Annotated in this window: 59 protein-coding genes and 1 tRNA gene (2 of these 60 cut by a window edge); 38 read left to right on the top strand and 22 right to left on the bottom strand. The window is 63.7% G+C overall.

The window, feature by feature from the left end; all coding sequences use genetic code 11:
- The 20 genes from CSC67_RS21340 to CSC67_RS08445 all read left to right on the top strand — a co-directional run.
- Window positions 1–93, top strand: partial view of a hypothetical protein gene (locus CSC67_RS21340; RefSeq protein WP_167752813.1) — the 3' portion only. Its footprint begins 63 nt before the window's first position; 93 of the gene's 156 nt are visible here — the last part of the coding sequence; the start codon falls outside the window, past its left edge; it ends in the stop codon at window positions 91–93.
- 413 nt (window positions 94–506) lie between these two features.
- Window positions 507–728 (top strand): hypothetical protein, encoded by a 222-nt coding sequence (locus tag CSC67_RS08535; RefSeq protein WP_118994090.1) that lies wholly within the window; start codon window positions 507–509, stop codon window positions 726–728.
- Between the two features lie 428 nt (window positions 729–1,156).
- Window positions 1,157–1,315 carry a DUF1391 family protein gene (locus CSC67_RS08530; protein WP_118994089.1) on the top strand — a complete coding sequence of 53 codons (159 nt, stop codon included), beginning with the start codon at window positions 1,157–1,159 and terminating at the stop codon, window positions 1,313–1,315.
- Window positions 1,316–1,520: 205 nt separating this feature from the next.
- A complete protein-coding gene (locus CSC67_RS08525; RefSeq protein ID WP_118994088.1) occupies window positions 1,521–1,895 on the top strand; it encodes a hypothetical protein in 375 nt (124 codons plus the stop codon).
- Between the two features lie 26 nt (window positions 1,896–1,921).
- Window positions 1,922–2,278: a hypothetical protein gene (locus tag CSC67_RS08520; RefSeq protein WP_118994087.1), complete on the top strand. Its 357-nt coding sequence runs from the start codon at window positions 1,922–1,924 to the stop codon at window positions 2,276–2,278.
- Window positions 2,275–2,616, top strand: a complete 342-nt coding sequence (locus CSC67_RS08515) for a hypothetical protein (RefSeq protein WP_118994086.1) — start codon at window positions 2,275–2,277, stop codon at window positions 2,614–2,616. The genes CSC67_RS08520 and CSC67_RS08515 overlap by 4 nt, the downstream gene beginning before the upstream one ends.
- Complete coding sequence (locus tag CSC67_RS08510; RefSeq protein ID WP_118994085.1) at window positions 2,613–2,912, top strand: hypothetical protein; 300 nt, start codon at window positions 2,613–2,615, stop codon at window positions 2,910–2,912. Before CSC67_RS08515 ends, CSC67_RS08510 begins: the two co-directional genes overlap by 4 nt.
- An 863-nt stretch (window positions 2,913–3,775) precedes the next feature.
- The gene (locus tag CSC67_RS08505; protein ID WP_118994084.1) at window positions 3,776–4,012 is read left to right on the top strand and encodes a hypothetical protein; all 237 of its coding nucleotides are present in this window, start codon (window positions 3,776–3,778) and stop codon (window positions 4,010–4,012) included.
- Complete coding sequence (locus tag CSC67_RS08500) at window positions 4,009–4,221, top strand: hypothetical protein (protein ID WP_118994083.1); 213 nt, start codon at window positions 4,009–4,011, stop codon at window positions 4,219–4,221. The genes CSC67_RS08505 and CSC67_RS08500 overlap by 4 nt, the downstream gene beginning before the upstream one ends.
- Window position 4,222: 1 nt before the next feature.
- Window positions 4,223–5,161 carry a recombinase RecT gene (locus CSC67_RS08495; protein ID WP_118994082.1) on the top strand — a complete coding sequence of 313 codons (939 nt, stop codon included), beginning with the start codon at window positions 4,223–4,225 and terminating at the stop codon, window positions 5,159–5,161.
- Window positions 5,142–5,918, top strand: a complete 777-nt coding sequence (locus CSC67_RS08490) for a lambda exonuclease family protein (RefSeq protein WP_245220176.1) — start codon at window positions 5,142–5,144, stop codon at window positions 5,916–5,918. The genes CSC67_RS08495 and CSC67_RS08490 overlap by 20 nt, the downstream gene beginning before the upstream one ends.
- Window positions 5,915–6,160: a hypothetical protein gene (locus CSC67_RS08485; protein WP_118994080.1), complete on the top strand. Its 246-nt coding sequence runs from the start codon at window positions 5,915–5,917 to the stop codon at window positions 6,158–6,160. Before CSC67_RS08490 ends, CSC67_RS08485 begins: the two co-directional genes overlap by 4 nt.
- 492 nt (window positions 6,161–6,652) lie before the next feature.
- Complete coding sequence (locus CSC67_RS08480) at window positions 6,653–6,847, top strand: hypothetical protein (RefSeq protein ID WP_118994079.1); 195 nt, start codon at window positions 6,653–6,655, stop codon at window positions 6,845–6,847.
- The gene (locus CSC67_RS08475; RefSeq protein WP_118994078.1) at window positions 6,844–7,128 is read left to right on the top strand and encodes a hypothetical protein; all 285 of its coding nucleotides are present in this window, start codon (window positions 6,844–6,846) and stop codon (window positions 7,126–7,128) included. The genes CSC67_RS08480 and CSC67_RS08475 overlap by 4 nt, the downstream gene beginning before the upstream one ends.
- A 189-nt stretch (window positions 7,129–7,317) precedes the next feature.
- Complete coding sequence (locus tag CSC67_RS21220; RefSeq protein ID WP_135227450.1) at window positions 7,318–7,512, top strand: hypothetical protein; 195 nt, start codon at window positions 7,318–7,320, stop codon at window positions 7,510–7,512.
- Window positions 7,496–8,152, top strand: a complete 657-nt coding sequence (locus CSC67_RS08465) for a Lar family restriction alleviation protein (protein WP_167752812.1) — start codon at window positions 7,496–7,498, stop codon at window positions 8,150–8,152. The genes CSC67_RS21220 and CSC67_RS08465 overlap by 17 nt, the downstream gene beginning before the upstream one ends.
- Entirely contained in the window at window positions 8,149–8,331 is a 183-nt protein-coding gene (locus CSC67_RS08460) for a hypothetical protein (RefSeq protein ID WP_118994075.1), read from the top strand. Before CSC67_RS08465 ends, CSC67_RS08460 begins: the two co-directional genes overlap by 4 nt.
- Window positions 8,332–8,407: 76 nt before the next feature.
- A complete protein-coding gene (locus CSC67_RS08455) occupies window positions 8,408–9,712 on the top strand; it encodes a hypothetical protein (protein ID WP_118994074.1) in 1,305 nt (434 codons plus the stop codon).
- Window positions 9,705–9,950, top strand: coding sequence for a hypothetical protein (locus CSC67_RS08450; protein ID WP_118994073.1), 246 nt, complete (start codon window positions 9,705–9,707; stop codon window positions 9,948–9,950). The genes CSC67_RS08455 and CSC67_RS08450 overlap by 8 nt, the downstream gene beginning before the upstream one ends.
- 287 nt (window positions 9,951–10,237) lie before the next feature.
- The gene (locus tag CSC67_RS08445; protein WP_118994072.1) at window positions 10,238–11,302 is read left to right on the top strand and encodes a tyrosine-type recombinase/integrase; all 1,065 of its coding nucleotides are present in this window, start codon (window positions 10,238–10,240) and stop codon (window positions 11,300–11,302) included.
- Window positions 11,303–11,325: 23 nt separating this feature from the next.
- On the opposite strand, the gene CSC67_RS08440 is transcribed toward CSC67_RS08445, so the two are convergent.
- Window positions 11,326–11,401 (bottom strand) — tRNA-His (locus tag CSC67_RS08440).
- A 182-nt stretch (window positions 11,402–11,583) separates the two neighbouring features.
- On the opposite strand from CSC67_RS08440, the gene cls reads away from it, so the two are divergent.
- Window positions 11,584–13,041 carry a cardiolipin synthase gene (gene cls, locus CSC67_RS08435; RefSeq protein WP_118994071.1) on the top strand — a complete coding sequence of 486 codons (1,458 nt, stop codon included), beginning with the start codon at window positions 11,584–11,586 and terminating at the stop codon, window positions 13,039–13,041.
- Between the two features lie 72 nt (window positions 13,042–13,113).
- Here cls and CSC67_RS08430 read toward each other — a convergent pair whose 3' ends face one another.
- The 6 genes from CSC67_RS08430 to CSC67_RS08405 all read right to left on the bottom strand — a co-directional run bounded on the left by CSC67_RS08430 (window position 13,114) and on the right by CSC67_RS08405 (window position 19,870).
- Entirely contained in the window at window positions 13,114–14,673 is a 1,560-nt protein-coding gene (locus CSC67_RS08430) for a malonate--CoA ligase (protein ID WP_118994070.1), read from the bottom strand.
- Between the two features lie 26 nt (window positions 14,674–14,699).
- Complete coding sequence (bioD, locus tag CSC67_RS08425; protein WP_118994069.1) at window positions 14,700–15,413, bottom strand: dethiobiotin synthase; 714 nt, start codon at window positions 15,411–15,413, stop codon at window positions 14,700–14,702.
- The gene (bioF, locus tag CSC67_RS08420; protein WP_118994068.1) at window positions 15,410–16,609 is read right to left on the bottom strand and encodes an 8-amino-7-oxononanoate synthase; all 1,200 of its coding nucleotides are present in this window, start codon (window positions 16,607–16,609) and stop codon (window positions 15,410–15,412) included. The genes bioD and bioF overlap by 4 nt, the downstream gene beginning before the upstream one ends.
- On the bottom strand, window positions 16,606–17,949 hold the full coding sequence (bioA, locus tag CSC67_RS08415) for an adenosylmethionine--8-amino-7-oxononanoate transaminase (RefSeq protein WP_245220175.1): 1,344 nt from the start codon (window positions 17,947–17,949) through the stop codon (window positions 16,606–16,608). Before bioA ends, bioF begins: the two co-directional genes overlap by 4 nt.
- A 3-nt stretch (window positions 17,950–17,952) precedes the next feature.
- Window positions 17,953–18,813, bottom strand: a complete 861-nt coding sequence (locus CSC67_RS08410; protein WP_118994067.1) for an alpha/beta hydrolase — start codon at window positions 18,811–18,813, stop codon at window positions 17,953–17,955.
- Between the two features lie 70 nt (window positions 18,814–18,883).
- The gene (locus CSC67_RS08405) at window positions 18,884–19,870 is read right to left on the bottom strand and encodes a LysR family transcriptional regulator (RefSeq protein WP_118994066.1); all 987 of its coding nucleotides are present in this window, start codon (window positions 19,868–19,870) and stop codon (window positions 18,884–18,886) included.
- A gap of 250 nt (window positions 19,871–20,120) precedes the next feature.
- Between CSC67_RS08405 and CSC67_RS08400 the strand changes: the two genes are divergently transcribed.
- Entirely contained in the window at window positions 20,121–21,188 is a 1,068-nt protein-coding gene (locus tag CSC67_RS08400) for an aromatic ring-hydroxylating oxygenase subunit alpha (protein WP_118994065.1), read from the top strand.
- A 21-nt stretch (window positions 21,189–21,209) separates the two neighbouring features.
- Here the strand turns inward: CSC67_RS08400 and CSC67_RS21645 are convergent, their stop codons facing one another.
- The 13 genes from CSC67_RS21645 to CSC67_RS08335 all read right to left on the bottom strand — a co-directional run bounded on the left by CSC67_RS21645 (window position 21,210) and on the right by CSC67_RS08335 (window position 35,520).
- Window positions 21,210–23,951: an autotransporter serine protease gene (locus CSC67_RS21645; RefSeq protein WP_118994064.1), complete on the bottom strand. Its 2,742-nt coding sequence runs from the start codon at window positions 23,949–23,951 to the stop codon at window positions 21,210–21,212.
- Between the two features lie 152 nt (window positions 23,952–24,103).
- A complete protein-coding gene (locus CSC67_RS08390; RefSeq protein ID WP_118994063.1) occupies window positions 24,104–24,802 on the bottom strand; it encodes an ABC transporter ATP-binding protein in 699 nt (232 codons plus the stop codon).
- Between the two features lie 18 nt (window positions 24,803–24,820).
- On the bottom strand, window positions 24,821–25,576 hold the full coding sequence (locus tag CSC67_RS08385; RefSeq protein WP_118994062.1) for an ABC transporter ATP-binding protein: 756 nt from the start codon (window positions 25,574–25,576) through the stop codon (window positions 24,821–24,823).
- The gene (locus tag CSC67_RS08380; protein WP_118994061.1) at window positions 25,573–26,565 is read right to left on the bottom strand and encodes a branched-chain amino acid ABC transporter permease; all 993 of its coding nucleotides are present in this window, start codon (window positions 26,563–26,565) and stop codon (window positions 25,573–25,575) included. Before CSC67_RS08380 ends, CSC67_RS08385 begins: the two co-directional genes overlap by 4 nt.
- A gap of 16 nt (window positions 26,566–26,581) precedes the next feature.
- Window positions 26,582–27,502: a branched-chain amino acid ABC transporter permease gene (locus CSC67_RS08375; RefSeq protein WP_118994060.1), complete on the bottom strand. Its 921-nt coding sequence runs from the start codon at window positions 27,500–27,502 to the stop codon at window positions 26,582–26,584.
- Between the two features lie 89 nt (window positions 27,503–27,591).
- On the bottom strand, window positions 27,592–28,758 hold the full coding sequence (locus CSC67_RS08370; protein WP_118994059.1) for an ABC transporter substrate-binding protein: 1,167 nt from the start codon (window positions 28,756–28,758) through the stop codon (window positions 27,592–27,594).
- Window positions 28,759–28,861: 103 nt separating this feature from the next.
- The gene (gene dmpG, locus CSC67_RS08365) at window positions 28,862–29,881 is read right to left on the bottom strand and encodes a 4-hydroxy-2-oxovalerate aldolase (protein WP_118994058.1); all 1,020 of its coding nucleotides are present in this window, start codon (window positions 29,879–29,881) and stop codon (window positions 28,862–28,864) included.
- Window positions 29,882–29,900: 19 nt separating this feature from the next.
- Window positions 29,901–30,848 (bottom strand): acetaldehyde dehydrogenase (acetylating), encoded by a 948-nt coding sequence (locus tag CSC67_RS08360; RefSeq protein WP_118994057.1) that lies wholly within the window; start codon window positions 30,846–30,848, stop codon window positions 29,901–29,903.
- A gap of 30 nt (window positions 30,849–30,878) precedes the next feature.
- Window positions 30,879–31,667, bottom strand: a complete 789-nt coding sequence (gene dmpH, locus CSC67_RS08355) for a 2-oxo-3-hexenedioate decarboxylase (RefSeq protein WP_118994056.1) — start codon at window positions 31,665–31,667, stop codon at window positions 30,879–30,881.
- An 11-nt stretch (window positions 31,668–31,678) separates the two neighbouring features.
- Window positions 31,679–32,464: a 2-oxopent-4-enoate hydratase gene (gene dmpE, locus CSC67_RS08350; RefSeq protein ID WP_118994055.1), complete on the bottom strand. Its 786-nt coding sequence runs from the start codon at window positions 32,462–32,464 to the stop codon at window positions 31,679–31,681.
- Window positions 32,465–32,480: 16 nt separating this feature from the next.
- Complete coding sequence (locus CSC67_RS08345; RefSeq protein WP_118994054.1) at window positions 32,481–33,935, bottom strand: 2-hydroxymuconic semialdehyde dehydrogenase; 1,455 nt, start codon at window positions 33,933–33,935, stop codon at window positions 32,481–32,483.
- The gene (locus CSC67_RS08340; RefSeq protein WP_245220174.1) at window positions 33,932–34,660 is read right to left on the bottom strand and encodes a class II aldolase/adducin family protein; all 729 of its coding nucleotides are present in this window, start codon (window positions 34,658–34,660) and stop codon (window positions 33,932–33,934) included. Before CSC67_RS08340 ends, CSC67_RS08345 begins: the two co-directional genes overlap by 4 nt.
- Complete coding sequence (locus CSC67_RS08335) at window positions 34,657–35,520, bottom strand: VOC family protein (protein WP_118994053.1); 864 nt, start codon at window positions 35,518–35,520, stop codon at window positions 34,657–34,659. The genes CSC67_RS08340 and CSC67_RS08335 overlap by 4 nt, the downstream gene beginning before the upstream one ends.
- 175 nt (window positions 35,521–35,695) lie before the next feature.
- On the opposite strand from CSC67_RS08335, the gene CSC67_RS08330 reads away from it, so the two are divergent.
- A complete protein-coding gene (locus CSC67_RS08330; RefSeq protein ID WP_245220173.1) occupies window positions 35,696–36,427 on the top strand; it encodes a GntR family transcriptional regulator in 732 nt (243 codons plus the stop codon).
- An 88-nt stretch (window positions 36,428–36,515) separates the two neighbouring features.
- Here CSC67_RS08330 and CSC67_RS08325 read toward each other — a convergent pair whose 3' ends face one another.
- Window positions 36,516–38,012 (bottom strand): amidase, encoded by a 1,497-nt coding sequence (locus CSC67_RS08325; protein WP_118994051.1) that lies wholly within the window; start codon window positions 38,010–38,012, stop codon window positions 36,516–36,518.
- 194 nt (window positions 38,013–38,206) lie between these two features.
- Here CSC67_RS08325 and CSC67_RS08320 point away from each other — a divergent pair, with 194 nt between their 5' ends.
- Window positions 38,207–38,479, top strand: coding sequence for a hypothetical protein (locus tag CSC67_RS08320; RefSeq protein WP_118994050.1), 273 nt, complete (start codon window positions 38,207–38,209; stop codon window positions 38,477–38,479).
- A 25-nt stretch (window positions 38,480–38,504) separates the two neighbouring features.
- Here CSC67_RS08320 and CSC67_RS08315 read toward each other — a convergent pair whose 3' ends face one another.
- Entirely contained in the window at window positions 38,505–38,777 is a 273-nt protein-coding gene (locus CSC67_RS08315) for a hypothetical protein (protein WP_118994049.1), read from the bottom strand.
- 509 nt (window positions 38,778–39,286) lie between these two features.
- On the opposite strand from CSC67_RS08315, the gene CSC67_RS08310 reads away from it, so the two are divergent.
- The 14 genes from CSC67_RS08310 to CSC67_RS08245 all read left to right on the top strand — a co-directional run.
- Window positions 39,287–39,844 carry a transcriptional activator RfaH gene (locus CSC67_RS08310; protein WP_167752811.1) on the top strand — a complete coding sequence of 186 codons (558 nt, stop codon included), beginning with the start codon at window positions 39,287–39,289 and terminating at the stop codon, window positions 39,842–39,844.
- A gap of 147 nt (window positions 39,845–39,991) precedes the next feature.
- Entirely contained in the window at window positions 39,992–41,158 is a 1,167-nt protein-coding gene (locus CSC67_RS08305; protein WP_118994347.1) for a polysaccharide biosynthesis/export family protein, read from the top strand.
- Window position 41,159: 1 nt separating this feature from the next.
- Window positions 41,160–41,603 carry a low molecular weight protein-tyrosine-phosphatase gene (locus CSC67_RS08300; protein ID WP_118994047.1) on the top strand — a complete coding sequence of 148 codons (444 nt, stop codon included), beginning with the start codon at window positions 41,160–41,162 and terminating at the stop codon, window positions 41,601–41,603.
- A gap of 25 nt (window positions 41,604–41,628) precedes the next feature.
- Window positions 41,629–43,860: a polysaccharide biosynthesis tyrosine autokinase gene (locus tag CSC67_RS08295; RefSeq protein WP_118994046.1), complete on the top strand. Its 2,232-nt coding sequence runs from the start codon at window positions 41,629–41,631 to the stop codon at window positions 43,858–43,860.
- Window positions 43,861–45,333 (top strand): lipopolysaccharide biosynthesis protein, encoded by a 1,473-nt coding sequence (locus CSC67_RS08290; protein ID WP_118994045.1) that lies wholly within the window; start codon window positions 43,861–43,863, stop codon window positions 45,331–45,333.
- A gap of 37 nt (window positions 45,334–45,370) precedes the next feature.
- Window positions 45,371–46,570 (top strand): polysaccharide pyruvyl transferase family protein, encoded by a 1,200-nt coding sequence (locus CSC67_RS08285; RefSeq protein WP_118994044.1) that lies wholly within the window; start codon window positions 45,371–45,373, stop codon window positions 46,568–46,570.
- Window positions 46,554–47,729 (top strand): glycosyltransferase, encoded by a 1,176-nt coding sequence (locus CSC67_RS08280; RefSeq protein ID WP_118994043.1) that lies wholly within the window; start codon window positions 46,554–46,556, stop codon window positions 47,727–47,729. The genes CSC67_RS08285 and CSC67_RS08280 overlap by 17 nt, the downstream gene beginning before the upstream one ends.
- A 19-nt stretch (window positions 47,730–47,748) precedes the next feature.
- Complete coding sequence (gene asnB, locus CSC67_RS08275) at window positions 47,749–49,710, top strand: asparagine synthase (glutamine-hydrolyzing) (RefSeq protein WP_118994042.1); 1,962 nt, start codon at window positions 47,749–47,751, stop codon at window positions 49,708–49,710.
- The gene (locus tag CSC67_RS08270; RefSeq protein ID WP_118994041.1) at window positions 49,707–50,858 is read left to right on the top strand and encodes a glycosyltransferase family 4 protein; all 1,152 of its coding nucleotides are present in this window, start codon (window positions 49,707–49,709) and stop codon (window positions 50,856–50,858) included. The genes asnB and CSC67_RS08270 overlap by 4 nt, the downstream gene beginning before the upstream one ends.
- A 14-nt stretch (window positions 50,859–50,872) precedes the next feature.
- Window positions 50,873–52,252, top strand: a complete 1,380-nt coding sequence (locus CSC67_RS08265; protein WP_118994040.1) for a phenylacetate--CoA ligase family protein — start codon at window positions 50,873–50,875, stop codon at window positions 52,250–52,252.
- Window positions 52,253–52,256: 4 nt separating this feature from the next.
- Window positions 52,257–53,459: a hypothetical protein gene (locus CSC67_RS08260; protein WP_118994039.1), complete on the top strand. Its 1,203-nt coding sequence runs from the start codon at window positions 52,257–52,259 to the stop codon at window positions 53,457–53,459.
- A complete protein-coding gene (locus CSC67_RS08255; RefSeq protein WP_209304298.1) occupies window positions 53,456–54,589 on the top strand; it encodes a glycosyltransferase family 4 protein in 1,134 nt (377 codons plus the stop codon). The genes CSC67_RS08260 and CSC67_RS08255 overlap by 4 nt, the downstream gene beginning before the upstream one ends.
- Window positions 54,586–55,182 (top strand): sugar transferase, encoded by a 597-nt coding sequence (locus CSC67_RS08250; RefSeq protein ID WP_118994038.1) that lies wholly within the window; start codon window positions 54,586–54,588, stop codon window positions 55,180–55,182. Before CSC67_RS08255 ends, CSC67_RS08250 begins: the two co-directional genes overlap by 4 nt.
- Window positions 55,179–55,360: the 5' end (the start) of an acetyltransferase gene (locus CSC67_RS08245; protein WP_118994037.1), read on the top strand. The gene runs 505 nt beyond the window's last position; the window shows 182 of its 687 coding nt (coding positions 1–182); the start codon lies at window positions 55,179–55,181; its stop codon lies beyond the right edge, outside the window. The genes CSC67_RS08250 and CSC67_RS08245 overlap by 4 nt, the downstream gene beginning before the upstream one ends.

Raw genomic sequence — 55,360 nt, 5'->3', positions numbered from 1 at the left:
GACCAGAAGAAAACTGGCCAGCATCAAGACGAGCAAAAGCCCGGTCAAGCTCAGCCCGGACAAAAGTCCGAGCAGCACCAAAGCAATAAGTAAGTCAATTGCGCACCAACGCCTCTCGTGTCGAGGGGCGGTCAACAACCCGCTTCGGCGGGTTTTCTTTTGCCTGCCCTCCCCTGATCCGCCCCGCTCGTTCTGAGTAGGGTTTTCCCTATCGCCTATCCGTTTCCCGCACCCTATCGGGCCCAGCGCAATCTATCCACAGGTTATCCACCAGTTACGCCTTGTACTGTGTTTTTATACAGTGTAATTTAAGGCTACAGGAGGCAAATTAGATCGTTGAGCTTGTGTTGAATTATACAGTCAAAACAATACAACCATTTGATTTATAACGATTTATTGTCATTTTTACAGTTGACTGATAGGATGTCAGCCAGACGAAAAACGCCCCGCGAGCTCTGACCTTCGCGGGGCGTTGGAACTGCAATTTGCTATAGAGGAATAGCGAGATGGATGATAACAAGAAAGACCACGTACAACCACCGAATGACCGCACCGCCGCGCTCATAGACGGCATTGAGCAACTATCCCTGACCATCTCTACACTCCGATCCTGGGCGGTCTGCCCTTCCTTGTTTGACCACATCGGCCTCGACGATAGGCAGAATCTGCTTCTAGCGGTGCTCGAACATGCCGAGGCGGCACAAGAAAAGCTCTTGCAAGTCGGGTAATTTCCCAATTCCCCCCCCCGCTCCAGTCTATTTTTTCTATCCGAAGTCAATATTTTCTTGACATTAAAGTCTAGTTTTTCTATACTTCATTCAACGCATCACCACTCGCAAAGAACAGCCTAGCCCTCACAGGGCAGCTAAGTAGGGCGATAGGGATGCAGCAGTACCCCGCTTAGGCGGATTGCAGTAACCGCAAGCCCATGCGAGATCAGCAGTACCCCAGCAGGGATCTGAACTGATGAATTCGAAAGAGGAATGCCCTAGCCCGAGCTGCAATCGGGTGGACGCGAAGAAGGCGCAGTAAATGGAAAGCGCCAGAGCCGACAGAGCCATGTGACAGCCAGCAAGCAGGAACCGTCTGAAGCTGGGTGTCCGGAGTTATCCGCAAGCGTCACGTGTGGCGCTTACTGATGACAAAGGAGATAGATATGCAAGCTCTCAATCAAGGCAACAACGAGCAGATCAGTCGCGGCTTGATCGAAACCCCCGACGGCTTCCTGGCCCTCACCTTCTCGCAGTCCAAAACCTTCAAGACACGCCCTGCCGCCATCCGCTGGCTGGCCAAGCGCGGCGTGATCGCGAAATGAAAATTACCGAGGTCTGGCGAGTCGATTACATCCGATATCGCAACCCGGAATTTTCGGGCCGGTACTACGCGAAAGACGAAGCAGACGCCGAGCGCGTAGCGGAAAAGCTGCGCCAGATGAAACATGTTTCGGACATACGAATAATCCAGCCAACCCAACCCCATCGCCGCTGATCTTCAGCGCTGCGATTTTCATGTGAGGACATATGAACGAACAACTACAGACCGCACTCGCCGACTTAATCGGCAAGGCCAATTCAGGGATAGACGCAGGCACTACGTTTCTGCAAGCGCAATTGCCGGATGTGATTCAGCAGTTGTTGATTTGGAAGGCGGCTATGTCCAGCTTGCTGTTTTTGCTATCCGTCGCGGGATTCATTGGCGTCACTGTCGCAATAGTCCGAGTTTGGCGCAATGCCGATTTCTGGAATGGCGACGACATGCCTCCGTCGGCATTGGTTGCCTTCTTTCTATGCGTTCTCTACGCCTTTCCGGCCTTGGTGTGGAGCCTCGACTGGCTGCAGATCTGGCTAGCCCCAAAAATCTACCTCATTGAATACGCCGCATCGCTCGCCAAGTAATCGCGCCGGCTGACAAGGAGAACAAGATGGAACACAAGCATACGCCGGGGCCCTTCGAGGTATTCCGAGAAAAATCAAACCAAGGCGTCAGTTACTACATCCGCAAAGTCGGTAACGGCATGGTGGGAGAGGTCTTCTGGAACTGCCTTACGAGAAACGAGGAGACGGCGGCTGCGTATGCCGCCCTATTCGCAGCATCACCCGATATGCTGAACGCGCTGCGCCATGCCGAGTCATGGGCATCAGATGTGCCTCACGGTGACAACTGTTTCGTGTCCAGCCACTACGAAGGCGACCCGGGAAACCAATGCAATTGCGGCAAAGATGGATTGCTGGGAGCTATTTCAGAGGCCATCGCCAAAGCTACCGGGAGCCAACCATGACCACTGAAACCAAGATTCTGACGGACGAGTGCATCTTCGCATTGGCAGCCGAAACCGACATTACCAGTATCAACCCCAATGTCGACGTGCTGATGTTCAGTCGGGACGAGATGTTGAAAGCGGGCCGCGCCATCGAGCAAGCCGTCCTGCAATCGCCAGAGGTGCAGACGCTGAGACGTAAATCTGCCCGGTATGACTGGCTTACGAGGAATGCGTACATAGGCGAGTGCTATACGCATGAGGGGACCATTCTAGAGGTGCAAGGGACTGATCGGCAGGTTCCGATTGATAGCACGGTAGACGCAGCCATCGACGCCGCAATGGAGAAACAGCCATGAAGGCAACGCTGCCCACCCCCTCCGCCTACCTCTACACGGCACCGCGCGGCGGCCGAGTAGTGGACCTAAAGTGCTTTGACCTCAATACACCAGGCTTGACGGTATCGGGCCTTATCACTGTGGAGCAGGCCAAAGCCTACGCTGATGCGAGGGTGCGGGAGGTGTTGGAAGACGCGGCGCAGGCATGCGAAGCCCGCATCGGCCAGCATGCCCCAGGCATGACTCCCGAGGATGTCGAGGATTGCGACGAAGAGGCGCGGCTGTGCGCCGGTGCCATCCGCGCCCTAATCAAGTAACCCGGCCCGGCCAGTAACAACCAGGCCTAATCTACTTGATACGCTTACCTCCCTCGAATCGCACCACGACCCACAGGCTTGTGGTCGTGTCCGGCGCTAGCCCTTTTAATGCCTGCCGTTGTGTTTTGTGCGGGCCATGCGGGTGCAGCGGGTGTTGCCGGGCCTTTCGGCTTTGCCTTTTTGGGAGCTTTGCCTTGCTTATCCATTTTGACCTCCAATGGTCAATGGGTGGCGGCAGAGAATGTTCCGCCGCCTAGCTCCCTAGCATAGGCTAGTTGCTCGCAAATAGCCCGCTTTATTTCTTCGGCCCGGCCAGCCAAACCCCAGGCCACTGCCCTGCTCTCGGGTCGGTTCCGAAAAGCAGGGCCATCACATAGGCGGTTAGGTTAATGAGGTTCGACCGGCCGAGTCAGTAGGTTGCGCAGAAACGCTGACAAGGACAGTACGCCGGTTTCGAGACCGGCCCGCCCATGTGATGGCAAGCAGTACGCCAGGTTGCGACTGGCAGCAAGACGGAATGCCGCAGAACAAGTGCGCGGCTGCCGTAGGTGGTATTAGCAGCAGGGTCGCAAGGCCACGACAAGGGAACCTGCACAAGCGCGGAATCAGTGCCACGCCGCAAGCCGGGATCGCATCCGGCGCCATCAACCGCCCTCCCCCATGCTTAACGTACTGGCAGGCTTCGCATGTCGGGAGGGCACCTTCGTCAATGTGTATTTACCCAAGTGCCCATTGGCGAGGGTGCGCAGCGTGGCAGCTTAGCCCCGCCACAATCTATCCAACATCTAGTACGTGTGACGCGAAAGCTGCTTCAAGCTGGCTGCGCACCCTCACTCAATTTTGACTCCCAAAAGGAGATTCCCATGCTGACCATCACGCGAGACGCCGACTCGGGCGTCGTCGATCAGGATTGTGTCGACCTCTGCCCACAGCTTGTCTGGCTTGGGCTGGCGCACGCCATACGCAACGAAATCGACTTCTTGGGCAAACCGCCCGCCTATTGGGAAGAAATCATCCTGCAACACGCTCAGAAACTGGCCGACGAAGCCGATCCCGAGGAATACGAGTGGTGGGACATCCGACATCTGGAGGCGAAATGAAAACATCCAACTGGCCCAACGGCTTCGATCTTTCACATCCCAACTGGACCGCCAGCACGCGCAGCCGCCCGACGTGGGCCGATTACGACGGCGTAGGCGGGTATGCCAAGGGCAGCCACGACATTCCCCGGAGAGGCTGGAGTTGGGCTGCTGTATTCGTGGCTGGGTTTATTGGCGTCCTGTACCTGGGCGCATTCGCGGGGTTTTGATATGAGCAATGCAATCACGATCATTGAGAATGTCGTTCACGGCGCTGCTACGAACTTTGCCAGCGTCCTGACCGACCGTAGCCTAAACTTCGAGCGCGAGGCCGAGTTCGCGATCCAGACAATATCTGGAAACGAGTACTCGACGAAGATCGCCCTGCAGAATCGGCAATCCGTGGTCAACGCGGTCACTAACATCGCGGCCATCGGAATCAGCCTGAATCCGGCGAAGAAGCAAGCCTATCTTGTGCCACGAGACAACAAGATTTGCCTCGATATCAGCTACATCGGGCTGATGGACTTGGCTATGGCCACGGGCACGATCAAATGGGCGCAGTCCGAGATCGTCTATACGAACGACCGCTTTGAGCTGAACGGCTTCGATAAGCCACCCACGCATACATACAACCCCTTTGCCAATAACAGGGGTGACGCGATCGGGGTCTATGTCGTGGTCAAAACCGCAGACGGTGACTATTTGACCGAGACGATGAGCGTCGATGAGGTCAATGCCATCCGCGACCGGTCCAGCGCCTGGAAGGCTTGGATGGAGAAAAAGAAAAAGTGCCCCTGGGTAACCGACTGGGGCGAAATGGCCAAGAAAACGTGCGTCAAGCGCGCCTACAAGTTCTGGCCCAAGACGGAACGCCTGGAGCAGGCCATCCATCACCTGAACACCGACGGCGGCGAAGGCCTTCAGTTTGATAGCAGGCCAGTGCACGACGCTGAACTTGCCAATATCTGGATCGAGCAAGCGCAGAAGTGCGAGTCTACCGAAGCATTGGCAGGCGTCTGGAAGACTGGCTTAGCTGAGATTAAGCAGGCGGGCGACATGGCTGCCTACAACAAATTCAAGGCAGCCGTGGAACAGCGCGGCGCAGCGTTGAAAGAGGTTGAGGCGCATACAGTAGAGGGAGAGACAAGTGAGCTACCGACTGATTGAATGCCCACAAGGGTCGCCCGAATGGCATAGGGCCAGGGCTGGCGTGATCACTGCGAGCATGTTTTCAATGGTCCGGGCCAAGGTCAACGGCTTGGATGAAAAGCAATCTAAGTATGTAGACGCTGTTATGTCCGGCAAGAGCGAAGCGCAGGCCAGAGACATCGCCGGGTATAAGGCTGCGCCAAGGTCTGAGGCCGTACAGAAAGCCATCGCCGGTGAGCCCGTGGGTGATTGGTCTAGCGCAGCCCTGGACTACGCCTTTCGCCTGGCTGTAGAGCGGATCAGCGGAGAGCCGCTGGACGAGGGGCACGAGACATGGGCCATGAGGCGCGGGCATGAACTGGAGCCCCACGCCCGAATGAATCATGAGCTTGAGTCGGGCCTAATTGTCGAAGAGGCGGGATTTGCGGTCACAGATGATGGCGTATTTGGAGCAAGCGCCGACGGCCTTATCGGATCTGACGAAGGCGCTGAATATAAATGCTTCGTGGCACCCGACAAGCTGCGCTCTTTCTGGTTTGACAATGACGCTAGCGACGTTATGGATCAGGTGCAGGGTGGAATGTGGATCACGGGCCGCAAGCGCTGGCACCTATGCCTGTACTGCCCTGCTCTAGAGCCAGTTGGCAAGCAATTGTGGTGGAAGGTCTTCGACCGCGACGACGACTACATCGACAAAATGGTAACCGACCTTCTGGACTTCAAGGATCTTGTTGATCGTTATGAGCAGAAACTTCGAATGAAGGAGGCCGCATGAACGCCTTTGACCACATCGTGCAGCAACTCGAATCCGGCCCAAAATTGCGCACGGCACCTCAGCCGGCACAAAGAGCCGCGCCAATCGATTCCAACGTGTACTGGAGAGGGCCGCAGATTGAACGAATGCGCAACCAGGGCATGAAGATGATTGACATTGCCAGAGAGCTTGACCGCACCTACGGTTACATACGCGGCGTATACAGCCAGTACCGCAAAGCAATGCGTCAGGGCGGCGCATAAATCTCGCGCCCCGGCGCCGAGAGGATTCTAGCTCTACGACTTCCCCTCTTCCATAGAGGAAACCCCTTCCCCACCACCATGAGGCGCCCTGGCCTAAGAAGCTGGGGCGGACAAACATGTTCAGCCAACCCCTAACCCGAGCCGAGCTAGCCCAATACCTCCCTCCGGGGGGGGGCCGACTCGAAGGCCATTTCTTCCTTCATCAAAGAGCAAAAGCGCGAAGGCCGCTTGATCGAGCGCCGTGTTTATGCCGAGCCCGCAAAGTCGAAACGGCGGCGCAGCGTATTTCTGTTTGTGGCTACGAATTTAGAGTTGTTTGAGTGAACGCCCTCTCCCTCCTATCCATCACCCTAGGGTCAGCCGTTTTGCTGGCCCTTTTTCTGGAATCGTCGCAATGAAAATCAAACGCCGCACCCTCATTGCCGTAATGATTGCGCTGCTTTGTGCTTGCGGGGTGCTTGTTATCGAGATACTGAAATTGGGCGGGACGCTATGACCCAACTCACCACCCGGCTACGTGCCCAGCCCACCAGCGACATTATGCGCGAAGCCGCTGACGAAATTGATCGGCTAACAAATGCTCTTCGGGTTGCGGTTCTGGCCCTGGCCCACGCGAACCAAGAGCACGGAGCAGTCTATGACCCTGCTTACAAAATCGTATCCGACGCATTGCAGGAGCAACTATGACCATCAACACACAGAAGCTGCGCGATACAGCCGCAGGAGCCAAAGAGTCCGCATCCGTGGTCGTGAGGGAGTGGCCTCGCACAGCCAAGTCCCATATCAATGGGCTGGCTGATGCAGTCACAACCTGCTGCGGAGAAATCGACGCCCTGGGAGCGGATAACAAGCAGCTGCGGGAGGCGTTGAACACCATTGCAGCCTACCCATACGCGCGCGATCAGGAAATGGGCGCGGCGGCCATGCGCAAGATTGCCCGCGCCGCCCTATCGGGGGAAGGGAAATGACAGACAAATATTCATGGTTGCGGGCGGCGCTGGATACCGACCTAAAGAACGCATGGGAGCACGCAGGACAAGCCCTCGCAGTGACTACCGATCAAAACAGACGGGTAAGCATACGCGAGGTCGTCTTCGGTATAGAGCGCCTGATTGCCGACGCCCGCGCCGCCCTCGCACAGGAACAGGGAGGGAGCGATGACAGGTAAAACCTGCGCGTGGCACGGCGACGCTGACGGTAGCGATCATTGGGATACCGACTGCCACAACGCATTCGTTCTGAACGACGGCACGCCCGCCGACAGCGGAATGAAATTCTGCTGCTACTGCGGTCGGACGCTGGTGACGGACGTAGTGACTGATAAGGATGACGACGATGACAACCAAGATTGACATCGAACAAGAGCGCGCCACGTTATTGCCCTGCCCGTTTTGCGGTGGTGAGGCTCACATTGAACGCATCGGCACCCCTCGCCAATCGTGCCAGATCGCGTGCGGCAATTGTGGGGCGTGGATCGAGACAGGCGAGCAAGGCAATGAATGTGGCAACGCATGGAACCGCCGAGCCGCCCTGCAATCGCAGGTAAATAGCGAAGCATCTAACCGAGTGCGAGAGTTCTTGGACAATTGGTTGAAGATACGACTGAACGATAAAACTGTCGTCTACCAGCTAAACGGTTATGAGTTACGCGTGGATGATCTTCGCACCCTCATCGCCCTGCAATCGCAGGATCGGGAGGATGCGGATCAATGGTTCGATCAACTTCGTATCCTGATTACAGAGTTTGGGATTGCCTGCGCTGATTCGGGCGCAGTGGAAATGTACATGATGCCTAAGATATTCGACCACGCCCGCCGCGTTGAGGAAAGAGAAGGTGCTGAGCTTGATGAAAAAGTCCGATACGCTGGTTCGCTAGCAGAAGTGGAATGCTCCCGCTGTGGACTCAAGGTCATATCGTCATGCAAGGCACCGCATGGAGAGTGCCCTGTACCGGACGCATACGCCCGCCGCGTTGAGGGGGAACAAAGATGATTAATAAGGATTTCTTGGACAGGATGTATTTCCGGCTCTATCAGCGGGAAAGAATCCGTATGGCCGCAAAGAGTGAGGCCGATAAGGATGCGATGAAAGAAGCGGAACTGGCAATCGAAATGTCTATTCAAGACTACATCGAAACGCACCAAAGCCGCGTTGAGGGGGATGGGAAATGACCGGACACGACATTCTTTTTATTGCCCTCCTGATCTTCCTTGGGTGGCTCGCATGGCTCGGAATTAAGGGGATGAAATGAACACTCACGACAAATACGAACTGCCGCCGCTGTTCCTGCCCGGCGCAATTGGCAAGTACACAAAGAAGGAAATGCAAGACTACGCCCGCGAGGCCATCGAAGCCTACCGCCAGCGCAGGGGTGAGCCGGTGGCGTGGACTCTCACTCAGCAGGAGGTCATAGCGCTGGCCGAAGAGCTGATAGTAGGCGCCAACACTTTGGGCGGCATGGATGATGACGGCCTCGAATGCGACGTTCGGCTCATGGTTCTCATGCCTGGAACCATTGTCGACGATGACGGAAAGACCAACGGCCAGCCGATCCTGGCCTTCTGCCTTGAAGACTACCCGGAGGAAGGTGTCTATCCGATAGATCCGACTGAATGTCGACCTCCGGCTGACCCACAACCCGCCGAGCCGGACTACAAGGCCCTGTATTTCAAAGAGCAGGCCTTGCGAATGGAAGCGGAGGCATGTGCGGATATGATCCGTGGTGACGATCCGGTGAAGGACGGTCGAGTCGGCAAAATGACGCCCAAGCGCGCCGCCTTTTTTCTGGGGCGATTTAAGCGCGACGAAAAGATGCTTGGCCCGAACGAACAGCGGGCACTCGATTATGCAATCGAGGTATTAGAAGCCGAGCCGGTGAAGGTGCCGAGCGACGAGGAAGTCATCGAAGCCGTCATCGCATACGGTAAGGCTTGCGCAGGGCTAATAACAGCAACCGAACGGCAAATGCGTTTGCACGACATCCGCGCCCTACTCGCCCGCTACGGCCAGCCCGCACAGCCTGCCGCGAGCGCGGAGCCGACCCAAAAAGACCTGGACGCATTCATTCAGCGGGCCGGGTTTACTCACGGCTGGGAGAATCTGGAAAGCTGGGCGCGTCGGATGGCCGAGCAGGCCGTCAAGGAGTTGTCGGTGCAGCCCGGTGCGAGCGCGGAGCCAGCCGAACTAGGCCCGATCCGCGTTGGAAACTTACCGACCATGAATCAGGACGAATACCCTGGGCTCGGCGACTGGTGGGTGCAGCTCCGCATTGGGAGCGATGGCGACGAGGTGCTGGCGCGAGTCTACGGCGACACTCCAGAGCAAGCCAGAAGTCGCGCTGTGGCGCTTGCCGCCCCCGTTGCCGCCCAGCCCCACCTATACGACGGCGACACGCTAACAGCCGCGTATATGGCGGGACAGGATGCTAGACGGCCCACCCAACCAGCAGACCGGCACAGGGAAACCCCCACTGTCGAGCCCAAGCTAGACACCCTTCCCGTCACCCCCGAAGAGGAAGAAGAATGGCGCCAACTGGAGAAAAACAATGGCTGAAATCCAAGAATTCGCGGTCGCCGCCGAGGTAGTCACGGCCACCATGACGCTGCCGCTGAGCACCGGCGAGCACTTCGGCCCGCCCTTCACCATTGGCTTTTACCCCGGACAGGCTGAAATCTGGATCGAAGGCGAACACGGCCGGCAGAACATCCCCGCCGAGCACCTGAACCAGATCATCAAGCAGCTGCGGAGAGCGGCCAAGCTGGCGGCTGAGAATACCAAGGATGACACATGACCGGTCGCATTCGAGAGATCCTGGCCACCACGGCCAAAGCATGGAACCTAAGCGCCCCTAGTGGGCGCTGATTTTTTGGGAGTAGCCATGGAAAAGGCGCTGACGCTCCATCAGGCCGCTGATCAGCTGGGGCTTTCGTATAGCACGGTATTCGCCAAGCGCGAACACATTGCATTCCGCTTGCCAGGGTCACGCGTCTGGCGTGTTTGGCCATCGCAGCTTGCGTCCCTAACAGAAAAAGGCTCAAATGTGACCCGGCTATCGCTGCGGGTCGACACGGAGAAACCATGCCAATCCGCAAAGATAAAGAAACCGGCGTCTGGCACATCGATTTCCGCTCGCCAAGCGGCCAAAGAGTTAGATGCTCTGCTCGAACGACCGACCGCAAAGCGGCACAGGAATACCATGACCGCCTGAAAGCTGAGCATTGGCGCCAGTCAATGCTGGGTGAAGAACCGGACCACAGTTTTGAAGAGGGCGCGTTGATTTTCTTGCAGGCAAGCGAGGGGCAGCGCGACTATGAAACAAAGGTCCGGCACATCAAATGGTGGCGCGCTCAGTTTGAGGGCCGTCCACTACGCTCTTTAACCTCTGATGAAATCGTCAAGGCGCTGCCGACGCATCGTCGCCATAAATACGGCAAGCCTACACCCATCAAGCCGGCCACACGCAATCGTTATCTTGCGACCATACGCAAGATGCTCAACGTATGCGTAGAGGCTGAATGGCTTGAAAAAGCCCCCAAGCTTCCTCAATACGTAGAGCCTCGCGTGCGCATTAGGTGGGAGCCGCCCCACATTATTGCAAAGATCATCGGCAATATAAGTCTGGACTGGTTGCGCGACGCAGCTATTGTGGCCGTGGCCACCGGAATGAGGGAATCGGAATTGTTCGGTATGCCGCCGTCCGGTGTGAACGTCGAACACCGATCAACTTGGGTGTCGCATGACGATGCCAAATCCGCCCGAGCAAGGGCCGTGCCGCTAAACAATGACGCGTTTTCCGTGGTCGAACGTCGCATGAAAACGGCCAAGGACTATGTATTTACCCGTGATGGCGGCGACGGCCGAAGGATAAGGAAGCACGATCGGAGAGCATTTCAGCACGCATGCACTTTGGCAGGCGTGAAAAACTTTAAATGGCACGACTTGCGTCATACCTGGGCATCGTGGCACGTGCAGGCAGGAACGCCGTTGATGGTGGTCAAAGAGCTCGGGGGGTGGGAGAAGATAGAAATGGTGCAGAAGTATGCGCACCTGGCGCCCAGCCACTTGGCCGCCCATGCAAATACGGTCAATTTTTGGTCAAGCCAGATCCAGAAAGACGAAACGCCACTGGTCAGAGTGGCGTAAGTCTTTGTGATGCAACGAATTTTTGGGGTGACCGATGGGGCTCGAACCCACGACAACCGGAATCACAATCCGGGACTCTACCAACTGAGCTACGGTCACCACTATTTTTAGCGGCCATTGCGCCGTTAAAGAAAAAGATTCTAGCATGAATTCGCTGCGTGCGTCATCGATCCAGGCCAGCCCTTGGCACGTGCCCGACCTCAATACGCCCCCGAGACCCAAGCGCGAGTCTTCTATATACTTGGTTGGCTTATTTCGTTCATATAGCCACACCATCGAACATGCTGCTTCATCTGCAGGCCTTCTTGCAAGAGTATTGGCCCCATTTCGTGTTCTTGTTCACCTTTGCGGCGGCCGCGACGGCGGCCACTCATGCCGCCATGAACAAGACCGACGTGCGGGCCGCCATCGGCTGGGTCGGCATCATCCTGCTTTCACCGCTGTTCGGCGCCTTCTTCTACCTCATCGCCGGCATCAACCGTGTGCGCCATGACCAGATTTCACAGCAGCGCGACAAGTCGCTGCGCGACTACACCACGCTCGACGACACGCCCGTCGCCGACGTGACGCCCTATTCCGCGCCGCAGTTCGCCTCTTTGCAGACGCTGGGCGACGGCGTCAGCAGTTTCCCGCTTTGCGACGGCAACTATATTCAGCTTCTGTGCGGCGGCGACGAAACCTACCCGGCCATGATCGAGGCCATAGAAGGCGCCAAGGTATCGGTGGCCCTGCAAACCTATATCTTCGACAACGATCGCGAGGGCCGCAAGATCGCCGATGCGCTGGCGCGGGCCGTGAAGCGCGGGGTCGAGGTACGGGTGCTCATCGACGCCATCGGTTCCAAGTATTCGCGTCCGCCCATCGTGCACCTGCTGCGGCGCCAGGGCGTGCGCACGGCGCTGTTCATGACCAACCCGCTGGGCATGCGCATGCCCTACGCCAATTTGCGCAGCCACCGCAAGATACTCATCGTGGACGGCTGCATCGGCTTCACGGGCGGCATGAACATCCGGGCCGGCTTTGCCACCGGCCCGTCGGGCGAGCCGGCCACGCGCGACACCCACTTCAAGGTGGAGGGGCCTGTCGTGCTGCAGCTCACGGCCGTGTTCTCGCAGGACTGGGAGTTCACCACCCGCGAAGCCCTGCCCTACGACGTCTGGTATTGCGAGCGCTGGTCCCCGCCCACGCCGCGCGTGCCGGCGCGCTGCGTACGCTCGGGTCCCGACCGCACCATACTCAGCACCCACCACATGCTGCTGGGCGCCTTTGCGGTGGCCCAGCACAGCATACGCATCCAGTCGCCCTACTTCCTGCCCGACGTGGCCCTGTTGGGCGCGATCAACACCGCGGCGCGCCGCGGCATCCAGGTCGACATCGTCATCCCGGGGCGCAACAATCTGCGGCTGGTCAATTACGCCATGACGGCGCAGCTCGATCAGGTCATCCGCAATGGCTGCCGGGTATGGCGGACTCGCGGCCCGTTCGACCACTCCAAGCTCATCACCATAGACGGGGCATGGTCGTACGTGGGTTCATCCAATCTCGACCCGCGCAGCCTGCGCCTGAACTTCGAGCTGGACGTCGAGATCTACAGCCGGGCGATGGCGCGCGAGCTGGAGCATAGAATCGATGCGGAAATCCGCGACGCCGAGGCCGTGACGCTCGAGACGCTGGCCGCCATGCCCTTCCTGAAGCGGCTGCGCAACAAGATCATCTGGCTGGCCAGCCCTTATCTTTGAGGCGCCTTGCGTTCCGTCGGGCACCCATGGCTCATCGGGAGCCGGCGGGCCGCTCGTCAGCGCCGACGCGCCCTAGCCAAGGCTCGCGTAGGTCTCGCGCAGCACATTCTTCTGCACCTTGCCCATGGTGTTGCGCGGCAGCTGGTCGACGACGACGATGTGCTTGGGCACTTTGAAATTGGCGATCTGCCGCTTGAGGCTGGCCTGCACGGCCTGCGGATCGACTGTTCGGCCGGGCTCGGCAACCACTACCGCCACCACCGCTTCACCGAAGTCCGCGTGCGGCACGCCGATCACGGCGGACTCGACCACGCCTGGAAGTTCGTCGATGAAGGACTCGATCTCTTTGGGGTAGACGTTGAAGCCGCCCGTGATGATCAAGTCCTTGCTGCGCCCGACGATGGACAGATAGTGGTCGGGAATGGCCTGGATGACCTGCCCGTCGTCGTCCAGGATCGAGCCCCACCGTCCCACGTCTCCGGTGCGAAACCAGCCATCGGCGGTGAACTCCTCGCGCGTCTTTTCGGGCATGCGCCAATAGCCCGAGAACACGTTGGGGCCCCGCACCTGCACCTTGCCGATCAGCCCGGGCCCCAGGGGGATGTCGTCGTCGTTGACCACGCGCACCTGCACCCCCGGCAGCGGACGCCCCACCGTGCCCGCGATGCGCGGCCCTTCGCTTTCGTCGTAGGGATTGGAGGTAAGCATGACGGTTTCGCTCATGCCGTAGCGCTCGAGGATGGTATGGCCGGTGCGTTCGCGAAAGGCGTTGAAGGTGTCCGCCAGCAGCGGGGCGGAGCCCGAGACGAACAGCCGCATGCCGGCGCACAATTCGCGCGTGAAGCGCGGCTCTGCCAGCAGGCGGACGTAGTAGGTGGGCACGCCCATCATGACGGTGCAGCGCGGCAGGTAATGCAAGGCCTGCTCGATGTCGAGCTTGGGCAGCCAGATCATCCGCGCGCCGGCTAGCAAGGCGCCGTGCGCCCCCACGAACAGCCCGTGCACGTGGAATATGGGCAGCATGTGCAGCAATACATCATCGCCCGTCCAGCCCCAATAGCTGTTCAGCACCTGCGCATTGGAGTACAGGTTTCGATGGGACAGCATGGCGCCCTTGCTCCGGCCCGTTGTGCCCGAGGTGTACAGGATGGCGGCAAGGTCGTCGGGCTGGCTCGCCACCGTCTCGAACCGCTCGTCCTCGTCGGCCGAGGCCTCGTCCAGTGTGCCGGCCCCATGCTCGTCCAGGGTGTACACCTGGCTGGCGCCGCAGCGTCCGGCCAGCTCCGACACCCACGAAAGATTGGCCGGCGAACAGACCACGACCGAGGGTTCGGCATCGCGCAGGAAATACTCGATCTCGGCCTCGCGATAGGCGGTGTTGAGCGGAAGATAGACGAAGCCGGCCCGCAAGGTTGCCAGGTAGAGCATCAAGGCTTCGGGCGACTTCTCGACCTGGACGGCCACACGGGCGCCCGCCGGCAGGCGCAGGCTCTCCAGCAGATTGGCGTAGCACGCCGAAATGCGTTCGATATCGTTCCAGCTGTAGTGGCGCGCCGGCGTCTCGATGGCGGTGCTGTCGCGGTCGGCCGCGAACCCCGCTTGCAACAAGGCATACAGATTGGCATTGGCCATGAATGTACTGCTCCCTTCTATTTTTATCAGTGTGTTCCGGGCCATCCCGGCAGCAAAGTGAAGTCGATGTGTTCGGCAGCGGCCTCGCTCGTCGCCGAATCCAGGCGCGGCACGTGGCCGAGCATCGGCGCACTGAGGCGCCGGCGCAGCGCCTCGATATTGTCCTGTACATGAGGCATGTCCGGGTCCACCGTGTTGGCGACCCAACCGGCCAGTTCCAGGCCCTGGGCGGCGATCGCCTGGACGGTCAGCAGGGCGTGATTGATGCAGCCCAGCCGCAGACCCACCACCATGACCACCGGCAAGCCGAGCTCTCGGGCCAGGTCCGCCGTGTCGAAATAGTCGGATAGCGGCACACAAAAGCCGCCCACCCCTTCCACCACCACCGCATCGCATGCTTTCTGCATCTGGGCATAAGCCTGGAGGATGCGGCTCGAGAACATCTGCACGCCGGCGAGCCGCGCGGCAATGTGCGGCGCAATGGGCTCGCGCCACAGATAAGGCGTGACGATCTCGGGCTCGAACCGTACATTGCTCGCGGCGTTCAGCCTGTCTACGTCATCGTTGTGCCAGACGCCATCCCGCTCTTCCGCGCCCGCCGCGACGGGCTTCATGCCCGCCGCCTTGACGCCCTGCCGGCCCAAGGCGTGCAGCATGGCGCTGCTGATCAGCGTCTTGCCGATCTCTGTGTCCGTGCCCGTCACGAAGCAGGCAAAACGGCTCGAGCCCGCCGTACTCATGCAAGATCCTCCTGGTGTCGTTCAATGCGATTGACGGCTTCGGCCAGACGGGCCACGTCGGCCGGATCATGATCCGCCGACAAGGTGACGCGCAGCCGCGCGGTCCCGGCCGGCACCGTCGGCGGACGGATGGCGGGCACCCAATAGCCCAGATCGTACAAGGCCTTTGCCGCGGCCATGGCATGCGCGTTGTCGCCTACGACGACGGGCTGGATGGCGGTCGAAGAGTCCAGCCGTCGCCAACGCCGCAGCTGCAGCCCTTGCGCCAGCGTCGAGACCAGCGACTGAAGCCGCTCGCGCCTGGCCGCGCCGTCGGGGCCTTCGATGATGTCGAGACTGGCCAGCAAGGCATGGGCCAGCGCCGGCGGCGAGGCTGTGCTGAACACGTAGGAGCGCGCCCGCTGCACGAGCCAATCGATCAGGCTCGCATCGGCGGCAACGAAGGCGCCGGCGACACCCGCCGCCTTGCCCAGCGTGCCCATGTAGATAAGGTGGTCGGACCGCAAGCCGAAATGTTCCAAGGCGCCATGCCCGCGCTCTCCGAGCACGCCGAAGCCGTGCGCATCGTCCACCAGCAGCCACGCATCGTGCCGTTCGCACAGCGCCAGCAGCTCCGGCAAGGGGGCAAGATCGCCGTCCATGCTGAATACGCTGTCTGTCACGACGAGCTTGATGTTCGCCGCGCTGGCCGACAGCATGTCGTCCAGCGCCCCGACATCGCAATGGCCATACACGTTCACCGGCACGCGCGCCAGGCGCATGCCGTCGATCAGCGACGCATGGTTGAGCTGCTCGGAAAACACCTCGACCCGGTCGTCCAGGGCCGCGATGCCGGCAAGCACGCCCACGTTCGCCATATACCCGGTGGAAAAATACAGCGCCTGGGCGTCCGGCACATGGTCGGCCACGAAGGCGGCCAGGCGTTCTTCGAGCCGCGCATGCGCGCGATGGTGCCCGCTGATCAGGTGCGAAGCCCCACTGCCGGTGCCGAAGCGATCGACGCCTTCCTGCAGCGCGCGCGCAATGCGCGGGTCGTTCGCTAGGCCCAGGTAGTCGTTGCTGCAAAAGGCCAGCATGGGACGACCGTCCACCACCGGCTGCACGATGCAGGGGCTGTCCGATGTCCTGCGCACGCGGCGCAGGTCCTGCTCTTCAAGCTGTGCGAGGCGCCGCCGCAGTGACTCCAGCGGTTTCATGGCGCCAGCGCCTGCTCGAACACGGCCAGAGTGGCGGCCGCCAGATGGGCGACCTCGTCGTCGTCAAGTATGTAGGGCGGCATGATATAGACGGTGTTGCCGATGGGCCGAAGCAGCAGTTCCCGCTGCAGCCCAAGGGTGAAGAAACGGCGCGCAAAGCCTGTGTCGCCTTCGTTCAGCACGGCGTCGAAAGCCCAGATCATGCCGCGATGGCGAAAATGCCTGACGCGCGGATGGGCCGCCAGCGGCTGCAGCGCCTGCGTTATCTTGCCGGCCAGCGTTCGATTGGTCTCGAGCACGCCGTCGTCGTCGAAAATCTGCAAAGTGGCCAGCGCCGCACGGCAGGCGAGCGGATTGCCGGTATAGGAATGCGAATGCAGAAAGCCGCGCGACATCTCGTCGCTGTAAAAGGCTTCGTAGACAGAGTCGCGCGTCATTACCAGCGACAAGGGCAGATAGCCCCCGCTGATGCCTTTGGAAAGGCAAAGGAAGTCGGGCCATATCGACGCCTGCTCGCAGGCGAAGAAAGTTCCGCTGCGGCCGCAGCCGACCGCGATCTCGTCGGCGATCAGATGGACCTGGTAGCGATCGCAAAGTTCTCGCAGCAGCGACAGGTACAAGGGATCGTACATGGCCATGCCGGTGGCGCACTGCACAAGCGGCTCGACGATGACGGCGGCGATCGCTCCCGCGCGCTGCTCGAGCAAAGCTTCCAGGCCCGCAGCCGCGCGCCGGGCGCAGTCCGCCGCGGTCTCTGTTGCGCCGGCGCCGCGCGCATCGGGAGACTCGGCGACGTGGGCCTGGCCCAGCAAAGGCCCGTAGGCGTCCCGGAACAGGGCCACGTCGGTCACGCTCAAGGCGCCCAGGGTCTCGCCGTGGTAGCTGCCCTTGAGGCAGACAAACTCGCGCTTGTCGCCACGGCCGGTATTGCGCCAGAAGTGGAAGCTCATCTTCAGTGCGATCTCGACGGCCGAGGCGCCGTCCGACGCGTAAAAGCAGTGGCCCAGCACGTGGTCCGCCCGCGCGGCCAGCTGCTCGGACAGCATGACGACCGGCTCGTGGGTAAAGCCCGCCAGCATCGCGTGCTCCAGGCGGTCGAGCTGGTCTTTGAGGGCGTCGTTGATGCGCGGGTTGGCGTGTCCGAAAAGGTTCACCCACCACGAACTGACGGCATCCAGATAGCGCCGGCCCTCATGATCGAACAGCCAGGCGCCCCGGCCGCGGCTGACCGCGACGAGCGGCATGGTTTCGTGATGCCGCATCTGCGTGCAGGGATGCCAGACATGGCGCAGGCTGCGCGCCATCCAGTCGCCCGACCCGGCGCCGATCACTTCGGACATGGCTCAGCCCTTGATGGCCGCGATGATGGCGCGCGCATATTCCGACGACGCATCCGCCAGGACGTTGAGCACGGTGAAATGGTCGGTGTCGGGCACTGAATCGTGCCGCGCGACCGTCCAGGCCTTGCCCAGAGTCTCGGATTGGCGGTGGAACTGATCGGTTTCGCCGGCGCCCACGAAAGTGTGGATATAGGTGTCTTGCGGACCGGGCCATGCCAGCGGGCTGAGGGCTTCGGCGCGCGGCTGGTCCAGGCCCAGTGCGGTATTGATGGACGAAGGCAGCAAAGGCGGCAGGTCGAATACGCCGCTGATGGGAAATACGTTGGCGATGGCCGGCATGCCGGCGGGAGCGGACCGATCGGTGCGCGCCACCATCATGGCGACGAGATGTCCTCCGGCCGAGTGGCCCATCAGCGATATGCGGCCGGCATCGAAACCCAGTTGCGCGGCCTGCGAAGCGAGCCACACCAGCGACTGCTGCACTTCGGCGACCATCTGCTCGATTCTGGCCTGCGGCGCGAGCGAATAGTTGACGACCGCCACATTGATGCCGGCCTCGATATAGGGCCCGGCGATGAATCCGACGTCGGCCTTGTCGCCGCCCTGCCAATATCCGCCGTGCACGAATACAAGCAAGGGGCCATTGGGCTGGGCGGCGTAATAGTCCAGCTTCTGCAGGGGCTCGTCGCCGTAGGCGAGATCCAGGGTGGGCTTGGCCTTGCGCTCGAGTTCGCGGCTGGCCGCAATCCAGGTTTCGCGTGTCTGCGGATAGCTGGGAAACGCCACGCGCAGATTGTATTGCGCCTCGCTTTCTTCGGTCGGGCAATTCACCCTGGCCGTCTTGGCATTTTCTTGGCCCATCATGGATCGGACTCCTCATTTTATGGTTGAACTGAAGGACTCACACTCGGCGGCGGGCCCCAACTGCAGGATTCTACCCCCCTCGGCGAGCCCTTGTGACAATAGCATCTTCGCCGCGCCGGGCGGGCAGCGCGGACGCGGTCCCTTGGGCCGGCGTCGCCAGATAGCCGTCGAACAACTGGAACACCACGCCGCGCAGCCAGCGTATGCGCGGATCGTTGTGGAAGCGGCGATGCCAGTATTGCTTCAGGTCGTACCGCGGAATGCCCGCGGGCGGCGCCAGCACCCGCAAGCGCCCGCCGCGGGCGAACCGTTCGGCGATGGTGCGCGGCAGCACAACCACCAGGTCGGATTCTTCGACCAGGCCCGGCACACTCATGTAGTGGGACATCTGCACGCCTATCCGGCGCTCTATGCCTTGCGACCGGATGTAATGCTCGTACATTTCCATCGTCCGGCTGCCGTCCCGCACCAGCAGGTGCTCGGCCCTTCTGAACTGGGCCATGGTCATGCGCGGCCCGCGGATCGGGTGGCCCTCTCGCACCACGCAGGCCAGCCTATGTGAAAACAGGCGCTGCTGATAGATGTCGGCCCCCTTCAAGTCGGGGAAATAGCCGATGGCCATGTCGATGCGCCCTTCGTACAGGGCCTGGTCCAGTTCATCGGGCCCCAGGCTCAGCGTCTTCAGCGCCAGGCCCGGCGCCTGCACCCGCAGCAGGCGATAGAGCGGCGGCAGCAATACCACCTCGCCGATCTCGCTCAGGCAGATGGCCGCCTCGCCGCGGCAGGTGGCCGGATCGAAGGTGGGCGGGGTGAGAATGTCGCGGTCGATCACGTCGATCACCTCGCGCGTCTTGCCCAATATGCCTTGGGCCAGCGGCGTCGCGTGCATGCGCAGGCCTCGCCGGACGAACAAAGGGTCTCCGAGCACGCGCCGCAGCCGGCCCAGCGCGGCGCTGGCCGCCGGCTGGCTGATGTCCAGGCGCGCCGCGGCCGCGGTCACGCTGCCGGTCTCGTGAACCGCGAGAAGAATCCGCAACAGGTTGAGGTCGGTTTTCATGGGGTGTGCATCGGTACGCCGCCTGCTCGATCCGCGAAGGGGCTGCAAGGGCAGCAAGTCATAAGCGCGACATACGGGAAAGCTGCGGTGCATTCCATAAACAAAACAAATACTATAAATAAATAGAATCCGCTATATATATTCCAGGTCGGGCGCTAAAGTAAATACCCAAGCGCGGCGCTCCCCCTTTGCCGGCCAAAGAAATATCGGCGGCCGTCCAAGCGGGCAAGGCCGCACACAGGAGACAGACATGCCTTTTCTTCAGAACGCCTGGTACATGGCGTGCTGGGCAGACGAAATCGAACCCGGCCGGATGTTTCACCGCAAGCTGCTGGACCAGCCCATTGTGTTCTTTCGCCGCGCCGATGGCCGGCTGGCCGCCCTGCTCGACCGCTGCCCGCATCGCTTCGTTCCGCTGCATCTGGGCACGCTCAAGGGCGATGCCATCGAATGCGGCTACCATGGGCTGCAATTCGACTGTACGGGCCGCTGTGTGGTCAACCCGCACAGCGACGCCATACCGGCGGCGGCGCGCGTAAAGCCGTATGCCGTAGCCGAGAAAGACGGCATTGCGTGGATATGGATGGGCGAAGCCGACTCGGTCCGCCACGAACTGCTGCCAGATTTTTCGCGCTTGCATGCGGCGCTGCCCAGCGCGGCGTCCCGCGGCTATCTGTGGACCGACTGCAACTACAAGCTCGTTGCCGACAATGTGATGGACCTGAGCCACGCCGACTTCCTGCATGCGGATTCGGTCGGCGGCGGCGCCTTCACCAGCGCCAGAACCAAGGTCGAAGAGCACGGCGACGACGTCCACATCACCTGGGAATGCCTGCACGACAGCGCCCCGCCCGCCTATGACCGCCTCATGCCGCGGCCGGGGCAACCGGTCAATTTCCGCACGGAAGTGCGTTGGCGCGCCCCGGCCATCATGCATCTGGACATCGCCATCACGCCGCAGGAAGACCCGGACAGCGAAGGCCTGCGCACCGACAACGCCCACATCGTCACCCCCGAGACCGAAACGACCTCGCATTATTTTTTCTGGCTGACCCGAAGGTTCCGCGTAGAGGACGAAGAAATCAACGCGCGGCGGCAGGCCATCATGCACAACGCTTTCAGCAACCAGGACAAGCCCATGCTGAGCGAACAGCAGCGCGCCATGGGCACCGACGACCTCTTCGGCCTGGGGCCCGTGCTGCTGCCCAGCGACGCGGGCGCGGTGCGGGCGCGCCGCAAGCTCGAGCAGAAAATACGCGATGAATGCGCCGCCGGGTCCCGGCCAACAGTCGGCGCGCCGCGCATTGCGCGGGCCTAGGGCCCTGCCCGCGGGGCCGGGTTAGAAACGGACGCGCAGATACAGCGTGCCGACGTTGTCCGTCGTGCCGTTGCCGAACTGCCCGCTGTAATTCAGGCCCACGGCGGTGTTGGCTCCGGCTCGCAGCTCGGCGCCCAGCTCGGCCAGCGCGGCGTTCTTGGCAATTGGCGCACCGCTCGTGCGGAAGACCACGCCATTGCCCTGCGAGAAAGCCAGGTCGCGGCCGGGCGAGACATCGCCCATGGCATGGCGCCATCCCAGGCCCGCCGAAAGCACCCACTGCGCGCGCCCCGACTCGAACATCGCCCTGCCGCGCAGCCCCAATGTGAAGCTGCCCAGGTCGCTGTCGCGGCGCTCGCCGCGCAATGCCGCCTGGCCGCCCGTTTCTGTAAAACTCCCGGCCCGCAACCGCTGCCAGCTTGCGCCGGCATAGGGTTCGAGCACGCCGGCCGCCCCAACCGGCAGCGCATAACCCAGTTCAGAGAACAGCTGCAGCGCATCGGCGTGGTAGTCCGCGCTCAACGTCTGCCTGCCGCCCACGTCGACGCTGCGGCGCGTATCGACGTTGTGGCGGGTATAGGAAGCGCCGGCCAGGAAGTCAAGGCTGCCTTCTCCGGCGGCCCAGCTGTTGGCGCCATACAAGACTCCGGTATAGCTGTCGGCCCGCGAGGAAGAGCCGTCCCCGACCAGCTCGATGCGGTGCTCGGTATAGCCGAATGCGCCGCCCAGCCGCCAGCCGCCCCGCCCGACCGCCGCATCGCCGCCCAGGAACAGGCCGGTGGAATCGTTGCGCACCCGCGCCGCATTGCCGTCGCCGTCCAGGGTGCCGCGCCCGCCGATCACCTGCGCCCACAGCGGCAGAGCCTGGCTGTGCGACACGGAACCGGCGCGCAGCCGCGCCGCGACAGTGCGCGCCACCTGGCTGCCGGCATGCAGCAATGCCGACTCGGTGCCCGCATGCACCTGCCCGCTCAACGGCTCCATCATGGCCGCAATCTCGCCCGGCTCGGCATTCAGCACTTCGTCGTACAGCCCGGCCATATCGGCCGGTGGATAATACGAGCCGGTATCCAGAGCCCGCGCGACGGCGCGCTGGTTGGCGGTGTGCGCATAGCGCTCAAAAGGCACCTCGTTGCGCCGGATCACCAGCGACAAGCCTTCGCCACGGTCGAAGGTGGGCGACAGAAACGCCATGCTGTAGGTCACCGTGTCGAATTCGCCCGCCACGCCGCCGCCCGCGGTGATGAAATGGTAGGGAATGTTCTGCCGATACGGGCCGCCCGCCAGGCGCAGCGTGCCGGCGACGACGGCCCTGCCGCCCACCACCAGCTTGTCGGTCGCGCCCTGCGGGCCGACCTCCAGCTCGTGCACCGAGCCCGGGTAGGCCACATAGTCGCCGGCCACCGTCAAGGTGCCCACTGAATTGCCCGGCGCCAGCACGCCGTGGTTGTCCACGCGACCCACGGTGCCCGAGCCGCCCAGCGTACCGGCCGGCTGCACCGTAACGGCGGATGCCAGCGAGCCATCGACCGACAGCTTGCCGCCGGCGACCGTGGTCGGCCCCGCGTAGCGGTTGGTTCCGCTCAGGCGCAACACGCCCTCGCCGCGCTTGGTCAGGCCGCCGGCTCCGTCGATGTCGTTGGAGAAGGTCGAATCGTGGCCCAGCGTATCCACATCGAACAGACCAGTGAAGCGGGCCGGCCCGCGCACCGCCTTGCCCACATTCAGCAAACCCCAGCCGTAGACCTCGTCGACCCCCGGCGCGCCGATGTCCGTAGCCGTGGTCAGCAGCGTCTGCTGCAGATGATAGGCGCCGAAATAAGGATAGGCCTGCTTGACCAGCGCCGCAGCGCCCGCCACATGCGGCGAGGCCATCGAGGTGCCTGCATCCCTGTAGTAGCCGCCGCCTCGCCGGACGGAGTTGATCCCCGAGCCGGGAGGGCTATCTCTGCCGCCGGGCGCAGTCATGCACCACTCTTTGGCTATCCCGCAATGGTTCGCATAGGCTACTTCCTCGCCGGTTTCGCTGATGGCGGTCACCGCCAGCCAATTGTCCTTCAGCTCTGGAAACCAGTAGGGAGAGCCGGCCATGAAGTCGGGATGCGGCTGCGCGTCATTGCCGGTGGCAAATACCATCAAGGAACCGGCCTCAGCAACTTTGCGATAGGCCGCGACGCTCAACGGATAGGCCGCCTCGGCCGCCGCGGCAGAGCCATAATCCCTGGCATTGCAGGGCGGGGCGCCGTCAGGGCCGCAGGAATTGAATCCCAGGCTGTTGTTGACGATGGACAGATTTTGCGTCGCCAGGTATTCCCAGCCGGGCGCCAGCGCCTTGTCGTAGTCCGCCGCCAGGCTCGCATTGACAATGAACAGAGAGCTGTCGAACGCGACGCCATGCATGCCGACCCCATCGCGCAGCGCGCCGACGATACCGCCGACATGGGAACCGTGGCCCACGTAATCTTTGCCATTGCCGGGCCCGTACGGAACCTTGGAATAGAAGTCATAGCCTCCGGCGATTTTGTCGCCTTTGAACTCGGGGTGCGACCCGTCTATGCCCGAATCCAGTATGCCCACTGTAACGCCCGCTCCGGTATAGCCCAGGGCATAAGCCTCGGCCGCATTGACCAGGGCCAGGCCTTCCTGCGCCAGATACTCCGGGGTTTCGAAACTGGACGCCGTGGCGGCTTCAGCCCCGGCCAGCACGGAAAAAAGGCCGGCGCCGATCAGGCTCCGGATAACAGAGTTGTTCTTGCGTGTCATTACATCACCAGTGGTGGAATCGAGAGCCGGAACGCCAAAGGAATGTAACTATAAAGCAATAACGTTAAATTTTGTGTCTTTTATGAAGCACCGGGAGGCGCGCGCCGGCCGGCGCCGCCGGAACACTGTGACGGATAGAAAACGGCTCGGCTTCAAACGCCCACATAGCGGGTAATGAGCTCGGGCTGGGCGGCCAGCTCGGGCGAGCTGCCGCGCCATACCGTCACGCCCTTGTCCAGGATGACGTTTCTGTCGGACAGCCTCATCAGCGCCTTGGTGTTCTTGTCGACCACGATCATGGAAAGCCCCTGCTCTTTCAACTGCTTGAGCACCTTCCATATCTCGGCCCGCACGACCGGCGCAAGCCCTTCAGTGGCCTCGTCCAGCACCAGCAGGCGCGGGTTGGTCATCAGGGCGCGGCCTATGGCCAGCATCTGCTGCTCTCCGCCCGAAAGCTGGTTGCCCATATTCGAACGCCGCTCCTGCAGGCGCGGAAACAGTCCATAGATCTTGCCCAGCGTCCACTGGCCCCCGCTTGCCGGCCTGGACGCCGTGGCGACCAGGTTCTCTTCCACGCTGAGGGTGGGAAATATCTGCCGGCCTTCGGGCACCAGCGACACTCCCATGCGCCCGATACGGTACGGCGGCAGGCCCGCCAGGTCGGCGCCCTTGAATCGGATGCTGCCGCCGCAGGGCCTCAACAGGCCGAACAGACACTTGATGACCGTGGTGCGGCCCATGCCGTTGCGGCCGATCAAGCCCACGACCTCGCCCTCGTCGACGTCGAGCTGCACATCGAACAGGGCTTGCGAAGGCCCGTACTTGGCTGCCAGGTTCTGGATGGAAAGCATTGGAGCTCCTGCTGAGGTTCAGGCGTCTTCGTCGTCGCCCAGATAGGCCTTGCGCACGTCGGGATGGTTGCGGATCTCGTCAGCCGTGCCGGTGGCGATGACCTTGCCATACACCAGCACGCTGATGCGGTCGGCCAGGGAGAACACGGCGTTCATGTCATGCTCGATCAGGACGATGGTGTACTGGCCCTTGAGCGAGCGCAGCAGCTCTATGGCCGCGGCGCCCTCGGCGGCGCTCATTCCGGCCATGGGCTCGTCCAGCAGCAGCAGGCGCGGCCCCGCCGCCAGAGCCATGGCGATCTCCAGCTGGCGGCGCTGCCCATAGGCCAGGTTGGCCGCCACTTCGTCGGCCACGTGCTGCAGCTGGCATTCGGCCATGATGCGTCGCGCCGTCTGCATGGTCTCGCTGTCGCGGGTCAATGGCTTCCACACCGCCATGCGCACGCCCTGCTTGCGACGCGCCGCCAGGCAGATGTTCTCGCATACCGTAAACGAGTCGAACACGGAAGTGATCTGGTAGGAGCGCAGCAGGCCGAGCTCCACCCGCTGTTGCACGGGCCGTCCGGTGACGTCGACGTCGCCGATCAGGATGCGTCCGCCGTCGGAAGCCAGTTCGCCGGTCAGCAGATTGATGAGCGTGGTCTTGCCGGCCCCGTTGGGGCCGATGATGGCGTGCAGTTCACCCGGCCGCACTTGCAGCGACACTTCGTCCGTGGCCTTCAGGCCGCCGAAATAGCGCACCAGGCCGTCTACCGTGAGCGATGGAGCCGTCATCGGACCTCTCCTGTGGCGGGTTGCGCCTCGATGGCCGCCGCGGCAGAGCGCGGCCGGTTGAAGAACGTCTTGAGCCAGGCGAACTGATTGCGGCCGGCCAGGGCAATGACGACGATGATGGGACCCATCACGAGCATCCAGTGCGTGGTCAGGCCCTTGAGCACTTCTTCGAGCAGAAGGAAGATGATGGCGCCGAAGATGGGACCGGTCACCAGCCCGATGCCGCCGATGACGATCATCACGATGAGCTCGCCGGACAGATGCCACGCGATGTAGCTGGGCACGGCGAAGGCGGTGAGATTGGCCAGCAGGAAGCCCGCCAGCCCCGTGATGACGCCGGACAGCACGTAGGCCGACAACTGCACCCGGAATACCGAATAGCCGAAAGCGTCCACACGCCGCGGGTTGATATGGGTGGCCCTGAGCACCATGCCGAACGGCGAGCTGCGCAGGCGGCTCAGGAACAATGTCAACGCCAGCAGCAGCACCCAGGTCGCCCAATACACTTCGGTGCTGCCGCTGAGCGCGAACAGGCCGAAGTCGCTGGACTCGTAGATGTTCAGGCCGTCGTCGCCGCCGAAGGGCGTGAGGCTGACCATCAGAAAATAGAACATCTGCGAGAACGCCAGGGTGATCATGATGAAGCCGATGCCAGACGTGCGCAGGCATACCGAACCGACCAGCACCGCGACCACGATGCATACCGCGATGCACACGGCCAGCTGGACCCAGCCGTTGCTGATGCCGTAATCGCTGAGTATGCCCACGGCATAGCAGCCCAGGCCGATGAACATGGCATGGCCGAAGCTGACCAGTCCCGCGAAGCCCAGCACGATGTTCAGTGCGCAGGCCGCCAGCGCATAGATCAGCACCCGGGCGAAGAAGGTGACGTAGAACGGCTCGTTCATTGCCTGCGCTACGAACGGTATGGCGGCCAGCAGGATGAAGAGGACCGGCAGGCTCCAGCGCGTCCATTTATTGAAAGTCATGTCGTACTCCGCTCAGTCAGCGTTTGGCCGAAACCATGAGGCCGTGCGGCCTGAAGGCAAGCACGAAAGCCATCAACAGGTAGATCAGCATGGAGGCCAGCGCCGAACCCACGGTATTGGCGGCGGTGGGCGCCAGCGCCAGCGCAAGCAGCTGCGGCAGATAGGCGCGGCCCAGCGTGTCGATGACGGCGATGAGGATGGCCGCGAACAGCGCGCCCCGTATCGAACCGATGCCCCCTACCACGATCACCACCAGGGCCAGGATGAGCACCGGGTCGCCCATGCCCGACTGGACTGAAAGAATGGGGCCGGCCAGCGTCCCGGCCAGTCCGGCCAGCGCGGCGCCCAGCATGAACAGCGACTTCTTCAGCAGATCGACGTTGGCGCCCAGCACGCTGACCATGGAGGCGTGCGTGGTGCCCGCCCGGACCAGCATGCCGAAGCGGGTCTTCTGGATGAGAAACCAGGCGCCGAAGGCCACCACCACGCCTACCGCGATGATCAGCAGCCGGTAGACCGGATACTGAGCGCCGAGTATTTCGACCGAGCCCCGGATGACTTCGGGAATGGTCACGAAATACGGCCGATTCCCCCAGATGACGATGGCCAGCTCGTTGAAGAACATCATCAGGCCGAAAGTGGCCAGCACCTGGTAGAGGTGGTCGTGGCGGTACAGCGGCCGGGCCACCAGGTGCTCGACCACCAGGCCCACGATGGCGGCGGACGCCACCGCCGCGACCAGCGAGAACAGGAAGGAGCCGCTGGCGTTGTACGTGGCGGCGCCCACGAAAGCGCCGACCATGTACAGCGAGCCATGGGCCAGATTGATGAAGTTCATGATGCCGAAGATCAGGGTCAGACCCGACGACAGCAGGAACAGCAGTACGCCCAACTGCAGGCCGTTGAGCAGCTGCGACAGGAACAGCGAACTATTCATGAAGGATTTTCCGTAGGGGGCTCAGCGGTGGACGAATCCGCCGTTGCGGCGACCCGCCGGCGCGCCGCGACGGGCGCGCCGGACAAGCGCTACTTCATGTTGCACTCGGACACGTAGGCGTCCTGGTGGTCGGTGAAGACCGTGGCGATCTGCTTGACCACGATCTCGTCGCCTTGGGCTTCCGCCTTGAAGGCATACAGGTTCTGGATGGGCATGTTGTTGGTGTTGAAGGCGAACTTGCCCCGCACCGTGGGAAACTCCGAACCGGCCGCCTTCACCGCCTTCACGAAGGCTTCGCGGTCGGACACGTCGCCGTTCAGCTTGCGCACCGCGGTATCCAGCAGATAGGCGGCATCATAGGCATTGGCGGCGTACTCCGAGGGCGTGTGGCCGTACTTTTCTTCGAAAGCCTTGACGAACTTCTTGCTTTGCGGGTTGTCCAGCACCGGAGCCCAGGTGGCCCCGTAGATGTTGCCGTCGGCCTGGGTCTTGAGCGACACCAGGGTGTTGGAGTCGATCATGCCTTCGGAGTAGACGGGCGTCTTGCCCATGATGCCCGCCTGGCGCAGCTGGCGCACGAAGTTGACGCCGGTGCCGCCGGTGTAGAACACGAACAGCGCCTCGGGGCTGGCGGCTTGCAGCGCCGAAATTTCGGCCGAGAAGTCGAGCTGGCCCAGCGGCGTGTAGACTTCCTTGACGATGTCGCCCTTGAAGTAACGCTTGAAACCGTTGAGCTTGTCCTTGCCCGCCTGATAGCTGGAGGTCATGAGATAGGCGTTCTTGTGGCCCACGTCCTGCACGTATTGGCCCATGGCTTCGGACATGGTGTCGTTCTGCCATGCCACGCCGAACAGATTGGGCGTGCACAGCTTGCCGGCCACCGGCCCCGGGCCGGCATTGGTCGCGATGGCCACCACACCGGAATCCTTGATGCGCCGCAGCTCGGCCATGAGCACGTTCGAAAAGCCCAGGCCGACAATGGCGTCGACCTTGTCGCGCTCGAGGAATTTCTGCACGATCTGGGCGCCGACATCGGGCTTGAGCTGGTCATCCTCGATCACGACGTTGACCTTCTGGTCGCCGAACTTGCCGCCCAGCTGCTCCATGGCCAGCATGAAGCCGTCGCGCTGGTCCTGGCCCAGCACCCCTTGCGGCCCCGACAGTACGCCGGAAAACCCGATGGTGATGTCGGCGTGGGCCGCGGGAACGGCCATGAACAGGCCGGCCACGAGGGCGGCTACAGTGGTTTTTCTCATTGCTTGTCTCCGGTTGTTGTATTGGTCAGGGCTTGTTGACGACCCTGTTTTCGGCATCATGCCGCTCGGGGCCTGCCTGCCGTCGGCAGGCCCTTAGAGCCCTTCAGGCGGTTTCTTTCTGCAGCAGGTCCAGCGCCACGTCGACGATCATGTCCTCTTGTCCGCCCACCATGCGGCGACGGCCCAGTTCGACCAGAATGTCCACGGTCTTGAGGCCGTATTTTTCGGCCGCCGCCTCGGCATGCCGCAGAAAACTCGAATACACGCCCGCGTAGCCCAGCGCCAGGGTTTCGCGGTCGACCCGCACCGGACGGTCCTGCAGGGGACGCACGATGTCGTCGGCTGCGTCCATGAGCTTGTACAGATCGCAGCCGTGATTCCAGCCCATGCGCTCGGCCGCGGCGATGAAGACCTCGAGCGGCGCATTGCCGGCGCCCGCGCCCATGCCCGCCAGGCTGGCGTCGATGCGGTCGCAGCCCTCTTCGACGGCGATGATGGAGTTGGCCACGCCCAGCGACAGGTTGTGGTGGGCATGCATGCCTGTTTCGGTTTCCGGCTTGAGCACGTCCTTGAAGGCGCGGAAGCGGTCGCGGATGTCGTTCATATTGAGCGCGCCGCCCGAATCCACCACGTAGACGCAAGTGGCGCCGTAGCTTTCCATCAGCTTGGCCTGTTGGGCCAGCTTGGCGGGCTCGTTCATGTGGCTCATCATCAGAAAGCCCACGGTGTCCATGCCCAGCTCGCGCGCATACTCGATGTGCTGCTTGGAAATGTCGGCCTCGGTGCAATGCGTGGCCACGCGCACGATGCGGGCGCCGGCGTCGTAGGCGGCGCGCAGGTCGTGCACCGTGCCCACGCCGGGCAGCAGCAGGGTGGCGACCTTGGCGTGGCTGACGGTGTCGGCCACGGCCTCGATCCATTCCAGGTCGGTGTGGGCCCCGAAGCCATAGTTGAAGCTGGACCCCGACAGGCCGTCGCCGTGCGCAACCTCGATCGAATCGACACGGGCCTCGTCCAGCGCCTTGGCGATCTGGCGCACGTTCTGGACGCTGTACTGGTGGCGGATGGCGTGGCTGCCGTCGCGCAGCGTCACGTCGGAAATATAAAGTTTCTTGTCGCTCATGGTGTCGCTCCTTGCCGCTTTAGACGGCCATGCCGCTCATGCGGGTCTCGGCCAGGCGCTCCGCGCAAGCCAGGGCCGCCGAAGTCATGATGTCCAGGTTGCCCGCGTAGGCCGGAAGATAGTGCGCCGCGCCCTCGACTTCGAGAAAGATCGAGGTTTTCAGGCCGGTCAGCTTGCCCAGCCCCGGCACGTTCAGCGGACGGCTTTCGTCGTACAGGTCGAACTGGACTTCCTGCTTGAGGCGGTAGCCCGGCACATAGCGCTGCACGTCCTGCACCATGGCCTGCACGCTTTCACGGATGGCGTCCTGGTCGGCCGGCTCGGACAGCGTGAAGATGGTGTCGCGCATGATCAGCGGCGGCTCGGCCGGATTGAGGATGATGATGGCCTTGCCGCGCGAGGCGCCGCCAAGCACCTGGATGGCCTTGGAAGTGGTTTCGGTGAACTCGTCGATGTTGGCACGCGTGCCCGGTCCGGCCGAACGGCTCGATATCGAGGCCACGATCTCGGCGTAGTGCACCTTGGCCACCTTGGACACGGCTTTCACCATGGGAATCGTGGCCTGTCCGCCGCAGGTCACCATATTGATGTTGGGCGCGTCCAGCTTCTCGTCCAGGTTGATGGACGGAATCACGTAGGGCCCGATGGCCGCCGGCGTCAGGTCGATGACCTGCACCCCGTGCTGCTGCAATATCTCGTTGTGGCGCTTATGCGCGCCCGCCGAGGTGGCGTCGAACACGATGCGGATGTCCGAGAACCCGGGCATGGCGACCAGGCCGTCGATACCGTCGGAAGTCACGGGCACGTTCATGCGCTGGGCCCGCGCCAGGCCGTCCGATTTGGGGTCGATGCCCACCATGGCGGCCATTTCCAGGTGCTTGGCATTGCGCAGCACCTTGATCATGAGGTCGGTGCCGATATTGCCCGAGCCGATGATGCCCACTTTGATCTTGCCAGCTTGTGTCATGTCAGTTTCCTTAGTCTAGGTGCGGGAACGCTACACGAAACGCAATGAGAGCGAGCCCAGGTGCTGATAGCGCACCGTGATGTTATCGCCCTTGCCGACCGCCACCGCTTCGGTGACCCCACCGGTAAGGATCAGCGTGCCGGCGGGAATCTCCTCGCCGCGCGCGCCCAGCATATTGGCCAGCATGGCCACGCTTTGCGCCGGATGCCCCAGTACGGCCGACCCGGCTGCCGTGGCGACGACTTCGCCGTTCTTTTCCATGACCACGCCCAGGTTCTTGAGATCGATGCCCAATGCGCTGCGCGCGTTGCCGCCCACCACGTAGCGCGCGGCCGAGGTGTTGTCGGCCACGACGCTCTTGAGGTCGAACTTGAAATCCTTGTAGCGCGAATCGATGATCTCGAGCCCCGGCAGCACGAAGTCCGTGGCCGCCAGCACCGCGCCGATGTGGCAGCCCGGCCCCTTGAGCGGCTTGTTCGTGACGAACGCGATCTCGGCCTCGATCTTGGGATGGATGAGGGTGGAGGTATCGCATTCGCCCCCATCGGCAAGCGTGCCGTAGTCGGTGAGAAAGCCGCGCACCGGGTCCACCACGCCCATCTGCTTCATTTTCGCGTGCGAGGTCAGGCCCATCTTGAGCCCGGTGATGCGCACGCCGCGCGAGGTCTTGATGGCCCGCAGCGCATCCTGCACCGCGTAGGCATCGTCCCAGTCCATGTCGGGATGGTCGTCGGTGATCTTGATGACTTCCTTGCACTGCACCTCGGCCTCGTCCAGATGGACGGCGAGCTTCTGTATGGTTGCCTTGTCTAGCGCCATGATTGTTGTCCTTAAATGAATCGCACGCCCGCCGAGCCGATGCCGCCCAGGCTGATGCGCAGATTGTCGCCGGCCTGGACCGGCACCATGGCCGCAAGCGAGCCCGATAGAATCACCTCGCCCGCGCGCAGCGACATGCCCAGCTCACCCAGCGTATTGGCCAGCCAGGCGACCGCATTGAGCGGATGGCCCAGGGCCGCCGCGCCGGCTCCGGTGGCGACGACGTCGCCATTCTTCTCGAGCGTCATGCCCACCAGCGCCAGGTCGATCTTGCGCGGGTCCGCCGCCGCGTCGCCCAGCACGAAGACGCCCGAGGAAGCGTTGTCGGCCACCGTATCCTGGATGCGTATCTTCCAGTCGCGGATGCGCGAGTCGACGATCTCGAAGCAAGGCAGCACATACTCGGTGGCGCGCAGCACATCGGCGTTGGTGACGCCGGGGCCGGACAGGTCGTGCTTGAGCACGAAGGCGATCTCGCCCTCGGCCTTGGGCGCGATGAGCGAGTCGGCGGGAATGGCCGCGCCGTCGCCGAACACCATGGACGAAGTGAGGTGGCCGAAGTCGGGCTGGTCGACCTTGAGCATGTCCATCACCGCCCGGCTGGTCACGCCGATCTTCTTGCCGATGACCTGTTCGGCGCCGCCCTGCAGGCGCCGCTCGATCATGCGCAGCTGGATGCGGTAGGCGTCCTGTATGGTGATGTCGGGCTCGGTGGTGGTAAGGGGATCGATCGCCTTGCGCTCGACCAGGGCCTGATAGAGCGCGTCGCCGTATTGCTGTATTTTCTGTTCGTTCATGGCTTCCCGGGCTTTTTTAGAGTTTGATGCACACGTTGCGAAGTTCAGTATAGAACTCCATGGAATGCGCGCCCCCTTCGCGTCCGATGCCCGACTGCTTGGCGCCGCCGAATGAGGTGCGCAGATCGCGCAGGAACCACGAATTGATCCAGCACAGGCCCACGTTCAGCGCCGCGCCCAGGCGATGGGCCGTGCCCAGGTCCTGCGTCCACACCGTTGCGGCCAGGCCGTAGGCCGTATCGTTGGCCATGGCGATGACTTCTTCCTCGGTGTCGAACGGGGTGATATGGCAGCAAGGGCCGAAGATCTCTTCGCGTATCACGGGCGAGCTCTCGGGCAGGCCGGTCCAGATGGTGGGCTGCACCCAGGCGCCCTGGTCCATGGGCGCCTGCATGTCGGGCACGCCGCCGCCGGTGACGATGGTGGCGCCCTCGGCGCGCGCCTTCTCGTAATAGCTCAGCACTTTCTTGCGATGCACCAGCGACACCAGCGGGCCGAAGTTCATGCCGTCTTCGTAGGGGTTGCCCAGCTTGAAGGATTCGGCCTTTTCTTTCAGGGCCTTGACGAAACGCTCGAAGATGGGCCGCTGCACATAGACTCTTTCGGTGCCCAGGCACACCTGTCCGGAGTTCTCGAAGGCCGAGCGGGCGATGCCCGCCACGGCCTTGTCGAAATCGGCGTCGGCGAACACGATGCCCGGGTTCTTGCCGCCCAGTTCAAACGATACGGGGCGCACGCCCTTGGCGGCGGCCTTCATGATGACTTCGCCCGTGCCGGTCTCGCCCGTGAAGGTGATGCCGTCCACGTCGGGGTGTTCGGTCAGGAACTGGCCGGCCGAGTCGGGGCCGAAGCCGTGCACGACGTTGTAGACCCCGGCGGGCATGCCGACTTCGTTCATGACCTCGCCCAGCAGCGTGGCGGTGGCGGGCGTTTCTTCGGACGGCTTGACGACCACGGTGTTGCCGCAGGCCAGGGCGGGGCCGACCTTCCAGGTCATCAGCAGCAACGGCAGGTTCCAGGGGCAGATCACGCCGATCACGCCGCGCGGCACGCGCACGCCGTAGTTCAGCGCCCTTCCGCCGTCGGGCGTGTCCATGGGAAAGGTTTCGGTCGGAATGTTGCGGATCAGGTCGGCGAAGACCTTGAAGTTGGCCGCGCCGCGCGGGATGTCGACGTGGCTGGCCAGAACGTGCGGCTTGCCGGTGTCCTTGATCTCGGCGTCGAGGAAATCGTCGAAACGGCGCTCGATTCCGTCCACCAGCGCATGAAGCAGATCGACGCGCTGCTGCGTCTTGAGCTTGGCCCAGGGGCCGTTCAGCGCGGCGCGGGCGGCGCGCACGGCTTCGTCCACCTGGCCGGCGCTGGCTTCGTGCACCATGCCGATGAGGCTGTTGTCGATGGGGTTGCGGTTCTCGAAGGTCTTCTGCGACGCGGCCCATTGGCCGTTGATGAAGTTCTTGAAGTCTTTCATTGATCGTTCTCGTTCATAAAAGCGCCGGTCGACTGGATATCGCCGGCAATCAGGTATTCCCACATGCGTTCAAAAATGCGTCCCGCGCTGGTGGCGCGCTGCTGGGCGGCCTGGTGGGACAGGATGCCGTCGTTGGCGGCCAGCCCGGCGCTGCGCAGCTGCAATTCGATGCGCGCCATGTCCTCGAGATACCAGGTAAGCGCCACCGCCTTTTCGAGCGATTCGGCGGCGACCACCGCGCCGTTGCCCCGCATCACCACCGCGGACGACGAACCCATGGCCTCGGCCACGCCGCAGGCCTGCTGTTCGCTGCGTATCAGCTGCACATCGTCCCAGAGCGGCACGGACGGCGAGAAATAAGCGCCCATGCCGTGCCGGGGCGCCGGCGTGATTCCCGCCGCGGACAGCGTCATGACATCGCGCGGCATGCTGCGCACCACCCCGCCGACCTCCGGATGGCGCCGGTAGATCTGCTGATGGATGCGCACCTCGCCCAGCACGCCTTCGGGCAGATCGCCCTCGACGCTGACCACCGTGCCTTCGTCATCGTCGCGGATCAGGCCCATGGGTTTGGCCGCGCACACCAGGAAATGCCCTTCGTCCAGCCGCGTGCTGCAATGCCCGTAGGCGTGGACGAGGTGGGCGCGGGCCAGCGCACGCGCAGCCAGGCGGACGAGCTGCTGCTGCGCGCGGCGGGCTGCGGGCATGGAGGCGGACTGCGTCACGTCTTGAACTCCGGAATATCGGGCTTGGCTCCCCACATGCAGAAGGAAGAGGGAATCGCCGGAAACGAACGCGGACGATAGGTCTTCTCGTCTTCTTCGGTAATGAGGCGCACGCCGGTGGAGTACTCGTAGATCATGCCGTCCGGTCCCTCGAAGTACAGGAACACAGCGCCCGACGTGGGATGGCGCCCCGGACCGAATCGGATCGGGATGTTGCGCTCGAGCATGATGTAGTAGGCCCGCATCACGTCATCGATGCTTTCGACCTGGTGATTGATGTGCTGCACGCCCGGATAGGTGGAGGGAAACAGCGCAATTTTGTGGTGCACCTCGTCGATGCGCAGCAAGGGCGCCTCGCCGATGCGGTCGCTGACCTTGGCGCCCAGCAGGCTGGTCCAGAAAGCCTCGTCGCGCCGGCCATCGAGAGTGCGCAGGCCGATATGGCTGAAACCGGTGATGCCCGCGTCGCGCGACGGAAAGTAGCGGCGCCCGCTGTGATGCGGCGCGTAGACGAGATCGATGCTGTTGCCGGACGGGTCCTTGAAATTGATGAATTCGCGCACGTAGCGCTGCTCGGCGTCGGAAGCGCTGCCCTGGGTAACCTTGTACCCCTTGGCCTCGAGCACGGCCGCCGCGTTGCTGAGCTCTTCGGCGGAATCCACTTCGAAGGCCGCGGTGTGGTCCTGCGGATCGCCTTCAAAATAGCACAGGGTGTGGTCGCGGCTGTCGGAGCGCAGATAGACCGCCTTGCCTTCACGGCGCGCCACCTGCAAGCCAAGCAAGTCGGTCGCGTATTGCACCGCGGTGTCCAGGTCGGGAGTGCCCAACCTGACATAACGAATGTCATGCAGATGAATCACTGTTGTCTCCTTGCGCCGCAGGCACGGACGCGTTTGCTAATGCTTAGGATAATTCGACAAAATATCGGCGTCAACCAATTTTATCGAGATTTAAATAAAATATAAATAAACCCGGGGATTCATGTAGAATAGCTTGAACTTGCGGTTGCTCCGCGCTTTTGCCCTTCACATCGCTATGGATCGTCCTGTTGAATCCGCGACGCCTTTGGCGGCCGACCTGGAGCCGTCGTCCGGCGGCGCCTCCAAGACTCTGGTCGGCACGGCCTATCGCAGCCTGCGCCGCGACATCATCGAAGGCAGGCTCGCCCCGGGCGCCAGACTGCGGGTTGAGCATCTCAAGGACTCGTACGGGGTGGGCGCCGGCACGCTGCGCGAAGCGCTGGCCCTGCTGGTGTCCGACGCCCTGGTCGTGGCCCAGGACCAGCGCGGCTTCCACGTCAAGCCCATGTCCATGGCCGACTTTCGCGACATCACCCAGACGCGCATCCTGCTCGAATGCGAGGCGCTGCGCCAATCGATGCGGCACGGCGACGACGTCTGGGAAAGCCGGCTGGTTGCCGCCTTCCACCGTCTCGATCGCGCCGAAAAACGGCTCGACGGCTCGCCGGCCGACCACTTCGACGAATGGGAGGAACGCAACCGCGAATTCCATCAGGCGCTCATCAGCGCCTGTACCTCGCCCTGGATCCGGCACTTTCTGGGCATTCTGTATCAACAGGCCGAGCGCTATCGCCGCCTGGCCATCATGCGCAAACCCATTCCCCGCGACGTGCACAGCGAGCACCAGGCCATTCTGGATGCCGCGCTGGCCCAAGACGCCGATACCGCCTGCCGCGTGCTTTCCGAACACATAGGCATGACCTACGAGGCCATGAAGCACCTGCCTCCCGAACTCTTTACCGGCTGATGCACGACGGCAAGCCAGGCCGGAGCCGCTCGACTACGATAAACGGTTAAATACAGCGGCCGGACCCGAAGACCGGCCGCCCGGACCTCTATTGCTGCTGATGGGCGGCGTCCGCCACCTGGAACACCGCCGCGTCGTCGAAGTGGCGGCCTATGATCATCAATCCCACCGGCTTGCCTTCGGACGTGCCGCAGCATACCGAGATGGCGGGATGGCCGGTCAGGTCGAAGGGGCAGGTGTTGTTGAGCGGGCCCCAGCTGGCTTCCAGCACCTCTTTGGGCGACGCGTATTCGGACACCAGTTCGGTCGCCGTCATGGGGGTGGTGGGCATGACCAGCACATCGTATTTTTCAAGCCAGGCGTCGTACTCGGCGCGCAGGCGCCGCACGAGGTTGCGCGCCTTGGCATACAGGCGCCCGCCATGCCGGTAAAGCACCTCGCCGGTCAGCAGCGAGCCTTTGATGGTGGGGGCGAGCTCATCGGCGTTCTGCGTCCAGCCCGCCATGGCGCGCATGAACGAAAGCGAATAAGCGGAATTGGCGCCGTAAGTAATGCCATGCCCATGGACCATGTTGTAGTACGAGCCCTCGATGCCGATGGGCAGCCATAGCGCCGAGCCTATGTTGTGCCACGGAATGGATATCAGGTCGACGGTTGCGCCCTGCTCCTGCAGGCGCTTGGCCGCCTCGCGCACCGATTCGTCGACGCCGGCCTCCGATTCGGGCCGCCCGAAGCCTTCCTGGACCACCCCGATCCGCATTCCTTTCACGCCCTTGCCCAGCGCCTTGGTATAGGGCTGGGTGCGCACGCCCTTCTGGCGGCCGTCGATGCCGTCGTCGCCCGCGATGACCTCGAGCAACAGGGCGCATTCGTGCACCGTATCGGCCATGGGCCCCACATGGTCGAAAGAATATTCGATGCCCAGCACGCCGGTATAAGGCACCAGTCCGTACGTGGGCTTGTGGCCGACGATGCCGCAGAACGAGGCCGGCATGCGTATGGACCCGGCCTGATCGGCGCCGATGGCCATGTCGACTTCGCGAGCCGCCACGAGGGCGGCGCTGCCGTTGCTGGACCCGCCGGTGGTATGGCCCGGAGCGCGGGGGTTGTCCACCGGGCCGGTGGAGGCCGTGGCGCTGTTGGTTGCAAAGCACAGGTATTCGCACACCGACTTGCCGGCGATTTCGGCGCCGGCATCCAGCATGCGGGTGACGATGGTGGCGTCCGTGTCGGGCACATAGCCCTCGAGCACCGACGCGCCGTTGGTAAGGGGCACGCCGGCTACGAGCACGTTGTCCTTGACCGCAATGCGCTTGCCGCGCAGCTTGCCCCGCGGCGCGCCCTTGATGCTGGTTTTGTAGTACCAGGCATTGTGCGGGTTGTCGGCGCCTTCGGGCTGATAGCCGGGCGTGCGGGGGTATTTCACCTCGGGAGGCAGGTCCGGCAGTTTCTCGATCATTCGAAAAGCCGGCGTCAGGGCGCTTAGATACTCGTGATAGCTGTCGATCTCGGTCTGGGTCAGCTCCATACCGAGGTCTTCGCCTATGAACTTCAAACCGGTCTGATCGGGAAATGAATACGCCATGCCTGCCTCCTTGGTTATTGAAAGCGCGGCCGCGCCCGCGGCCGGCGAAAACGACTTCCCGATTAAAGCCGTTTACCTTCGCCGATTCAAGACGCCGGCATTCACCCGAGGGTTTTCCTGCATGCCGATCTTCCGCGCTGGGCGGCCGGCCGGGCTAATATGGGGAACCGCTTGCCAGCGCTCCAGGAGAAGACATGGACATGACCCCCGTCTACACGCCGCGCTCCGAGTCCGAAGCCGCCGTCATTGCATCCATGATGCAGGCCTACGGCATCGATTTCGTCATGCAGGGAGGCGCATTCAGCACCATGTATCCCGGGCCGGTTTCAACAAGCCTGAATGCGCAGGTGCTGCTGGTAAGAATGGACCAGGCGGACGTGGCAAGGGAACTGCTTGCCGGTTTCATGGAAGAGTCGGAGCAGGCCGCTTCCAAGGCGGGCCCCGAAGGCGCGCCGGGCATCGCCTAGCGCTGTTATCTATTGACGGCGCGCTCTAGCTGGTGGCAAGCAAGACGGCCAGGGCTCCGGCCACCACGCTGATACAGGAGGGAAGATCGAGGCCTCGATTGAGATAATCGTAAAAGGCCTTGGCGCCCGCGGCCGCCGCCGCGGCGGCCAGCACGACGCTTGCGCCCTCGGGCAGCAGAAATACGCCCAGGACGACACCGGCCAGAAAATGTAGCGATAAACGCATGAGGTGCGCGCGCATGGCGTTCTTGAGCTCGGGATGGACGGAAGCGGGATAGGTCTTTTGGGTAATGAGCATGGCTTGCAACCCGAAAAAAAGAAAAGGCGGCGTGGCGGGCTACCAAAGCATAGCTTGCGCAACAATACGCAACCAATGCGAGCCGAGCCGTACCGGCCGGCTTTTGACAGCCTTGTGACGCGTTCTTTTCCGCGCGTGACATATCGTTTCTTTTCCACAGAATACCATACACCCGCTGTCACATGGAACGCTTGCCGCGCGTCGCCGCGGCGCTGCGGACAAAGCGTCGCAAGATCGCGACAGCATCACGTTTGCGGCGATCTCGGCGGCGTTGGCGCCCGCCCCGGCGCCATGGCGCCGGCACGTAACAACCTCGTCCGCCCCATTTCGCCTTTTTGTCATAAGGGCGCGAAATAACTGCATAAGAGTCCTTGCCTTCTGCAGTCCGTTTTCGGGGCTTTTCCGTTGTAAACACACGCTGTTTGTTACAGGCGCCTCCGGGGCCGATGATAAATTGGCTGCTGCTCCTGCGGCTTTCCGCGGAGCGGCAACACGCAAGGAGAATAAGAGTGACGATTGAAAGTCCAGACCTCGCGCCTCGACAACGACCGTACGACGATCCGCTACCCTGGGTCGTGGCGTATACCAAGCCCCGCCAGGAAAGCGTGGCCCGGGATAACGCAGAGCGACAAGGCTTTCGAACCTATCTGCCCATGTACCGGATCGTGAAGCGCGCCGCCTCGGCGGCGGAAGGGCCCGCCGAGCATCGCGAACCCATGTTTCCCCGCTATCTCTTTGTAAAGCCCGCGCGCGCCGGCCAATCGCTCGCGCCGCTGCGTTCGACGCGCGGCATCCATTCCCTGGTGTCGTTCGGCGACGAGCTGGCCACCATGCCGGATGAGCGCCTGGATGCCATCCGGCGCTATGAAGCCTGGCGCAGCCGGGCTGAACCCCACGTCATAGGAATGATCCAGCCGGGCAGCCGTGTGCGCCTCAAGGATCCGGCCCTGGAAGGCCTGGAGGGCCTGGTCCAGGCCGTTTCGTCCAAACGCGTCATCGTGCTGCTGGCCCTGCTGGGCCGTCAGCATTCCGTGAAGGTCGAGCCCCGGCAGCTGGAGCTCGCCTGACCCCGCGCCGCCATGCGGCGCCCACAACCAGATTCGCCGCCGGGCGGCGGGACCTCCCTCATGTTTGACGCCGGAACGCGACAAACATTGCGGTAGCTATTGTCCGCCGGCCCGCGCGCCCTGTTTTTTCATCACAAAGACCTTTTGATGACGACTTCGACTCCCGAATACGTCCCGGCCTCCGGTTGGCGGTCCCTCCTTGCCATTCTCGGCGCCTCGGCGCTGCTCTCGGCCTGCGCCATGGCACCGGGCATGCGCATGCAGACCGACCAGGATCAGGAAGCCGCCGCGGCCGACGCGGCTCCGGCAGGCGCCCTGACTCCCATCACCGCAGAGTTGATCGCCCAGCAGCGAAAAGCCTCGGCGCAAGGAGTCGGCAAAGACATCAAGAGCCTCTTCGGCACCCGCAAGGCCTATCGCATCGGCCGCAACGACATCGTCAACATCGTGGTGTGGGGCCACCCGGAACTGGGGTTGACGCCGGCCACCTCGAACCGCAGCATGGGTTCCACCACCCAGGCCGACGTCGGCAACGGCTATAACGTGAATCCCGACGGGACCATACAGTTTCCCTTCATCGGCCCGATCAAGATCGCGGGCCTGACCGAGAACGAGGCCAGGGAGCTGCTGACGCGGCGCCTGTCCAAATTCGTGCAGGACCCGCAGGTCACCGTCCGCGTCCAGGCTTATCGCAACGGCCGCATCTATGTGGACGGCGAAGTGCGGGTACCGGGGCTGCAGACGCTGGACGACGTGCCCATGACGCTGCCCGAGGCCATCAATCGCGCGGGCGGATTCAGTCCCGAGGCGGACCGCTCGTCGATCGAGCTGACCCGCGCAGACCGCACCATACGCATAGACTTGCCCAACTTGACTCGCCAAGGCGTGAATCCCAACCGTCTGCTGCTCGCCAACGGCGACCTGCTGCGCGTGCTCAACCAGGACGAGACGCAGGTATTCATCATGGGCGAAGTCTGGACGCCGCGCGCCATGCCGCTGCACGATGGCCGACTGTCTCTGACCGAAGCGCTGGGCGAAGCGGGCGGACCGGACCCCTGGACGTCGAACCCCGGCCAGATCTATGTCGTGCGCAAAGTGCCGCACGAAATGGGCGGCGAGAACGCCCTGCCCGAAATCTATCACCTGGATGCCAGCTCGCCGACCGCCTTCGTGCTGGCCAACGACTTCCAGCTCAAGCCGCGGGACGTCGTGTACGTGGATCCGGCGTCGGTCGTGCGCTGGAACCGCTTCATCAGCAACCTGCTGCCCAGCTACAACTCGCTGTTCATCAACACCCGCAACACCACCCGCTGATATGAATACCATTCTGCTCGTCTGCATAGGAAACATATGCCGCAGCCCGGTCGCCGAGGCCCTGCTCAAACGGCACTTTCCGGAAAAGGCCGTCCATTCGGCGGGCATCGCCGCCATGGTGGGCCGCCCGGCGCACGCCACGGCGCAGGAAATCGCCCAGAACCACGGCCTGGACCTGTCCGGCCACCGCGCCCGGCAGATCACCGAGGCCATGTGCGCCGGCGCCGACCTGATCCTGGTCATGGAAAGCGACCAGCAACGTGAACTGGCATCGCGCTATCCCCTGGCCCGGGGCAAGATCCGCTGCCTGGGCGAGACGCCCGGCGGCAGCCCCTTCGAGGTCGCCGACCCCTATCAGTGCCCCCGCGAAGCCTTCGAACAGGCCCATGCCGCCATTCAGCGCGGCGTGGACAACTGGGCCCAACGCCTGCGCCAAATCGGTTAAGGCCCGCCAACACCAAAAGACCAACATGAATCCATCCACCCAAGACATGCCTCCCAGCCTCGCAGACCAGCAGGACAGGGACGAAATGGATCTGCTTGGCCTGCTCGACGTCGTCATCGAAGCGCGCTGGCTGATCGCCGCCATTACCGCCGCCGTGCTGTTCTTCGGCATCCTGTACGCCCTTCTGAGCCAGCCGGTCTACCAGGCGGACAGCCTGATACAGGTGGAGCAGAACGACCCCACCACGGCCAACGCCCTGAGCGAAATGGCGGCTTTGTTCAACGTGCAGTCGCCCGCCTCGGCCGAGATCGAAATACTCCGGTCTCGGCTGGTGGTCGGCCAGGCGGTCGACAACCTCAGGCTTCATTTGAACGCCCGCCCGGACTATCTGCCGCTCATCGGCAGATGGCTGGCATCGCGCTCGGGCTCGTTGTCCAACCCCGGCTTCCCGGGCCTGAAGGGCTATGTATGGGGCGCGGAATCCATCCAGCTCGATCGCTTGGACATGCCCGACGAACTCGAAGGCACCAGCCTCTACGTCATCGCCACCGCGGACGGATACAGTCTGCAGGGACCCGACGAGAAAGTCTTGGCCGAAGGCAAGGTAGGCGAACTCCTGCCGTTCGAACTCCAGGGCGAGCCCGCGCGCATCCGCATCGCCGAACTGCGGGCCAAGCCGGGCGCGCGATTCATCGTCAGCCGCCAATCGCGCATCTCCATGATCAAAAACCTGCAGGGCTCGCTGGAGATTTCCGAAAAGGGCAAGCAGTCGGGCGTGCTCTCCGCCGTGCTGGCAGGCACGGACCCGAAGCGCATCACCCGCATCCTGAATGCGATCGGCCAGGCCTACGTCGAGCAGAACATACAACGCAAGGCCGCCGAGGCCGAAAAGTCGCTGGACTTTCTGGACGACTTCCTGCCCGAGCTCAAGGCGAAGATGGACGAGGCCGCCGACCGCTACACCGCCTTCCGCGACGAACACGGCACCTTCGATCTGGGTACCGAGGGCTCGCTGTCCCTGAATACGTCGGTGGAGCTGCAGTCTCAGCTCTTCGCCCTGGAACAGAAGCGGCGCGAACTGGCGTCGCTGTACACGGCCGAACATCCCACGCTTCAGGTGGTGGACAGGCAGATTGCCGCGGTCAAGAAGGAAATCGAAGAGCTCTCGCGCAAGATCAGCGCCCTGCCCGACCTGGAGCAGCGCCTGCTGACCCTCATGCAGGACGTGAAGGTCAACGGCGAGCTCTACGTCAATCTGCTGAACAGCGCGCAGCAGTTGCGCCTGGTCAAGGAAGGCAAGATCGGCAATGTACGGGTGGTGGACCAGGCCGTCGAACCGAGCCGGCCCATCAAGCCCAACAAGCCCCTGGTGCTGTCCGTGGCCCTGCTGCTGGGCCTGATCCTGGGCGTGGGCGCCGCCTTCCTGCGCAACATGATGCGCCCCGGCATCAAGGATCCGGCCGACATCGAGTCCACCCTGGGCCTGAACGTCTTCGCCACCGTGCCGCACACCACCCGCCAGACCGATCTGCATCGTCTGATCACAGGACGCCAGGCGGGCAATCACGTCCTGGCCAGCACTTCTCCGGGGGATCCGGCGGTCGAGAGCCTGCGCAGCCTGCGCACCGCCCTGCAGTTCGCCATGCTGGACGCTCCCAACAACATCGTGCTGTTCAGCGGCCCCACGCCCGGCATAGGCAAGTCGTTCACGAGCGTGAACTTCGCCGCCGTCCTGGGCGCGGCCGGCAAGCGGGTGCTGCTGGTGGACGCCGACCTGCGCAAAGGCTATGTGCATCAGTATTTCGGCCAGGAGCGCGCCCGCGGACTGAGCGAACTCATCAGCGGAGCGATAAGCGCCGAGCAAGCCATACGGCGCGAAGTCCTGCCCAATGTGGACTTGATCGCCACGGGCGTGCTGCCTCCGAATCCCGCCGAACTGCTGCTTTCGCCCGCCGCGCCCAAGGCGCTCGAGGCGTTGGCGGGCCGCTACGACATCGTGCTGCTGGACACGACCCCGATACTGGCCGTCTCCGACGCCATGGCCCTGGCCTCGCATGCGGGCGCGGTGTTCCTGCTGGCGCGGGCCGAAGTCACCACTCTGGGCGAACTGGAAGAGTCCGCCAAGCGGCTGCGCCAGTCGGGCGCGCGGATCAATGGCGTGATCTTCAACGACCTGTCCGCCACCAGCCGCCGCTACGGAAGCAAGTACGGCAGCTATCGGTATACGCAATATGAGTACGGCTCCAAGGACGGCTAAGTGAGCACGCTGGGCAGTCGAGTCGGCCACGGCATCGCATGGAACCTGGCCAATATGGTGGTGAGCCGGGGCGCCTCGGTGGTGTTCACCCTTTTCCTGGCGCGCTTCCTGCCGCCCGATGCCTTCGGGCTGATGGCCATGATCGCCATCTGCTACGCCCTGGCGGACGTATTGATGACCTCGGGCTTCGGCCAGGCCATCATCCGGCAGAAGGAGCTCGAGGACATCGACCTGTCCACCGCCTTCGTGACCAACCTGGCCTTCAGCCTGGCGATCTACCTGGCGCTCTTTGCCTGCGCGCCCTGGGTCGCCGGCTTCTACGAGCAGCCCGAACTGGTCCCGCTCATCCGCGTCATGGGGCTGGTGCTGTTCATCAATGCGTTCAAGGTCGTGCAGCTTGCGCTGCTCAACCGGGCCATGGATTTCAAAGCCCTGATGCGCATCAACTCCACCGCCACCCTGGTCGCGGGAACCCTGGCCGTGCTGATGGCCTACGCCGGCCTGGGCGTGTGGAGCCTGGTGGCCCAATTCATGATCTCGGCCGCCGTGTCCACGGCGCTGCTTTGGCTGGCCGGAAGCTGGCGGGCCAATCTGCGCTTCAGCATGCCGTCGTTCCGGCGCATGTTCGGGTTCGGCTCCAAATTGACGCTGGAAAGCACCTTGAACGTGCTGTACGAGAACTCCTACGTGCTGGTGATCGGCCGCCTCTTCAGCGCCGAGGCCACGGGCCTGTACTACTTCGCCAAGCGCATACGCGATCTCATCGTCGACCAGCTCAACAGCGCCGTGCAGCAGGCCACCTATCCGGCCATGGCCCAGCTGCAGGACGAACTGGACGGGCTGCGCCGCATGTACCGCCTCATTCTGCAACTGCTGTTCTACATTACGGCGCCCGCCCTGCTGCTGATCACCGTGCTGGCCGACCCGCTGTTCACGATCGCCTTCGATGCGCGCTGGGCGCCGTCCGTCCCCTATCTGCAGCTGCTTTGTCTGGCCGGCGTGCTGCTGCCCATCCACACGGTCAACTTCAACATGCTGAAGGTGCGGGGCAGGACGGACCTGGCGCTTTATACCGGCATGACGAAGAAGGCCATCCACCTGGCGCTGCTGGCGGTGTCGATTCCGTTCGGCCTGATCGGCATCGTGGCGGGCCAGATCGTGGCGGCGGCGCTGTCCAGCGTCTATTACATGCATTGCAGCGCGAAGTTGATCGGCTATACCTGGCGCGCCCAGCTGCGCGACATCCTGGAGCCCGTGGCCGCCGCAGCACTGGCCGCGGCCGGGACGGCATGGCTGATGGAGGCGGCCTCGCTGCCCCCCGCCTGGCATGCATTGGCCGGCGCCGCCTGCTTTGCCCTGCTGTATCTGCTCTTGAGCCATCTGGGCCAGGTAGCCGGCTACCTGTTCCTGCGGGAGAAGCTGCGCGCCTGGCGTCGCGGCTCCGCAAGGAAGATGGCGGAGACCCGGACATGAACCGCTTTCCCTATTCCAGCCCGAACGAGGCGACTCAATGAAACAGACCCTGTTCATCGGCGAATACTCATCGCGCAACGTGGGCGACGGCATCATCAGGATGGCGATCGAGAAGCTGTGTTTTGAGCACGGTCTTCCCGCCGCGTTCCGCGACTTCTACGGCGGCACCCCCGGCGCCGGGCCGGCGGCGGCCGGCACAGCCGACGCCCGAAGCGCAGGCACCGCCGCCCGGCCGCCCTCCTTCCTGCAGAAGGCGCGGGCAGCGCTGCTGCGGGTCGAACTCGTCAACTATGCCATCGCGCTGCTGTTCTATTTCACGCGCTACCGCTCCATCGCCGCGGGCTATGACGTCCAGCGCTACCAGCAAGTGGTGATAGGCGGGGGCAATCTGCTGATGGACAACTTCCTGAACTTTCCGCTGCTCATCCTGCGCATCGTGCAGCAGTGCGAACGGCATCGCGTGCCGGTCAAGCTGTTCTCGGTGGGCGCCGGCAAGCGCTACAGCTGGCTGGGACGGCAGATCATGGCGCGCATCATCCAGTCGGACGCCGTCGAATGCGTCGTCTGCCGGGACGGCAACACCTACTCGCTCATCAAGGAGATCGGCGAAGAGGAGTCCGGCCACAAGATCATCTGCAGCTTCGACAGCGGCCTGTACCTGGAACGCGGCGATGCGCCGACCGGCCGGACCGAAACCGTGGGCCTGGGCGTCATCGCTCCCTCGGTCCTGAAGATGGTCACTCCCGAACACCCCATGGCCGATCCGTCCTATGCCATGCGGTGGTGGGATGCCCTGGTCGGCGAACTGGCGGCGAAGATCGGCGCCGACCACATCGAGATTTTTTCCAACGGCTCCGAGGTCGACAATGATTTTGCGCGCGACCTGTGGCAGGCCTTGTCTCCGAAGTATCCCGGCTTGTCGGTATGCACCTCCATCCGCTCGCCGGCCGATCTGATCCTGCGAGTCGGCGGCTACAAGGCGCTGGCCGCCTACCGCATGCATGCCGCCGTCACCGCCATGGCGCTGGACGTGCCGGTGGTGGGCTTCGAATGGGACCCCAAGGTCCTGCAGATGTTCACCTACTGCGGCAAGCGCAAGGCCTGCGTTGCGCTGGAAGAATTTCCGAAGCGCCCCGCGCGCGAACTCATCGCTTCGATGCTGGACGAGACCCCGGCGCGGCTGGAGCCGATACGCCGGGTCCTGGACCGGGATTTCCGCCATGCCACCAATGCCTGATTCCGCCGCCATGACTCTGCCCATGGAGAAGGCGGCGGTCGCATCGCCCGCCGGCCGGATCACGCTCTTCATTCCCTCGCTGCATGGCGGCGGCGCGGAACGCGTGATGGTGTCGCTGGCCAACGGCCTCGCCGCCAGGGGCCTGGACGTCGACCTGGTGCTGGCGCGCGAGGCGGGGGTATACCTGGCCGACGTTTCGCGGCAGGTGCGCATCGTGGGACTGGGCGGAGGCCGCTCGCTCGAGGCGCTGTGGCCTCTTGCGCGCTATCTGCGCAACGAACGTCCCGCCACCCTGGTGTCGGCCATGAACTACGTCAATGTGATCGCCTATTGGGCGCGGCGCCTGTCCGGCGCGCCGACCCGCCTGGTGTTCACGGAGCATGCCAACCTGAGCCAGTTGCTGGCCGCCTCGAAGCCCGTCTTGGCGCGCGGCCTGCCCTGGCTCATGCGCCCGGCCTATGCCAAGGCCGACGCCATCGTCGCCGTGTCGGACGGCGTCGCGCAGGACCTGGCGCGCACGCTGCGCATCGATCCCGCTCTGGTCCATACGCGCCACAACCCCATCGAAACCGAGGCCCTGGCGGCCAAGGCCCGCGAGCCGCTCGATCATCCCTGGTTCGCGCCCGGCGAACCGCCCGTGGTGATCGCAGCCGGCCGCCTGAGCCCGGAGAAGGACTTCTCCACCCTCATCCACGCTTTTTCGCTCTTGCGCCAAAGACGCCCCGCGCGGCTGATCATTCTTGGAGAAGGTGCGCAGCGGGCCGAACTGCAAACGCAGATCGACGGCCTGCCGCATCGCGCCGACGCGCTGCTGGCCGGCTTCCAGGCCAATCCCTACGCCTGGATGAGCCGCGCCGCCGTGTTCGTGCTGAGCTCGCGCTGGGAAGGCTTCGGCAACGTGCTGGTCGAGGCCATGGCTTGCGGCACGCCCGTGGTCAGCACAGCCTGCCCCAGCGGCCCCGAAGAGATTCTGGCGGACGGGCGCTGGGGCAGGCTGGTATCCGTCGGCGACGCGGAGGGCCTGGCCGAGGCCGTGGACCGGACCTTGCAGGACGAGCATCGGCCGGACGTGCGCCGCCGCGCCCAGGACTTCAGCGTCGACCGCGTGATCGACGCCTACCTGCCCCTTCTGCTTCCATGCGCCACGGCGCCCCGTTGAAACGTATCCAAGGAACACCATGTGCGGCCTGACCGGCTTCCACTCTCTTGCAAGCAATGACTCACCGAGCGGCATCGCCACCCGTATGGCGGATGCCTTGACGCACAGGGGTCCCGACGACGCCGGCGTCTGGATCGATGAGCGCTGCGGCCTGGCCCTGGCCCATCGACGGCTTTCCGTGCTGGAACTGTCGCGGGCGGGACACCAGCCGATGCTGTCGCAGGATCAGCGCTACGTCATTGCCTTCAATGGTGAAATCTACAACCACCTCGAACTGCGCGAGCGCCTGCGCGAAGAAGGCCGCGCCCCCGACTGGCGCGGCCACTCCGACACCGAGACCCTGCTGGCCTGCGCCGGCGCCTGGGGCGTGGAGGCCATGCTGAAGGCGGCAACCGGCATGTTCGCCCTGGCCCTGTGGGACCGCCGGGACCGGCAACTGATCCTGGCGCGCGACCGCCTGGGCGAAAAGCCCTTGTACTGGACATGGCAGGACGGCACGCTGATCTTCGGCTCCGAGCTCAAGGCCCTGCGTCGGCACCCGGCTTTCAGGGCGGACGTGGACCGGGCCGCGCTGGCCTCCTTCATGCGGCACGGCTACATCGCATCGCCGCACAGCATTTATCAAGGCGTCTGCAAGCTGCCGCCCGGGCACTGGCTGACCCTTCCCCTGGATCGGCCCGAGAAGGCGCGCACGGCTCGCCCCACTCCCTTCTGGACGATAGCCGGCGCCGTATCGGCCGGGCTGGACAATCCCCTGGAAGGCTCCCCGGAAGAAGCGGTCGACGCCCTGGAACGGCAGCTTTCACAAAGCGTGCAGCGCCAGATGCTGTCCGACGTCCCGCTGGGCGCCTTTCTGAGCGGAGGCATAGACAGCAGCGTCGTGGTGGCCCTGATGCAGGCGCGCAGCGCGCGCCCGGTGCGCACCTTCACCATAGGGTTCGACGACCAGCGCTATGACGAGGCGCCGCACGCGGCGGCCATCGCCAGGCACCTGGGCACCGAGCACACCGAGCTCTACGTGCGCCCCGAAGACGCGCTGGCCGTGATTCCGACGCTGGCCGGCGTTTATGACGAACCCTTTGCGGACAGCTCGCAGATTCCCACCCTGCTGGTCAGCAAGCTGACCCGCGAGCACGTCACCGTGGCGCTCAGCGGAGACGGCGGCGATGAACTTTTCGGGGGCTACAACACCTTTCGTTTCGCGCCGGGACTATGGCGCCGCATCCAGCGCATTCCGGCGCCGCTGCGGGGCATCACCACCTCGGTCCTGACCCGCGTGGCGCCCTCCGGCTGGGATGCCGTGCTGGGCCGGCTGCGCAGCTCGGGGCTCAGCGGGCCGGGGCGCCGCCTGGACGGCGACAAGCTGCACAAGCTCTCGACCCTGCTTTCCTCGCCGGACCAGCGCGAGTTCTATCGCCGGCTCAGCAGCCATTGGGTCCGGCCCGAACAGCTCGTGCGCGGTTCCAGCGAAGCGCCCACGCTGCTGTCGGACCCCGCCCCCCTGTCCGGAACGGACTGCTTCGAGCACTACATGATGGCGGCCAGCGCCGGCATGTACATGCCGGACGACATTCTGGTCAAGGTCGACCGCGCCGCCATGGCGCACAGCCTGGAGGTGCGGGTGCCCATGCTCGACCATCGCGTGGTGGAGCTGGCCTGGCGCATGCCTTTGGGCTGGAAGATCCGCCACGGCGAGGGCAAGTGGCCCCTGCGCCAGCTGCTCTATCGGCACGTGCCCAGAGCGCTCATGGAGCGGCCCAAGAAGGGCTTTTCCATACCGCTGGCCGATTGGCTGCGCGGACCCTTGCGGGACTGGGCCGAAGCCCTCATCGAGCCGGGACGCATCGCCCGCGAAGGCTATCTGGAGGCGGCTCCGATACGGCGCGCCTGGCAACAGCACCAGGAAGGCGACCAGGACCATTCCTCGCGCCTGTGGTGCGTGCTGGCCTTTCAATCATGGCTGCAGGAGCAGCAGGCATGACGACGGCTCCCATACACATCACCCACGTGATCGTCGGCCTGGACGTGGGCGGAGCCGAGCGCTTTCTGCACCGCCTGATCGAAGCCCACCGGGGCAGCCCGGTCTTCCGGCACCGCGTCATCTCGCTGACGAGCAAGGGCGTGCTGGGCCCCCGCCTGGAGGCCAGCGGCATCGCCGTGACCGCCCTGGGCATGCGCTCGCTGCGCGATGCGCCGCGCACCTACGTTCGTCTCGAACGGCAGCTGCGGGCGCAGCGGCCCGACGTGCTGCAGTGCTGGATGTACTACGCCGACCTGCTTGGCGGCCTGGCGGGACGACGGCTGGGCATCCGGCACATTCTCTGGGGCATCCGGAACTCGCACTTCGAGGCCGGCGGCACCCGGTTGAAACGGGCCGTGCGGCGCACTTGCGCCATCGCGTCGCGCCACCTGCCCTGGCGCATCGTGTGCGTAGCGGACTCGGCGCTCGAAGTCCACGCCGGCGCGGGCTACGATCGATCGCGCATGGAGGTCATCCACAACGGCTACGACCCCGAAGCCTTCACGTATTCCAAGCCGGCGCGCAATGCACTGCGCGCCGAACTGGGCATCGCTCCGGAAGAGGTGGTGGTGGGCTCGCTGGGCCGCTACAGCGCGGCCAAGGACCAGCACGGCTTCGTGCGCGCGGCCCAGGCTGCGCTGCAACGGCGCCCCGAACTGCGCTTCCTCATGGTGGGGCGCGAGCTGTCCCACGAGAACCAGGCCCTTTCCCGGCAGATCGCCGCCACGGGACACCCCGAGCGCTTCTTCCTGCTGGGCGAGCGCAGCGACGTCGCCGGCTGCCTCAGCGCCATGGACGTGTTCTGCCTGCATTCGCGTACCGAGGGCTTTCCGAACGTGCTGGGCGAGGCCATGTGCGTGGGGCTGCCCTGCATCGCCACCGACGTGGGCGATGCGGCGCGCCTGCTGGGCGGCACGGGCCGGGTGGTACCCGCGGACGACACGGCGGCCCTGGCCCAAAGCATGGCCGGCATGGCGGAACTCGACGAGTCCGAACGGAGGGCCATGGGCCGGGAAGCCAGGCGACGCATCGCCGAGCACTTCACGCTCGCACATTCGGTCGGGCGATTCGAATCACTTTACCGGACCGCCATGTCCCGGCCCTCCTGATCAAAAGGTGAACGATGGCATTGAAAGAACTGATCATGAAGTACGCGCCGGTCGCCGTGCAGGACGCCGGCATCAGCCTTTACAACACCCACCTCTACCGGCAAAGGCACCGAGGCCGATACAAGGCGTGGCAGCGCTATTACAGCGACTTCGAACGGGCGGGCCCCGAGGAAGTGGCGCGGGAAGCCGCGCGGCGGCAGGCGCTGTTCCTGCAATGGGCGACCGAGAAATCCCCCTGGTATGCCCGGCACCGCGGCAAGGCCCTGCATGAGTTTCCGGTCCTCGAGAAAGAGGAACTCCTGGCCAATATGGACCGCATACGCACGCTGGATGAAAGCCAGGGCATCGTCAGCCTGACCGGAGGCACCACCGGCGCCTCCATGAAGGTCATCTACCACCCCGAAGACATGCAGGAGCGCTTCGCCCTCAAGGACCACTTCCGGGCGCGCTATGGATACCAGTTGGGCCGCAAGGTAGCCTGGTTCAGCGGCAAGAGTCTGGTGCGCCCGTCCGACCTGGAATCGGGCCGCGTCTGGCGCGACGACCACATCAACAAGATCCGCTTCTTCTCCACCTTCCACATCGGCGCCCAGCATTTCGACGCCTATTGGCGGGCTCTGCAGGCTTTCCAGCCGGACTACATCGTGGGCTTTCCGTCCAGCGTGCTGGACCTGTGCGCGCTGGCGCAGGAGCGCGGGCTGCGCTACCAGGGCAAGGTCGATACGTTTTTCCCCACCGCCGAGACGGTGCTGCCCATGCACAGGGAATTGATCCCCCAGATGCTGGGCTGCCGCGTGGTGGACCAGTATGCGGCCTCGGAAGGCGCCCCTTTCATCCTGCAATGCCCCGAGGGCTCCCTGCACATCCATCCGCTGACGGGCGTCTTCGAAGTGGTCGACGAGAACATGCGGCCCGCCCGCGAGGGCGAGATTCTCGTCACCCCCTTCACCACGCGCGGCACGCCGCTGATCCGCTACCGCATAGGCGACCGCATCAGCCTGGCGCCGGACGACTACCGCTGCCCCTGCGGCTCGTGCTTTCCGGTGGTCCGGCACATAGACGGGCGCAGCGCCGACTTCGTCTGGTCGCCCGAGAACGGCAAGGTCAACCTGGGCAACATCAGCAACTGCACCAAGGACGCCGAAGGGATCATCTGCTTCCAGATCGTGCAGGACGAACCCGACGCGGTGGACGTCACCGTGGTCGCCAACGAGCGCTTCACGCCCGAACAGCGCAACCGCTTCCTGCACGCCATGGCGCTGCGGCTGGGCCAGGGCATGCGCATCAAGCTGGAGCAGGCCGACTCGATTCCGCGCGAAGCCAGCGGCAAATTCCGCATCGTCAAGAACCGGCTCTCTCCGGACGCGATGCGTCCGCTTTCACAGGAAGGCTGAAGGCATGGAACTGATCGGCTCCCCCCTGCAGCTGGCCAGCGCCGTTCTGGTCAACCTGATCGGCCTGCTGCTGGCCCTGAAAGCGGGCCGGATGCTGGGCGTACGACGCAGCCGCGCCATGATGCTCTACGCCTGGCATTCCCTGTTCTGCCTGGCCTATTCGCTTTATGCGGTGGAAAACGGCGCGGACGCCCTGGTCTACTACATGAAGGCCCAGCAGGGCGAATTCATGGCGCCCTTCGGCACGGGCGCCGTGGTCAACATCGCCACCGTCTTCGTCACCGGCCTCGACCTGTCTTTCCTGGGCGCCTGCCTGCTGTTCAATATATTCGGCGGCATCGGCCTGATCGCTTTCGACGCCAGCCTGCAGGCGGCCACGGCGGACAAGTCCCGCTTGCTGCGCAGGTTCGCCACCCTCATCGTGCTGCTGCCTTCCATCAGCTTCTGGTCCTCGGCCCTGGGCAAGGATGCGCTGGCCTTCCTGGCCGCCGCGCTGGCGCTGTTCGCGACCCTGAACATGGGCCGGCGCTTCGTGCTGCTGGCGTCGGCCATCTTCATCATGGCGCTCGTCAGGCCGCACATCGCGGGCATCATGGTGATCGCCCTCGCGGGCTCTCTGGTCCTGCAGCGCCGCCTGCCGCTGGGGCAGCGGCTGTTTCTCGGCACGGCGGCCCTGGCGGCCACCGCCGCCATGGTGCCCTTCGCCCTGACCTACGCCGGCCTGGGCGACGCCAGCGGAGCCGACGACATCATGAACTACGTCGAGCAGCGGCAGTCCCTCAACACAGAAGGCGGCAGCAGCGTCGACATCGCCTCGATGAGCCTGCCCCTGCAGCTGTTCAGCTACCTGTTCCGGCCGCTGCCCTTCGAAGCGGGCAGCATCTTCGCCCTGGCGGCGTCCATGGACAACGTAGTGCTGATCTTCCTGGCCATCGCCGCCTCCGGCCAGATGTTCAGGCGGCGGCACAAGCTGGCCGGCAACCGGGCCTTCATGTGGTTCTACTGCCTTCTGACCTGGCTGATCCTGGCCATCACCACGGCCAACCTGGGCATTGCCGTGCGGCAGAAATGGATGTTCACACCGATACTGATCTACCTGTTCATCTCGCTGCTGGGCCGGTCGCGCCAGTCGTCGGTCCGCATCCGGATGAAGTCCCGCAGCACGCTGGCGCCCGCGGCGCCCCATCCGGGGATGATCAAGCCATGAAGTTTCTGCTGATCGCCGGCTTTGCGGACTCCATTCTTCAGTTCAGGGGCGCTCTGCTGGACGCCCTGCGGGAAAGCGGGCTGGACGTGCACGTAGCCGCCCCGGGCCTGACGCCGGGCTCGCCCATGCGGGACGCCCTGGAGGCGCGCGGCATGAGCGCGCATCCGATTCCCCTGCGGCGCACCGGCATGAACCCCCTGGCCGACCTGCGCAGCATGGCCGGCCTCTGGCGCCTGATGCGCCGAGTACGCCCCGACTACACGCTGGCCTATACGATCAAGCCGGTCATCTATGGCACCTTGGCCGCCTGGCTGGCCGGCGTGCCGCGCCGCTATGCGCTCATCACCGGCTTGGGCTACGCCTTCCAGGGCCACCAGGATTCCGGTCGCAACACACTGCGGTCGATCGCACAGGGCCTGTACCGGGCCGGCCTGGGCAAGGCGCATCTCACTTTCTTCCAGAATCCGGACGACGAAGCCCTGTTCCGGTCCCTGAACATTCTTTCCACCAGCCAGGTCAGTCGAGTGGTGAATGGATCGGGCGTGGACCTGAACAGATACCAAGTGGCGCCCTTGCCGAAAACGGCGCATTTCCTGCTGATCGCCCGGCTATTGGGCGACAAGGGCGTACGCGAATATGCGGCCGCGGCTGCGCGCCTGCGCGCCGCCCACCCCGGCTGCACCTTCAGCCTGGCCGGCTGGATAGACGACAGCCCCGACGCCATCGCCAAGGCCGAGCTCGAGAAGTGGTCGGCTGGGGGCGACATACGCTTTCTCGGCCGGCTGCAGGACGTGCGCCCCGCCATCGCCGACTGCAGCGTCTACGTGCTGCCCTCTTACCGGGAAGGCACGCCCCGCACGGTGCTGGAGGCCATGGCCATGGGCCGCGCCATCATCACCACCGATGCGCCCGGCTGCCGGCAAACCGTCGAGGAAGGCGGCAACGGCGTCCTGGTCCCGCCCCGCTCGGTGGACGCGCTGGCGGAGGCGATGGAGAGCCTGCTCAACGCGCCGGAACGAGTGGCCGCCATGGGCGCTCGCTCGCGCGCCATCGCCCAGGAGAAGTACGACGTGCACAAGGTCAACCAAGCCATGCTGAAAGAAATGGGTATCGTCCCGGAGACGGCATGACAAAGAGAGTGTTCGACATCATCGCCTCCGCCCTGGCCCTGCTGCTGCTGGCGCCGGTGCTCGCGGGCGCGGCGCTGCTGGTCGCCTTGAAAATGGGACGGCCGGTGTTCTTTCGCCAGCAGCGTCCCGGCCTGGATGGCAAGCCCTTCACCATGCTGAAGTTCCGCACCATGCGGGACGCGCGCGATGCACAGGGGCGGCCGCTGTCAGACGCCGAACGCCTGACACCCTTCGGCCGATGGCTGCGCGCCACCAGCCTGGACGAACTGCCCGAACTGTGGAATGTGCTCAAGGGCGACCTGAGCCTGGTCGGCCCCCGGCCGTTGCTGATGGAATACCTGCCCCGCTACAGCGAGACCCAGCGGCGGCGCCACGAAGTGCGGCCCGGCCTCACCGGCTGGGCCCAGGTCCATGGCCGCAACGCCGTGGACTGGAACGAGCGATTCGAACTGGACGTGTGGTACGTGGACCACCGCAGCTTCTGGCTCGACATGAAGATACTGGCGATGACCGTGCGCCTGGTCCTGAGCCGGCGCGGCGTCAGCGCCCAGGGCGAAGCGACGATGCGCGAGTTCATGGGAGACGAACGATGAAGAACCTGGCCATCGTGGGCGCCGGCGGCCATGGCCGCGTCATTGCGGATGCCGCGCAAACCGGCGGCTGGTCGAACGTCGAATTCTACGACGACGCCTGGCCCCGCCTGGGCGCCCGGAACGGGCCCTGGGCGCTGCGCGGCGACATGGCGCTGCTGCTGGAGCGCCTGGACGAATA

Source organism: Pusillimonas caeni (genome assembly GCF_003545815.1).
Lineage (GTDB): Bacteria > Pseudomonadota > Gammaproteobacteria > Burkholderiales > Burkholderiaceae_B > Pusillimonas > Pusillimonas caeni.
Note: the sequence above shows the minus strand (reverse complement) of the source record. Positions and strands in the feature narration are given on the sequence as shown.

Excerpts from the sequence above, each read along its gene's own strand:
- CSC67_RS08535 (WP_118994090.1), top strand. The coding sequence starts at position 507 with ATGGATGATAACAAGAAAGACCACGTACAACCACCGAATGACCGCACC.
- CSC67_RS08530 (WP_118994089.1), top strand. The coding sequence starts at position 1,157 with ATGCAAGCTCTCAATCAAGGCAACAACGAGCAGATCAGTCGCGGCTTG.
- CSC67_RS08525 (WP_118994088.1), top strand. The coding sequence starts at position 1,521 with ATGAACGAACAACTACAGACCGCACTCGCCGACTTAATCGGCAAGGCC.
- CSC67_RS08520 (WP_118994087.1), top strand. The coding sequence starts at position 1,922 with ATGGAACACAAGCATACGCCGGGGCCCTTCGAGGTATTCCGAGAAAAA.
- CSC67_RS08515 (WP_118994086.1), top strand. The coding sequence starts at position 2,275 with ATGACCACTGAAACCAAGATTCTGACGGACGAGTGCATCTTCGCATTG.
- CSC67_RS08510 (WP_118994085.1), top strand. The coding sequence starts at position 2,613 with ATGAAGGCAACGCTGCCCACCCCCTCCGCCTACCTCTACACGGCACCG.
- CSC67_RS08505 (WP_118994084.1), top strand. The coding sequence starts at position 3,776 with ATGCTGACCATCACGCGAGACGCCGACTCGGGCGTCGTCGATCAGGAT.
- CSC67_RS08500 (WP_118994083.1), top strand. The coding sequence starts at position 4,009 with ATGAAAACATCCAACTGGCCCAACGGCTTCGATCTTTCACATCCCAAC.
- CSC67_RS08495 (WP_118994082.1), top strand. The coding sequence starts at position 4,223 with ATGAGCAATGCAATCACGATCATTGAGAATGTCGTTCACGGCGCTGCT.
- CSC67_RS08485 (WP_118994080.1), top strand. The coding sequence starts at position 5,915 with ATGAACGCCTTTGACCACATCGTGCAGCAACTCGAATCCGGCCCAAAA.
- CSC67_RS08480 (WP_118994079.1), top strand. The coding sequence starts at position 6,653 with ATGACCCAACTCACCACCCGGCTACGTGCCCAGCCCACCAGCGACATT.
- CSC67_RS08475 (WP_118994078.1), top strand. The coding sequence starts at position 6,844 with ATGACCATCAACACACAGAAGCTGCGCGATACAGCCGCAGGAGCCAAA.
- CSC67_RS21220 (WP_135227450.1), top strand. The coding sequence starts at position 7,318 with ATGACAGGTAAAACCTGCGCGTGGCACGGCGACGCTGACGGTAGCGAT.
- CSC67_RS08465 (WP_167752812.1), top strand. The coding sequence starts at position 7,496 with ATGACAACCAAGATTGACATCGAACAAGAGCGCGCCACGTTATTGCCC.
- CSC67_RS08460 (WP_118994075.1), top strand. The coding sequence starts at position 8,149 with ATGATTAATAAGGATTTCTTGGACAGGATGTATTTCCGGCTCTATCAG.
- CSC67_RS08455 (WP_118994074.1), top strand. The coding sequence starts at position 8,408 with ATGAACACTCACGACAAATACGAACTGCCGCCGCTGTTCCTGCCCGGC.
- CSC67_RS08450 (WP_118994073.1), top strand. The coding sequence starts at position 9,705 with ATGGCTGAAATCCAAGAATTCGCGGTCGCCGCCGAGGTAGTCACGGCC.
- CSC67_RS08445 (WP_118994072.1), top strand. The coding sequence starts at position 10,238 with ATGCCAATCCGCAAAGATAAAGAAACCGGCGTCTGGCACATCGATTTC.
- cls (WP_118994071.1), top strand. The coding sequence starts at position 11,584 with ATGCTGCTTCATCTGCAGGCCTTCTTGCAAGAGTATTGGCCCCATTTC.
- CSC67_RS08430 (WP_118994070.1), bottom strand. The coding sequence starts at position 14,673 with ATGGCCAATGCCAATCTGTATGCCTTGTTGCAAGCGGGGTTCGCGGCC.
- bioD (WP_118994069.1), bottom strand. The coding sequence starts at position 15,413 with ATGAGTACGGCGGGCTCGAGCCGTTTTGCCTGCTTCGTGACGGGCACG.
- bioF (WP_118994068.1), bottom strand. The coding sequence starts at position 16,609 with ATGAAACCGCTGGAGTCACTGCGGCGGCGCCTCGCACAGCTTGAAGAG.
- bioA (WP_245220175.1), bottom strand. The coding sequence starts at position 17,949 with ATGTCCGAAGTGATCGGCGCCGGGTCGGGCGACTGGATGGCGCGCAGC.
- CSC67_RS08410 (WP_118994067.1), bottom strand. The coding sequence starts at position 18,813 with ATGATGGGCCAAGAAAATGCCAAGACGGCCAGGGTGAATTGCCCGACC.
- CSC67_RS08405 (WP_118994066.1), bottom strand. The coding sequence starts at position 19,870 with ATGAAAACCGACCTCAACCTGTTGCGGATTCTTCTCGCGGTTCACGAG.
- CSC67_RS08400 (WP_118994065.1), top strand. The coding sequence starts at position 20,121 with ATGCCTTTTCTTCAGAACGCCTGGTACATGGCGTGCTGGGCAGACGAA.
- CSC67_RS21645 (WP_118994064.1), bottom strand. The coding sequence starts at position 23,951 with ATGACACGCAAGAACAACTCTGTTATCCGGAGCCTGATCGGCGCCGGC.
- CSC67_RS08390 (WP_118994063.1), bottom strand. The coding sequence starts at position 24,802 with ATGCTTTCCATCCAGAACCTGGCAGCCAAGTACGGGCCTTCGCAAGCC.
- CSC67_RS08385 (WP_118994062.1), bottom strand. The coding sequence starts at position 25,576 with ATGACGGCTCCATCGCTCACGGTAGACGGCCTGGTGCGCTATTTCGGC.
- CSC67_RS08380 (WP_118994061.1), bottom strand. The coding sequence starts at position 26,565 with ATGACTTTCAATAAATGGACGCGCTGGAGCCTGCCGGTCCTCTTCATC.
- CSC67_RS08375 (WP_118994060.1), bottom strand. The coding sequence starts at position 27,502 with ATGAATAGTTCGCTGTTCCTGTCGCAGCTGCTCAACGGCCTGCAGTTG.
- CSC67_RS08370 (WP_118994059.1), bottom strand. The coding sequence starts at position 28,758 with ATGAGAAAAACCACTGTAGCCGCCCTCGTGGCCGGCCTGTTCATGGCC.
- dmpG (WP_118994058.1), bottom strand. The coding sequence starts at position 29,881 with ATGAGCGACAAGAAACTTTATATTTCCGACGTGACGCTGCGCGACGGC.
- CSC67_RS08360 (WP_118994057.1), bottom strand. The coding sequence starts at position 30,848 with ATGACACAAGCTGGCAAGATCAAAGTGGGCATCATCGGCTCGGGCAAT.
- dmpH (WP_118994056.1), bottom strand. The coding sequence starts at position 31,667 with ATGGCGCTAGACAAGGCAACCATACAGAAGCTCGCCGTCCATCTGGAC.
- dmpE (WP_118994055.1), bottom strand. The coding sequence starts at position 32,464 with ATGAACGAACAGAAAATACAGCAATACGGCGACGCGCTCTATCAGGCC.
- CSC67_RS08345 (WP_118994054.1), bottom strand. The coding sequence starts at position 33,935 with ATGAAAGACTTCAAGAACTTCATCAACGGCCAATGGGCCGCGTCGCAG.
- CSC67_RS08330 (WP_245220173.1), top strand. The coding sequence starts at position 35,696 with ATGGATCGTCCTGTTGAATCCGCGACGCCTTTGGCGGCCGACCTGGAG.
- CSC67_RS08325 (WP_118994051.1), bottom strand. The coding sequence starts at position 38,012 with ATGGCGTATTCATTTCCCGATCAGACCGGTTTGAAGTTCATAGGCGAA.
- CSC67_RS08320 (WP_118994050.1), top strand. The coding sequence starts at position 38,207 with ATGGACATGACCCCCGTCTACACGCCGCGCTCCGAGTCCGAAGCCGCC.
- CSC67_RS08315 (WP_118994049.1), bottom strand. The coding sequence starts at position 38,777 with ATGCTCATTACCCAAAAGACCTATCCCGCTTCCGTCCATCCCGAGCTC.
- CSC67_RS08305 (WP_118994347.1), top strand. The coding sequence starts at position 39,992 with ATGACGACTTCGACTCCCGAATACGTCCCGGCCTCCGGTTGGCGGTCC.
- CSC67_RS08300 (WP_118994047.1), top strand. The coding sequence starts at position 41,160 with ATGAATACCATTCTGCTCGTCTGCATAGGAAACATATGCCGCAGCCCG.
- CSC67_RS08295 (WP_118994046.1), top strand. The coding sequence starts at position 41,629 with ATGAATCCATCCACCCAAGACATGCCTCCCAGCCTCGCAGACCAGCAG.
- CSC67_RS08285 (WP_118994044.1), top strand. The coding sequence starts at position 45,371 with ATGAAACAGACCCTGTTCATCGGCGAATACTCATCGCGCAACGTGGGC.
- CSC67_RS08280 (WP_118994043.1), top strand. The coding sequence starts at position 46,554 with ATGCCACCAATGCCTGATTCCGCCGCCATGACTCTGCCCATGGAGAAG.
- asnB (WP_118994042.1), top strand. The coding sequence starts at position 47,749 with ATGTGCGGCCTGACCGGCTTCCACTCTCTTGCAAGCAATGACTCACCG.
- CSC67_RS08270 (WP_118994041.1), top strand. The coding sequence starts at position 49,707 with ATGACGACGGCTCCCATACACATCACCCACGTGATCGTCGGCCTGGAC.
- CSC67_RS08265 (WP_118994040.1), top strand. The coding sequence starts at position 50,873 with ATGGCATTGAAAGAACTGATCATGAAGTACGCGCCGGTCGCCGTGCAG.
- CSC67_RS08260 (WP_118994039.1), top strand. The coding sequence starts at position 52,257 with ATGGAACTGATCGGCTCCCCCCTGCAGCTGGCCAGCGCCGTTCTGGTC.
- CSC67_RS08255 (WP_209304298.1), top strand. The coding sequence starts at position 53,456 with ATGAAGTTTCTGCTGATCGCCGGCTTTGCGGACTCCATTCTTCAGTTC.
- CSC67_RS08250 (WP_118994038.1), top strand. The coding sequence starts at position 54,586 with ATGACAAAGAGAGTGTTCGACATCATCGCCTCCGCCCTGGCCCTGCTG.